This is a genomic window from Planktothricoides raciborskii GIHE-MW2 (assembly GCF_040564635.1).
Taxonomy (GTDB): domain Bacteria; phylum Cyanobacteriota; class Cyanobacteriia; order Cyanobacteriales; family Laspinemataceae; genus Planktothricoides; species Planktothricoides raciborskii.
Map to the genome: position 1 here is coordinate 2,828,892 of NZ_CP159837.1, position 57,671 is coordinate 2,886,562.

General features: G+C 43.2%; 51 protein-coding genes and 2 pseudogenes (2 of these 53 cut by a window edge). 26 read left to right on the plus strand and 27 right to left on the minus strand.

Going from position 1 to position 57,671, the window contains the following annotated elements; all coding sequences use genetic code 11:
* Positions 1-176 carry the start of an NB-ARC domain-containing protein gene (locus ABWT76_RS12055; protein WP_072160928.1) on the minus strand. It extends 1,429 nt beyond the left edge of the window, so only the first 176 of its 1,605 coding nucleotides appear in the window; it begins with the start codon at positions 174-176; the stop codon falls past the left edge of the window.
* A 373-nt stretch (positions 177-549) separates the two neighbouring features.
* The gene (locus ABWT76_RS12060) at positions 550-1,074 is read right to left on the minus strand and encodes a GNAT family N-acetyltransferase (RefSeq protein WP_054469784.1); all 525 of its coding nucleotides are present in this window, start codon (positions 1,072-1,074) and stop codon (positions 550-552) included.
* Positions 1,075-1,315: 241 nt separating this feature from the next.
* On the opposite strand from ABWT76_RS12060, the gene psbA reads away from it, so the two are divergent.
* A complete protein-coding gene (gene psbA, locus ABWT76_RS12065; RefSeq protein WP_054469783.1) occupies positions 1,316-2,398 on the plus strand; it encodes a photosystem II q(b) protein in 1,083 nt (360 codons plus the stop codon).
* Positions 2,399-2,521: 123 nt separating this feature from the next.
* Here the strand turns inward: psbA and ABWT76_RS12070 are convergent, their stop codons facing one another.
* Positions 2,522-3,952 carry an ATP-binding protein gene (locus ABWT76_RS12070; protein ID WP_354636176.1) on the minus strand — a complete coding sequence of 477 codons (1,431 nt, stop codon included), beginning with the start codon at positions 3,950-3,952 and terminating at the stop codon, positions 2,522-2,524.
* 58 nt (positions 3,953-4,010) lie between these two features.
* On the opposite strand from ABWT76_RS12070, the gene ABWT76_RS12075 reads away from it, so the two are divergent.
* From ABWT76_RS12075 to ABWT76_RS12085, 3 genes are all read left to right on the plus strand, one after another.
* Positions 4,011-4,556, plus strand: coding sequence for a hypothetical protein (locus ABWT76_RS12075; RefSeq protein WP_354636177.1), 546 nt, complete (start codon positions 4,011-4,013; stop codon positions 4,554-4,556).
* Between the two features lie 652 nt (positions 4,557-5,208).
* Entirely contained in the window at positions 5,209-6,561 is a 1,353-nt protein-coding gene (locus tag ABWT76_RS12080) for a serine/threonine-protein kinase (RefSeq protein WP_354636178.1), read from the plus strand.
* 114 nt (positions 6,562-6,675) lie between these two features.
* The gene (locus ABWT76_RS12085; RefSeq protein WP_231636937.1) at positions 6,676-8,076 is read left to right on the plus strand and encodes a pentapeptide repeat-containing protein; all 1,401 of its coding nucleotides are present in this window, start codon (positions 6,676-6,678) and stop codon (positions 8,074-8,076) included.
* Positions 8,077-8,235: 159 nt separating this feature from the next.
* On the opposite strand, the gene ABWT76_RS12090 is transcribed toward ABWT76_RS12085, so the two are convergent.
* Positions 8,236-8,805 carry a hypothetical protein gene (locus tag ABWT76_RS12090; protein WP_054469622.1) on the minus strand — a complete coding sequence of 190 codons (570 nt, stop codon included), beginning with the start codon at positions 8,803-8,805 and terminating at the stop codon, positions 8,236-8,238.
* 311 nt (positions 8,806-9,116) lie between these two features.
* Positions 9,117-10,103 (minus strand): Gfo/Idh/MocA family protein, encoded by a 987-nt coding sequence (locus ABWT76_RS12095; protein ID WP_054469638.1) that lies wholly within the window; start codon positions 10,101-10,103, stop codon positions 9,117-9,119.
* A gap of 353 nt (positions 10,104-10,456) precedes the next feature.
* Here ABWT76_RS12095 and ABWT76_RS12100 point away from each other — a divergent pair, with 353 nt between their 5' ends.
* Positions 10,457-10,756 (plus strand): ferredoxin, encoded by a 300-nt coding sequence (locus ABWT76_RS12100; RefSeq protein ID WP_054469624.1) that lies wholly within the window; start codon positions 10,457-10,459, stop codon positions 10,754-10,756.
* A 158-nt stretch (positions 10,757-10,914) separates the two neighbouring features.
* On the opposite strand, the gene ABWT76_RS12105 is transcribed toward ABWT76_RS12100, so the two are convergent.
* The 5 genes from ABWT76_RS12105 to ABWT76_RS12125 form a co-directional block, all read right to left on the minus strand.
* The gene (locus ABWT76_RS12105; protein WP_354636179.1) at positions 10,915-12,684 is read right to left on the minus strand and encodes a SpoIID/LytB domain-containing protein; all 1,770 of its coding nucleotides are present in this window, start codon (positions 12,682-12,684) and stop codon (positions 10,915-10,917) included.
* Positions 12,685-13,308: 624 nt separating this feature from the next.
* Positions 13,309-13,542: a PIN domain-containing protein gene (locus tag ABWT76_RS12110; protein WP_197285405.1), complete on the minus strand. Its 234-nt coding sequence runs from the start codon at positions 13,540-13,542 to the stop codon at positions 13,309-13,311.
* Positions 13,529-13,783 (minus strand): antitoxin family protein, encoded by a 255-nt coding sequence (locus ABWT76_RS12115; RefSeq protein WP_197285406.1) that lies wholly within the window; start codon positions 13,781-13,783, stop codon positions 13,529-13,531. The genes ABWT76_RS12110 and ABWT76_RS12115 overlap by 14 nt, the downstream gene beginning before the upstream one ends.
* A 252-nt stretch (positions 13,784-14,035) precedes the next feature.
* Positions 14,036-14,887: an Rpn family recombination-promoting nuclease/putative transposase gene (locus tag ABWT76_RS12120; protein WP_354636180.1), complete on the minus strand. Its 852-nt coding sequence runs from the start codon at positions 14,885-14,887 to the stop codon at positions 14,036-14,038.
* Positions 14,888-15,158: 271 nt separating this feature from the next.
* Positions 15,159-15,965: a hypothetical protein gene (locus tag ABWT76_RS12125; protein WP_354636181.1), complete on the minus strand. Its 807-nt coding sequence runs from the start codon at positions 15,963-15,965 to the stop codon at positions 15,159-15,161.
* A gap of 294 nt (positions 15,966-16,259) precedes the next feature.
* Here ABWT76_RS12125 and ABWT76_RS12130 point away from each other — a divergent pair, with 294 nt between their 5' ends.
* Entirely contained in the window at positions 16,260-16,520 is a 261-nt protein-coding gene (locus ABWT76_RS12130) for a hypothetical protein (RefSeq protein WP_354636182.1), read from the plus strand.
* Here the strand turns inward: ABWT76_RS12130 and ABWT76_RS12135 are convergent.
* The 3 genes from ABWT76_RS12135 to ABWT76_RS12145 form a co-directional block, all read right to left on the minus strand.
* Positions 16,502-16,852, minus strand: coding sequence for a DUF86 domain-containing protein (locus ABWT76_RS12135; protein WP_054469627.1), 351 nt, complete (start codon positions 16,850-16,852; stop codon positions 16,502-16,504). The two genes, ABWT76_RS12130 and ABWT76_RS12135, sit on opposite strands and share 19 nt — an antisense overlap.
* Positions 16,824-17,195: a nucleotidyltransferase family protein gene (locus tag ABWT76_RS12140; protein WP_231636938.1), complete on the minus strand. Its 372-nt coding sequence runs from the start codon at positions 17,193-17,195 to the stop codon at positions 16,824-16,826. The genes ABWT76_RS12135 and ABWT76_RS12140 overlap by 29 nt, the downstream gene beginning before the upstream one ends.
* 167 nt (positions 17,196-17,362) lie before the next feature.
* Positions 17,363-17,605, minus strand: coding sequence for a type II toxin-antitoxin system Phd/YefM family antitoxin (locus ABWT76_RS12145; protein WP_054469628.1), 243 nt, complete (start codon positions 17,603-17,605; stop codon positions 17,363-17,365).
* 637 nt (positions 17,606-18,242) lie between these two features.
* On the opposite strand from ABWT76_RS12145, the gene ABWT76_RS12150 reads away from it, so the two are divergent.
* Together ABWT76_RS12150 and ABWT76_RS12155 are read left to right on the plus strand one after the other, a co-directional pair.
* Positions 18,243-18,680, plus strand: coding sequence for a secondary thiamine-phosphate synthase enzyme YjbQ (locus ABWT76_RS12150; RefSeq protein ID WP_054469629.1), 438 nt, complete (start codon positions 18,243-18,245; stop codon positions 18,678-18,680).
* 349 nt (positions 18,681-19,029) lie between these two features.
* Complete coding sequence (locus tag ABWT76_RS12155; protein WP_054469630.1) at positions 19,030-19,368, plus strand: antibiotic biosynthesis monooxygenase; 339 nt, start codon at positions 19,030-19,032, stop codon at positions 19,366-19,368.
* A gap of 262 nt (positions 19,369-19,630) precedes the next feature.
* On the opposite strand, the gene ABWT76_RS12160 is transcribed toward ABWT76_RS12155, so the two are convergent.
* The 4 genes from ABWT76_RS12160 to ABWT76_RS12175 all read right to left on the minus strand — a co-directional run bounded on the left by ABWT76_RS12160 (position 19,631) and on the right by ABWT76_RS12175 (position 23,586).
* On the minus strand, positions 19,631-20,467 hold the full coding sequence (locus tag ABWT76_RS12160; RefSeq protein ID WP_054469641.1) for a metal ABC transporter permease: 837 nt from the start codon (positions 20,465-20,467) through the stop codon (positions 19,631-19,633).
* Between the two features lie 216 nt (positions 20,468-20,683).
* Positions 20,684-21,484 (minus strand): metal ABC transporter ATP-binding protein, encoded by an 801-nt coding sequence (locus ABWT76_RS12165; RefSeq protein ID WP_231636939.1) that lies wholly within the window; start codon positions 21,482-21,484, stop codon positions 20,684-20,686.
* A gap of 54 nt (positions 21,485-21,538) precedes the next feature.
* On the minus strand, positions 21,539-22,636 hold the full coding sequence (locus ABWT76_RS12170) for a metal ABC transporter solute-binding protein, Zn/Mn family (RefSeq protein WP_199318039.1): 1,098 nt from the start codon (positions 22,634-22,636) through the stop codon (positions 21,539-21,541).
* Positions 22,637-22,788: 152 nt separating this feature from the next.
* Positions 22,789-23,586 carry a peroxiredoxin-like family protein gene (locus ABWT76_RS12175; RefSeq protein ID WP_054469632.1) on the minus strand — a complete coding sequence of 266 codons (798 nt, stop codon included), beginning with the start codon at positions 23,584-23,586 and terminating at the stop codon, positions 22,789-22,791.
* 574 nt (positions 23,587-24,160) lie between these two features.
* Here ABWT76_RS12175 and ABWT76_RS12180 point away from each other — a divergent pair.
* Positions 24,161-24,967, plus strand: a complete 807-nt coding sequence (locus ABWT76_RS12180) for an AAA family ATPase (RefSeq protein WP_354636183.1) — start codon at positions 24,161-24,163, stop codon at positions 24,965-24,967.
* 103 nt (positions 24,968-25,070) lie between these two features.
* Entirely contained in the window at positions 25,071-25,688 is a 618-nt protein-coding gene (locus ABWT76_RS12185) for a Uma2 family endonuclease (RefSeq protein WP_354636184.1), read from the plus strand.
* A gap of 127 nt (positions 25,689-25,815) precedes the next feature.
* On the opposite strand, the gene psb34 is transcribed toward ABWT76_RS12185, so the two are convergent.
* From psb34 to ABWT76_RS12205, 4 genes and pseudogenes are all read right to left on the minus strand, one after another.
* The gene (gene psb34 / locus ABWT76_RS12190; protein WP_054469633.1) at positions 25,816-25,995 is read right to left on the minus strand and encodes a photosystem II assembly protein Psb34; all 180 of its coding nucleotides are present in this window, start codon (positions 25,993-25,995) and stop codon (positions 25,816-25,818) included.
* Positions 25,996-26,236: 241 nt separating this feature from the next.
* Positions 26,237-27,043 carry a thiazole synthase gene (locus ABWT76_RS12195; RefSeq protein ID WP_369817803.1) on the minus strand — a complete coding sequence of 269 codons (807 nt, stop codon included), beginning with the start codon at positions 27,041-27,043 and terminating at the stop codon, positions 26,237-26,239.
* A gap of 246 nt (positions 27,044-27,289) precedes the next feature.
* Positions 27,290-28,405: pseudogene (thiO, locus tag ABWT76_RS12200) on the minus strand (glycine oxidase ThiO); the annotation flags it as partial.
* 689 nt (positions 28,406-29,094) lie between these two features.
* Complete coding sequence (locus ABWT76_RS12205; protein ID WP_354636185.1) at positions 29,095-29,433, minus strand: 2Fe-2S iron-sulfur cluster-binding protein; 339 nt, start codon at positions 29,431-29,433, stop codon at positions 29,095-29,097.
* 245 nt (positions 29,434-29,678) lie between these two features.
* On the opposite strand from ABWT76_RS12205, the gene cimA reads away from it, so the two are divergent.
* From cimA to ABWT76_RS12260, 11 genes and pseudogenes are all read left to right on the plus strand, one after another.
* Positions 29,679-31,304, plus strand: a complete 1,626-nt coding sequence (gene cimA / locus ABWT76_RS12210) for a citramalate synthase (RefSeq protein WP_354636186.1) — start codon at positions 29,679-29,681, stop codon at positions 31,302-31,304.
* A 274-nt stretch (positions 31,305-31,578) separates the two neighbouring features.
* Positions 31,579-32,457, plus strand: coding sequence for a hypothetical protein (locus ABWT76_RS12215; protein WP_082349071.1), 879 nt, complete (start codon positions 31,579-31,581; stop codon positions 32,455-32,457).
* 391 nt (positions 32,458-32,848) lie between these two features.
* A pseudogene (locus ABWT76_RS12220) lies at positions 32,849-33,608 on the plus strand (IS5 family transposase).
* Between the two features lie 145 nt (positions 33,609-33,753).
* Positions 33,754-34,632: a hypothetical protein gene (locus ABWT76_RS12225; protein WP_054466954.1), complete on the plus strand. Its 879-nt coding sequence runs from the start codon at positions 33,754-33,756 to the stop codon at positions 34,630-34,632.
* 139 nt (positions 34,633-34,771) lie between these two features.
* A complete protein-coding gene (locus ABWT76_RS12230) occupies positions 34,772-35,290 on the plus strand; it encodes a hypothetical protein (RefSeq protein WP_054466955.1) in 519 nt (172 codons plus the stop codon).
* 402 nt (positions 35,291-35,692) lie between these two features.
* Positions 35,693-41,053, plus strand: a complete 5,361-nt coding sequence (locus tag ABWT76_RS12235) for a RecQ family ATP-dependent DNA helicase (protein ID WP_054466957.1) — start codon at positions 35,693-35,695, stop codon at positions 41,051-41,053.
* Between the two features lie 173 nt (positions 41,054-41,226).
* Positions 41,227-41,757, plus strand: coding sequence for a hypothetical protein (locus tag ABWT76_RS12240; RefSeq protein WP_354636187.1), 531 nt, complete (start codon positions 41,227-41,229; stop codon positions 41,755-41,757).
* 4 nt (positions 41,758-41,761) lie between these two features.
* Entirely contained in the window at positions 41,762-42,880 is a 1,119-nt protein-coding gene (locus tag ABWT76_RS12245; RefSeq protein WP_354636188.1) for an OmpA family protein, read from the plus strand.
* A gap of 917 nt (positions 42,881-43,797) precedes the next feature.
* On the plus strand, positions 43,798-45,840 hold the full coding sequence (locus tag ABWT76_RS12250; RefSeq protein WP_354636189.1) for a GAF domain-containing protein: 2,043 nt from the start codon (positions 43,798-43,800) through the stop codon (positions 45,838-45,840).
* A gap of 463 nt (positions 45,841-46,303) precedes the next feature.
* The gene (locus tag ABWT76_RS12255; RefSeq protein WP_054466960.1) at positions 46,304-48,226 is read left to right on the plus strand and encodes an adenylate/guanylate cyclase domain-containing protein; all 1,923 of its coding nucleotides are present in this window, start codon (positions 46,304-46,306) and stop codon (positions 48,224-48,226) included.
* A 95-nt stretch (positions 48,227-48,321) separates the two neighbouring features.
* Positions 48,322-49,017 (plus strand): uracil-DNA glycosylase family protein, encoded by a 696-nt coding sequence (locus ABWT76_RS12260; protein WP_231636810.1) that lies wholly within the window; start codon positions 48,322-48,324, stop codon positions 49,015-49,017.
* A gap of 154 nt (positions 49,018-49,171) precedes the next feature.
* Here the strand turns inward: ABWT76_RS12260 and aat are convergent, their stop codons facing one another.
* Complete coding sequence (gene aat, locus ABWT76_RS12265) at positions 49,172-49,771, minus strand: leucyl/phenylalanyl-tRNA--protein transferase (RefSeq protein ID WP_054466961.1); 600 nt, start codon at positions 49,769-49,771, stop codon at positions 49,172-49,174.
* A gap of 159 nt (positions 49,772-49,930) precedes the next feature.
* Here aat and ABWT76_RS12270 point away from each other — a divergent pair, with 159 nt between their 5' ends.
* The gene (locus ABWT76_RS12270) at positions 49,931-50,260 is read left to right on the plus strand and encodes a hypothetical protein (RefSeq protein ID WP_054466962.1); all 330 of its coding nucleotides are present in this window, start codon (positions 49,931-49,933) and stop codon (positions 50,258-50,260) included.
* A gap of 184 nt (positions 50,261-50,444) precedes the next feature.
* Here ABWT76_RS12270 and rpsN read toward each other — a convergent pair whose 3' ends face one another.
* The 4 genes from rpsN to ABWT76_RS12290 all read right to left on the minus strand — a co-directional run bounded on the left by rpsN (position 50,445) and on the right by ABWT76_RS12290 (position 52,171).
* Positions 50,445-50,747, minus strand: coding sequence for a 30S ribosomal protein S14 (gene rpsN, locus ABWT76_RS12275; RefSeq protein ID WP_054466963.1), 303 nt, complete (start codon positions 50,745-50,747; stop codon positions 50,445-50,447).
* A complete protein-coding gene (locus tag ABWT76_RS12280) occupies positions 50,716-51,033 on the minus strand; it encodes a hypothetical protein (RefSeq protein WP_354636190.1) in 318 nt (105 codons plus the stop codon). Before ABWT76_RS12280 ends, rpsN begins: the two co-directional genes overlap by 32 nt.
* A 182-nt stretch (positions 51,034-51,215) precedes the next feature.
* Complete coding sequence (locus ABWT76_RS12285) at positions 51,216-51,581, minus strand: response regulator transcription factor (protein WP_054466965.1); 366 nt, start codon at positions 51,579-51,581, stop codon at positions 51,216-51,218.
* Positions 51,582-51,787: 206 nt separating this feature from the next.
* A complete protein-coding gene (locus ABWT76_RS12290; RefSeq protein WP_054466966.1) occupies positions 51,788-52,171 on the minus strand; it encodes a translation initiation factor in 384 nt (127 codons plus the stop codon).
* A gap of 216 nt (positions 52,172-52,387) precedes the next feature.
* Here ABWT76_RS12290 and trpB point away from each other — a divergent pair, with 216 nt between their 5' ends.
* The 4 genes from trpB (at position 52,388) to ABWT76_RS12310 (ending at position 56,881) form a co-directional block, all read left to right on the plus strand.
* Positions 52,388-53,641, plus strand: coding sequence for a tryptophan synthase subunit beta (gene trpB, locus ABWT76_RS12295; RefSeq protein WP_054466967.1), 1,254 nt, complete (start codon positions 52,388-52,390; stop codon positions 53,639-53,641).
* Between the two features lie 110 nt (positions 53,642-53,751).
* A complete protein-coding gene (locus ABWT76_RS12300) occupies positions 53,752-54,381 on the plus strand; it encodes a ribonuclease H-like domain-containing protein (RefSeq protein WP_354636191.1) in 630 nt (209 codons plus the stop codon).
* 172 nt (positions 54,382-54,553) lie between these two features.
* Complete coding sequence (locus tag ABWT76_RS12305) at positions 54,554-56,152, plus strand: glycoside hydrolase family 3 N-terminal domain-containing protein (protein WP_054466969.1); 1,599 nt, start codon at positions 54,554-54,556, stop codon at positions 56,150-56,152.
* A 504-nt stretch (positions 56,153-56,656) separates the two neighbouring features.
* A complete protein-coding gene (locus ABWT76_RS12310; RefSeq protein WP_054466970.1) occupies positions 56,657-56,881 on the plus strand; it encodes a DUF4327 family protein in 225 nt (74 codons plus the stop codon).
* Positions 56,882-57,345: 464 nt separating this feature from the next.
* On the opposite strand, the gene ABWT76_RS12315 is transcribed toward ABWT76_RS12310, so the two are convergent.
* Positions 57,346-57,671 carry the 3' portion of a hypothetical protein gene (locus ABWT76_RS12315; RefSeq protein ID WP_072160788.1) on the minus strand. The gene runs 97 nt beyond the window's last position, so the window shows 326 of its 423 coding nt (coding positions 98-423); its start codon lies beyond the right edge, outside the window — the gene reads right to left on this strand; it ends in the stop codon at positions 57,346-57,348.

A 57,671-nucleotide genomic window follows, 5' to 3' on the forward strand; every position in this document is an offset into this window, starting at 1 on the left:
TGAAATTTCTTATATACCTCGCCCAAGCGTTTGCGTACTGCTTCGGCGCGGATCTCTAAGTTAGTGGCGATCGCCGTAATCGTTTCACCAGCCAAAGCATGAGACAGCACCTCTAACTCTGACTCCGACACACTGTGTTCAGCCGCCACAGCTTTGAGAAAATCTTGAGGAATCACAGCAGTTCTCTACTTACTTAATGTATTTGGTACGAATAATGTTTCGGCAGGGATAGGCAGACCGCCAATATATCACCTGTACCGAGAATATGTGAGTTCTAATTTCTCTCCCATTACATTACCTCACTTTTGTCATCGCCGCTAATTTTCTAAACTACGGACTGCTTAATCTCACATTTCCCAGTGAGATCAAGTCTCAGGCAAATTTTCCAGAAACCCACCACACCGGCTAATTAGTGCATTCCTGCCTCAACAAGTCTTCAACGCGATCGCAGACAGATTAACCGCCCAAACTCACATCAGCATCCAGCATATATGATCCCAATTCCGCCCCGAATCGCGCTCAATTTCCCCGCCATTTTCTCACTTATCCTTATCTTCTATGCGCTGCCCATCTTCTATCCGCTGCCTCTAAACGCTTTCCCAGAATTACTACATCTCTTTCCACCCCATCCAACTCTGCCACCTGGGGTAAATGACCCCAACGTTCAAAGCCGAATTTCTCAAACAACCTCAAAGAAGCTTGATTATGACCAAAAATAAACCCTAATAAAGTTTTCAACCCCAGTTGAGGAGATTGGCTAATCCCATAAGCGAGTAATTCCTGACCAATGCCTTGATGTTGCGCTTCAGCAACCACATAAATACTGACTTCTGCGGTTGGGTGAAAAGCCGGTCTACCATAAAATGCTTGAAAACTCAGCCAACCAATGACTAGATCGTGCTTCACTTTTACGAAAATCGGATATTTCTGAGGATTATGCGCCAAAAACCAATCTCGACGGGATGCAACGGATACGGGAGTGAGATCCGCTGTGGCCATTCTTTCGGGAATACTGGCATTATAAATGTTCACAATTGTGGGTAAATCGGATTCTGTTGCTAATCTGATGGTCATAAACTGCCGTCCGGGTTTAAGTCGGTGATTACCATATCAGAAGTGAGGGCTATTTCAAATCCAGACCAACAGGAAATCAATTGCCTCCCTAATTGCCTCTTGCCGCCCTTAACACTGATAATCCACGCTTATGACACTGATTAAAATAAATATTTGTTAAACCCCTTTACAAAGCTTAACAATCCGGTTAATCTATAAACATCATCCGAACATTGAAAACTACATAGCACTCATAAAGCAAATGACTACTACTCTCCAACAACGCGAAAGCGCTTCTCTGTGGCAGCGCTTCTGCTCCTGGGTCACAAGCACCGACAACCGCCTGTATGTAGGCTGGTTCGGCGTCCTGATGATCCCCACCCTTTTGACCGCAACCATCTGCTACATCATTGCTTTCGTCGCTGCTCCTCCAGTGGACATTGACGGGATCCGCGAACCCGTGGCTGGTTCCTTACTGTTAGGCAACAACATCATCTCTGGTGCCGTTGTTCCTTCCAGCAATGCGATCGGTCTGCACTTCTACCCCATTTGGGAAGCTGCTTCTCTCGATGAGTGGCTGTACAATGGTGGCCCATACCAGTTAGTGATTTTCCACTTCCTGATCGGCATCTTCTGCTACATGGGTCGTGAGTGGGAATTATCCTACCGCTTGGGTATGCGTCCTTGGATCTGCGTCGCTTACAGCGCTCCTGTGGCTGCTGCCAGCGCCGTGTTCCTGATCTACCCCATCGGTCAAGGTTCTTTCTCCGATGGTATGCCTCTGGGTATCTCTGGAACCTTCAACTTTATGTTGGTATTCCAAGCTGAACACAACATCCTGATGCACCCCTTCCATATGTTAGGTGTGGCCGGTGTGTTCGGTGGCGCTCTGTTCTCCGCTATGCACGGTTCTTTGGTGACTTCTTCCTTGGTTCGTGAAACCACCGAAGTTGAATCTCAAAACTATGGTTACAAGTTCGGTCAAGAAGAAGAAACCTACAACATCGTTGCCGCTCACGGTTACTTTGGTCGTTTGATCTTCCAATACGCTTCCTTCAACAACAGCCGCTCTCTGCACTTCTTCTTGGGTGCATGGCCTGTTATCGGTATCTGGTTCACCGCTCTGGGTGTGTCCACGATGGCCTTCAACCTGAACGGTTTCAACTTCAACCAATCCATTGTTGATTCTCAAGGTCGCGTCATCAATACCTGGGCTGATGTGATCAACCGCGCTAACTTGGGTATGGAAGTGATGCACGAGCGCAACGCTCACAACTTCCCCTTAGATTTGGCTGCTGGTGAAGCTGCTCCTGTGGCTTTGAGTGCTCCTCAAATCAATGGCTAATTCTTAGCTAACTAAATAAATAAAAAACGCTCTCCTGAAAAGGGGGGCGTTTTTTGTTGTTTAAATATTGTGAAGGGCTATTTTTACCACTTTCGACACGAAGAACACAAAGGAAATCAAGAATCATCTTTGTGTTCTTTGTGTCTTGGTGGTTATTAAAATTTCATAATGATTTGAGGATGTATTAAATACAGGATTTAGCAGAAAGCGCGATCGCCCTCCTGTGGTCACTTTTTCGACTAAGCCCCGTCTGCCTAAAGATTGCATGGCTTCGGTTAATTCTGATTTGGCAAATTCCCGTAATCCAGATGCTTGAGAAATATCTACCGATTCATATTCTGAAAACGTGGATATGACTTTTTTTTCTAACTCCGATAAACGGTCTAAGTGAGATTCGAGAATGGGGGATAAGTCGCCGATAAATATCTCCTCTTGGTCGGCTAAAAATAAGGAAACGCTACCATCAAATAGTTCTAATATCGTTGAGGCGATGATATTTAACCAGGTGGGATGACCTTGGTATAGGTTGATTAATTCTGGCCATTTTTCTGAGTCGGTTAATCCGTGTTCTTTCAAAATTTCCTCAGCATCCGCTGATAATCCTTTGAGGTTTAAAGTGCGGGTGGATTGTTTTTCGCCTTGTAAAGTGGCGATTTCTCTGGGTTTTTCCCAACTCAGGAGAATCACGGAACTTTGATGATGGTTTTTGGCGATTTGTTGCCAAAATTGGCCATAGTCTTTATGTTCGGTTAAGTATTGACCGGCAAGGAACCCGCTTTGAAAAAGATTTTGCAGGTCATCCAGTATGACTAAACAGCGCGAGTTACGAAAGTAATCAATTATTGTGGGTAATGGGGGATTTTGTGACTGGGCAAAAAATTGTTGTAGTTGGTTTTTTAGGCAGGAAAGGGTGGGAGTTTCTGTGAGACTTTTCCAAATAATATAGTCAAATTCAGGCTTGATTTGTTCGATGAGTTGCCTGGTTAGTAAGCTTTTGCCAATGCCACTTAATCCATAGATGGTGATTAAGCGGATCTGGTCTTTTAAGATCCACTGTTTGAGGGTATTTATTTCGGTGGTGCGGTTGTAAAATTCGCTGAGGTCTGGAGCGTCGGTTAAGTCAATAATGGGTGAGGAATTTTGGGTGGGGGAAGAGTTAGGAGAAGAGTCGGGGGAAGATTCAGGAGAAGAGGGCGATCGATCATCTTTTATCGTTTGTATGAATTCACCTCCAATATTCACATTATCAACTTGTACTAAACAGTGACCTGATTGAGAACATGGAGAAACCCTATTTCTTTTCTCTACCTTGGAACGAAAATTATATTTCTTCAGGTCTTCTCCTAACTCATCCCGCAGCTTATCCCATAACTTAGCGGCTTCTTTCTTAACGTGAGATACACGACAATTATTATATTCTTTAGCAATTTGAGCATATTTTTTTCCTGACCACACACCCTTGAGTATGGCTTCCTCTATCGGCTTGAGAGGTTCGCCTGTTTTCTCAAGGATCAGCTTTTCAGCCCACTCTAACACTTCTTCAATATTTTTCATCAGTAAAAATACAGAGACTTAATCTTAAATAAATAACTATATCCTACCAAATCCTACTTTGTCAATCATTGGAAACCAAATCCTACTAAATCTTACTAATTTTTTTCAGGTTACTTGGAAAATTTGGGTACTAAATTTAGTGTATTATATTTGTAAATTATACATATTACAAAAAAAAATTGGGGAAACGATCAAAAGCAGATTCAAGGAGCATAATTTTATGATTTTGATGATCATTAATCATCTGAAACATTTTATGCCTAGTCGCAGAGCACGTTTACATACTATTATTCATGTAGCAGCGACAGAAGCTACAGCCGTTGGGTTTGCCACTGCCCAAATTCCGGGAGACCGCTGGGTGATTGGTGCTGTTCAACTCAATATGAAAATTGAATTGGCGGCTGAGTTCGGAGAAAGTATCGATAAAGCTGCCGCTATGTCTCTAATAACTACAAATGTATCCGCTTTTATAGGAGTTGAGACATGTAATGCTATCATCAAATATGCTCCTGGAATAGGAAATGCAGCTAATATGGTTACTGCTGCTTCTGTGACTGAAACTCTTGGTTGGGCTGTTGTTGAATATTACGAAAAAAAAAAATAATGGCATTGCATTATTTTGAATTTCCCAGGCAAGAAGAAACCGGGTTTTTTTGAAAAAACCCGGTTTCTGTGTTTTTGGGGGCGCGATCGCGTCACTCCTACCCAGTAGCAGAATAATCCTGGAAAAAATCAGAGAATATTGATTGACAATTCCATTTGTGCAAAAGTCACAAAAAGAATTGGCATGAGATAGAGCCATCCTTGATTTCCAAAAACCCAAAGAAAACCATTGCGTGGCCATTGAGATTATGATCTATAAAATTAAGCTGTGGCAAATTCTCTCAAAGGTCGTTTACTGGGATGATGGAAACCTAAAACAATATCATACCATTTACAAAAATTAATCCAACAGCCCCTAACATTCTTAGGGTGGGCAAAAACTTTTACCCACCCTAACAAATATGATGGTGGATTTTTGCCCACCCTACAATATAAATACTTATTGTTGCATAAATTTTGGTAAACAATATCACTTTGAGGAATTCCCGCAAACAGTAAATCATCCACTATACAGAAATTGGTTAAATCTTGTTCCACCCACAGCTATCTTTAATTTTCAGATATTTGACTAAGCACGGCGATCGCGCTACGTATATGAAACCAGCGAATTATAATTGAAGGTGATGTGAATATAACGAATCGAGCCGAAAATTATGCAATGGAAGCCTGGGGACAGACTACAAAACTATATTATTGAAGAAATCCTCGGAGAAGGGGGGTTTGGGGTGACGTATCGCGCTAGGGATCCTAGGGGCGATCGCGTAGCGATTAAAGTGTTGAACCTGAAAGGATTGGTAGCCGCAAAAGCAGCCAAGTATCGGGAACTTTTAATCAAAGAGGCGGAATTTTTATCTCAGTGTCATCATCCGAGTATTGTTCAGGTGAAGGAGTTGATCCAGCAAGACCCGAACTGGTGTATGGTGATGGAATATGTGGAGGGCATGGACTTGGCTACGATGGTTGAAGACCAAGGGCCATTGGCAGAATCCCAAGCACTCTTCTATATTTATCAAATCGGTGAAGCATTGCATCAGATTCACCAGCAAGGATTTTTACATCGAGATATCAAACCTCTGAATATTTTAATTCGCCAAGAAAGGTCTGATGCGGTACTAATTGATTTTGGCTTTGTTCAAGAATTTCAGGAACAGCAAATAGACATTCATCCTGAGTATGGTTCCAGAGGATTTGCACCGATTGAGCAGTATGATTGGCGATCGCTCAGAGGGGCTTATACCGATGTCTATGGATTAGCTGCCACCTTATATACGCTATTAACCGCAAAAATTCCCGCCTCTGCCACCTCAAGAGATCGGGAGATATTCAAGCATCAAACCGATCCTTTAGTTCCCCCAAAAAAATATAATCCGCAAATTAGCGATACAGTCAATGAGGCAATTCTCAAAGGTTTAGAATTCCAGCCAGAAAATCGTCCCCAGTCCGTCGCTGAATGGTTAAAACTTTTGGGCTATGATCTGCCAACTGAAGTGATCGCGATCGCGTTGCGGAGCAATATCGCCACTGCCACCGAGGAAAACGAAACTACCGAGAAACCAACAGCCCAGCAGACAAATCCCTGGGGATCCGCTGTGGGCATGGACTATGGCAAACTGCAAGCATTACTCGCTGCCGGTCAGTGGCAAGAAGCCGATCGCGAAACCGAAGCGATCATGCTGGCGATATCCGGGCAAGAAGAACAGGGGAAATTGAATGCCCACCACCTGAAAAACTTCCCCTGTCGGGATTTACGCATTCTGAACCAACTATGGCTAGAATCAAGCAATGGTCGTTTTGGCTTTAGCGTGCAAAATCAGATTTGGGCTGAGGTGAAACAAAATTACCAAACCTTCAGTGATCGCGTCGGATGGCGTGTTGGCAAATCCTGGTTGCCCTATTCCGAGTTAAAGTTTAACCATGAAGCCCCGACGGGACATTTACCCAGTTGGGGGCGACGGGGACGTTTTTGGCCATTTTTGGCGGCGAGAGTTGAGGAGTGCATCCTTTAAAAGGTAACGTTATTTAATTGTTGCCAGACAAATGAAGTCAGTCTTATCTGCGAACAGCATTCCCAATCCATAAAACAACATTTGTCCAGCAGACCTATTAAGATCAATTATTTTATGAGCAGCGATCCAAATTCCACTCAGTCTAGGTTGAACTCTTCTGGGATGCCGGAAAACCAAAACCAGTATGTGAGTCAATCAACGGGTGGTGTCACCAACTCAAATAACTCCCACAGTTCCGACATTTCTGAGAGTAATGGGTCTGAACCTGGGGAAAATTTTTCCAGTTTCAGTGGCGAAACTATGATGGAAGAAAAAGTAGCCTCTTTGCCAGTCAACGTTTCATTAGAAAACGACTATACTTTAACCCAGACGAATCCCTCAAACCTTGAAATTAACATCAAAAATGTAGCGCTACTTAACCTCAATCCAGGGGTGGTGATCCTGGGGTCAATTACTTTAATGGTTTTGGGGTTAGCCATTGATAATGCCTGGATCGGGTTTATGGGTGCCCTGGTCACATTGGCGGTTTCCTTGCGGATTATTTTGCCCAATTGGGGCAAAATCTGGGTGCAGTTGGTGCCAGAGAGTTGGCGAGCTATTGTGGTGTCTTGCTTGGGCTTAATTGCCGGGATTGTTGGTTTATTAATGCTCAGTGGGGCGAATCAAGTACCGGATTCTCGCAATATCCACATTAATTGGGAGGCGATTGGCGCCGTCGGGGAAGTGGTGGGTGCCTTGGGGCAAATTTTAATTGCCATCATTGCGGTTTATGTGGCTTGGCGTCAATATGTGATTTCCAAGGAGTTGACGATTCAGCAAAACCGGATAACGCAACAGCAAACCATTGATGCCTATTTTCAAGGGGTGTCTGATTTGGCGTTGAGTGATGAGGGGTTGCTAGAAGATTGGCCACAAGAACGGGCGATCGCTGAGGGCAGAACGGCGGCAATTCTCGGCAGCGTTGACTCGGAAGGCAAAGCCAAAATTATCCGGTTTTTATCCCAGTCTAAATTACTCACTCCCCTACAACGCGATCGCCATCTCGGTCGTCCGATCCTCGATGGGGATGGGGGCTATGCGGAAGATCGGGCTTATGGCGTCCGTGTCATCTACTTAGGGGTGATGTTAGCGGGGGCTGACCTAGCGGGGACAGATTTGCGCTGGACTGAGTTAAGCGAAGCCAATCTCGTCCGGGCGAATCTGAAAAACTGCGATCTGGTAAAAGCCAATCTTTCTCGCACAATTTTGTATGAAGCCAACCTTGCTGGTGCGGATTTAATGGGGACTCGCTTATTTTACGGCAAAGCGGAAACCGCATCCCCGCGCAATCGCACCGACCCGCCCAACTATAAAACCGGAGAATTTACTGGCGCGGTGATCGAAAATGCAGACATGACTAATGTTCAGCGACTATCCGATGCTCAACGATATTATTGTTGTGCGTGGGGCGGGTCGAAAACTCGTTCGACTATCCCTGGCGGCTGTGAGGGAATTCCTAACAAATTAGGCCGATAAACTAGCCGATAAACTAAACGGGCGGAGTTTTTCCTCCGCCCCGGATATTGCTTGAATGCAATATTGTGGTCAGATAGAAAAATTTGCCTTTGTTTTCCAGCTTCCATTGGGGGGGTTCTGCCCCGCATATTTGCCCCGCATATTTGCCCGCATATTTATTTAAAACGTTGAGTGATCCGACGGAAAAATTCCCCTTTTTTTGCGGGCTTCCATCGCTTTTTCTAATAAGTTTAAAAGTCCCGGTGCTTCTTCTTGTAGGGTTAACAATAGCCGCTCACCAATATCTTCATTGCCCGGATCGTGACCAGTGTTCATTACGGCAGTGAGTCGGGGCATGGCAATATCATCTACAATCTGAATTAGTCCACTTAAGCACCGATTAAATTGTCTTTCTGTTAATGGGGCATCTTCCAAAGGAAACTCGACGATCGCCCGAATTTCGCCATCAGAGGGATCGTATTCCCACTGAAGCATCTTGGTTTCCCAAGAAATACAAAGCATGGTTTGTAAAATCGCTTCTTTATAAGGATGATCGCTAATTCCTGATAAAACTTGGGGAGCAAATAGTTTAAAAAATTCTCCCTCTTCATCCAATTGAATCACTAACAGAAAACTGTCTAAATTTTCGGCTTGGACTCCGGTGATAATCCGATTGTTTTCTTCATCTTCTTCATAATTCCAACCTCGATTATCAAGATATTTAGCGATCTGTTCTAAGGTTGCGGCCATATATTAGATGTCCTTCTCTTAAATCAAAACATAAATTTTAACTCAAATCCGCTGGAGTATTTTCATCAAAAATCAGTCCAGACCAATTTTGATGAGGTGACTCCTTGACTCTGTGATTTTCCTAGGGAGTCAAACGCAGGTGAGTGCTGCCACGTCTAAGAATTTTTCTGGGTCAAGGTTTTCCGCATATGTGCGCTTTCCATTCGATCATAACAAGTGAGTGATGGTGAATCTACTTCTATGCTTAAATATAGACAAAATCAACAAAAATTAGCGCTGTTGCCGGGAGTGGTGAGGGCATTTAGTCCCACTTACTCAGGAGCGGAAATCGAGACGACTTGCCCGGTTTCGCCCGCTACTCGGATGGCGTCGGCAATTTTTAAGGTATATACACTATCGATCGCGTTTATATATAAAGGTGTGCCATCGATCAGGTGGTCTAAGACCATTGTGGTATCTTGGGCAAATAAGCCCCGTCGAGAACCCACGGGGATCTCGGTGATGTCAGCGTCACGGAATAATTGACCCTGGTCTCCGTCAAATACCAAGGTGCCGCGATCGCCATACACTTCCAGCTTGCGCTCATCTTTCCAAAATCTTTCCCCTTTGCCATAAATCAATTCGGCGATCGCCCCACAGGTAAACCGCAACTGCGCCGTACATAAACAAGCGGTAAAATACTCCGGCTGTGGCGACGGCCAAAACTGACTCTGGGCGCTGACTGTGGCAACGGTGCCCCATATATCCGTCAACCGATGTAAGCGAGAAAGGGCGCCGGTAAAGGGAAAGCCAAACAAGTCTGGGTGATAAGTCCAACTTCGAGGGGCGGGTCTTTTGCTGCTAATGGTGGCGTAACGGGCATAAAATACTTCACCGGCTTCCGCTAAGGATGCTTTCAGGGCATTGTGTACTCCGCCCAACAGTTCAATATGTTCTATATGTAGGAGGCGCCTTTGGCGATCGGCCAATGCCAGCAATGTTTCCGCTTCCAGGGGATCCAAAGATAGCGGATATTCCACGACGACGTGCTTGCCTGCTTCCAGGGCTGCCCGCGCTACAGGCCCATGATCCCGATTAATGGTGCAAATCATAATCAGGTCAACGTCATCGCGATCGACCAATTCTTGCCAAGAGTTGACCGCCGTTGCTTGATAAATCTGGCTAAACTCCTGGGTTTTTTCCGGGGTATGACCCGTCACCGCAACTAACTGGCTCCGAGGATCCTCTTGCAGGGTCGGAGCTCTCAGTTTGGCCGTAAAACCCGTTCCGACCATTCCGACTCGGATCGGTAATGTCATCGCATCTAAAAATAAGGGTGTTTGATTGTTGTTGGCAGGATAAATCTGACTCACCGGCAGGAAAGGAAAAATTTTGACAATGTTGATCCTACCTTAATTTGCGGGTCTGATGATGCGGTGATGGCGCCCTAGTGGTCTCTCCCATATATAAGTAATCAGGATGAAATTAGAAATTTTTATAATAAATTTTATGACATTCATTAAGAAAAAAACGATCCAATCGGGAATTTTTCCCTTAATATCAGAGACAAGCACAACCTTTGGGCAAATAATAAGGCTAGATAATCCCCAATGTTTCCCATTAGGTAAACTTATTATAGAACTCGTCGATTACTTGAGAGGAAGAAAAACCGATGGCAACTTATAAAGTAACTTTGATCAACGAAGCAGAAGGGACCAACACAACCATTGAAGTACCCGATGACGACTACATCTTGGATGTGGCAGAAGAACAAGGTTTGGATCTGCCCTATTCCTGCCGTGCTGGTGCTTGCTCCACTTGTGCTGGTAAGCTGGTATCTGGCACCGTTGATCAATCCGATCAGTCTTTCTTAGATGACGATCAAATTGAGGCTGGGTATGTTTTAACCTGCGTTGCCTACCCCAAATCTGATTGCGTCATCAAAACCCATGTAGAAGAAGAGCTTTACTAAGTTGCTCCTCTGAGCTTGAGATAAACAGGGCAATTAGCTGGATCCGTTAGAGAGATCGTGGCTAATTGCCCTGTTTTATTGGTTAGTCCATGAACCTTGAAGCCGATCGCTTTCTCAATCCAGATCAAGCAGGCAATGGGTTTGATTATTTTTGATGCTTATGGGTTGGATGATTGCGGATCCGGATCCTGCCAGAAGACGATTCCATCATTAATCGGTTGCAGTTCGCTACCGGGATAATAGAATTTGAGGATGCGATCGCTACTCCATCCCAGGTCGGCCAAGCGGTGAGAGCCGGTTTGACTCAGACCCACCCCATGTCCGAAGCCACCGCCGACAAAGACATAACCTTTTAAAGTTTTATCGGCTCCATAAATAGGCTCTAGATAAAATAAGGTACTCAGAGGGGCATAAAAAGCTTGTAAGATTTCATCTTTTCGCAACAGCAGGTGGCCCATGTCAGTGGTGACTTTGAGCGCGATCGCCCGACCCGCAGGACTGCGTTCGACCACTTCGAGAAGCTGAATAGTTTTGAAATTGACGAAAGGATGTTTCTGCCGCTCTAGATATTTCCGCAAGTCTTGGTTTAGTTTGGCCATGAGACTGGTTTCCCGCCACCGAAACAAGCCATCCCAGTCTTCTTCGTTAAATCCTTTTTGCAAACTAATAAATTTGCGGAAGTTTTCCTCCGAGGATAAATTCATCTTAGATAAGTCCCAGATATTGCTCACGGAGTCTATCACCGCTTGCAAGTAGGGGCGATCGGATCCATCCCACATATCACTAAAGGGTGCAGTGATGCCCCCAGTGGTGGAAGAGTAGAGGGCATCGACTAATTCGTTGTTGTAGGTGAGGACTTTGCCTGCGGTGGCAGCGATCGCCTGATCTGCGGGTTCCCAGCTTTCCCCAATGCCTTTGTAAACTTGGCATTGAGTATCGGCACAAATTTGATAATCATCCACGGCAAATCGCCGTAAGTTTCGCAATACATAAGTCCGGGCAATGATCGCTTGGGCTTCCAAGGCCGCATTAGGGGCATCAGCCCCGACTTCATGGGGGACGACTCCCCGTAAGTAAGTTTCCAAGGCCACCTGGTTGACTAAGGTAAAGTTGCCGTGGGCATTGGGCTGGATGCGAAGTTTTCCGGGATAAAGTCGTCGATCTCGGTCGTTTTTACTTCGAGAAACTTGGATTAATCCTTTCCCAGCGGTAATTTCCAGTTCCCGTCGATGATAGCTATAGCCATTTAGCTGCCAAGTGACGGTGAGTTGTTGATTTTGGAGTCCCGTGTCTAGAAATGCGGTTTTGGCGATTTCTGCGGGTAAACTGACCAAGAGGAGGCGCCGCAGTAGGGGGGTTTGGTAAACCTCTCGTTTCGCCCAGACTTGCCAGGAACCCGGTTGGGCGATTTCTACTTGCAGTCCTTTTTGGCGTAACTTGTTGGCTTTGGCTTCCGCGTTTTCAAAGCTGCGGTGATTACTTAAAACTAGCCGTTCTTCTAAAATGGATTCGGTCAGGGGTTGTTGAGAGATTTTTAAGGTGACTTCGGGGGTTTGTACGGTTTGTGGGGTGCGATCGCCCGCGAGAAAGGTTAAGGTGAGGCGATCGCCTTCGGTGGCTTTGAGAATGATCTGATCGGTCGGTTGGCGACCAAACCGTTGCACTACTCCGACTTCTAGTTCGATATCCTGACTGGTTTGAGTCCATCCGAATTCCCCGGTAAAGCCCAGTAGACAAAATACGGCGATCGCGGAAGTCCCAAAACCCGTCAACCATTTGTTTAACCTGCGGTTTCTTTGTCTGGGCAGGGTCAAAAAGTGCTGCGAACCTCTAGGTTTTGATAATCGTACTCTGACAAACAGAAAAAGAAAAGACTGATTTTGATACCGATCTTGATATGGATCTTGATGATGACTGGATTTCTGCATAAATGATTTTACCGACTCGCTATTAATGCTTATTCTGCGATACTTGGGATAAATTTATCAACTATTCATTTTGCCCCTGCAATTATAGCCAATAATCCCCAGGCGGAATTTCTCGGTTAAATGAGGCAGATTGTCCGGCAATTTTTAATTTAATTAGTAATTTTTGATAATTTTAGTTAGATTATTTTGATTTTTTTTCACTTTAAAGCAGCCAATTGCCTCATTTTTCATGGTAATGGTATAGAAACGATGACTAAACTGCCCGATGAATGAGTGGCGATCGCTATTTTACGGTTGAATGCGATCGGGGTTATGGTTTTTCTGACTGATGAGGATTATTGGGCTAGATTTGGGCTATATATTGTAGGGGTCAATGGCCATTGACCCCTACAGATTTTTGAGCGCTTTCTATCGCCACTATTGCCCCAATATTAGGGGCAGGTCGGTGGGCGATCGGTGGTTATTTTCTTTACCATTGTTCTATAGATAAACCATCTATATAAGTAAAATCACTGTCACAAGTTGCTAACGTCCAGTTATTTTCAATAGAGCGGCAATCCAAATATCATTTTCAGGGATAGGTTTTCCTTTTTGCTTCAATTTTAAGCGATTTTTAGCAGAAATTTATGCGGTTTTTCTTCCCATTGGTAAAACTTCACAAGCATCGATAAATTGAAAATAATTTGTTAAGTTTTGCAATTTTTTTCCTGAGTTTTCCGCCCCAAATATCAACTCGCCAACCACAGTGACGGGTAAAATAACACTGGAGAACTGTAAAACCTGATTTACAATTTCTGGATTGCCGTTTAAATAGCGAATCACCACAGATGTATCTAATGCGATTTTACCATTCATCATTATTAACCGTTCTCAATTCTTGATTAATAATATTTTCTATATCTTCAGCTTCTCCATCGCTGAGAATGCCAGCAAATTGCAATAATGGATGTTCTGAACCGATCGCCCCCCTTTTTGAAGGGGGGGTTAGGGGGGGATTGCTTTCGATTACAAGATTGACTTCGCTTTTTTCTGGTAAATTCAGATTGTGCAAAGGACGCAATAACCCATTTTCATAAATTGCTGATAATTTCTGAATCATAATCAGGGTAGGGATTGGATAAAATTGATTAATTATATTATAGTACACAATTTCTGTTTTGTAGGGGCGCCCGTGGTTAGTCTGACTGATTAAGATTTTTCGGCACATTATATATTATAGGGGTCAATGGCCATTGACCCCTACAGATTTTTGAGCGCTTTCTATCGCCACTATTGCCCCAATATTAGGGGTAAATTTATGCGCGATCGCTACAAGATATGGCGCAAAAAAAGGCCGGAAATTTTCCCCTGTCTAATGGGCTTCTAACCAGGCTAGTAAATCATCCAGACTACTAAAATCTAGTAGCGCCTCACTTAAATCTTCCAACACCGATAGCGGTAGGTTGCTTAGGCGCTGTGTTAGTTCGTCGGATAAATTACCGCAGCGACGGGATAATTGACGCAGAAGCAAATTCACTGCTTCCTGTTGCCGTCCTTCTTCGCGTCCTTCTTCTTTGGCTTCCCGATAAACTCGGGTTTCTTGTAATTGCATTCCCAGCATGGCTTCGACCTCCCGCCGAGTCAAATTAGTAAATTTGTACAATAAGATAGTCGCGATAGTATCTATTATGGCGCGACTTGTTTTTTGTTCGGGGACTTCACGTTGTACGCGATCGAGTAAATACCGGGCTTCTTCGGGTGTTTGTTTTTCTTTTAAAATGGTCAACACCATTAAGGCGATGCCGATTGGTAATTGTCGAATTTCCCCCAATTCGTTCAGATAAACCCGATGTACTTGATCGGAGTTTAGCAGTGCCCGGTAGGGATGAGTATCACTCTGTTCAATACTGCGTGATGGATAAATGATCACTGCTTGCCAGTCCGAATAGCGCTCTCTCTGGCGGTAAAAATAGAGAAACGCTTCACCGAATAGACGTTCGTATAGGCGATCGTCTTTCTGAAATTGTACCTCGCAAAAATAGATGATGCCCGGGGCTTCACTATCGGGAGGCAGAAATACCCCATCAATTTCAAATTTTGGTTCTTTGACCGCTACGGAGTCAAAGCGGTATGCACTGGCATTGCCTGGGGGATTTGCCAGTAAGTCGAATAACAGGGTCGGGGACTGTTGGAAAATTTTGTAAAAGATTGAGTCTCGCCGCATGGAGTATTTTTCGCGGATGTATCGAGAATTATTCTACTGTTTAATGCGATCGGGGTTATTGTTTTTCTGACTGATGAGGATTATTGGGCTAGATTTGGGCTATATATTGTAGGGGTCAATGGCCATTGACCCCTACAGATTTTTGAGCGCTTTCTATCGCCACTATTGCCCCAATATTAGGGGCGGTTGGGCGATCTGATGAATAGGAATGAAAGGGCGATTGCTCATCTCCATCCACGAGTAGCCAATTAAAAAATTTATAGTTAATAATTTATGTAGTTTTTTGTTTTGTGTAAATTATAATTCCTTGACCTGGAAGAAGGGCTGCTTGAATTTTCCAAACTTTTGTATTTCTATCATTGATCATGTTTTGAAATTTTTCTATATCTGGATGAATTGCAAATGCCTCAATAATTAAATCTTCTGGATGATGAGTAATGTGCACCTCTAAATTTTTTGTGTTTTGAAGACAAATAATCGGAAAACTATCTTTGCTATGTGCAGTTGTTTCTGTTGCAAAATAACAATATAACTTACCTTTATCTGGAATTTCAATAGTTTTATTAAAGATAATCATATCTGGGCTATTATTGTCTATAATAATTTCATTTTTTAAGTCCTCAAATTTTTCATGTTTTTCTACTTTGCCCGTGTTATTTATCACTTTATAACCTATATCTTTTATTTCTGCTGTTTCTAATTCTTTCTCTAAAAAAAATCTAAATTCATATTTTGTAGTCTTATCTTTTAAATTACAAACATTATAGCTAAATTTTGTCTCTACAACAAGAAAATTTTTATCTTGTCCAAACCACTCAAATCTTTGGAAAACTTGATAATCTGTTCTCAGATAATCTTGGTTAATAATATATTTCTTTACCTGTTCAAAAATATCAGCATCTCTAATATCATTGAATAATGAATCATCAGACATTCTCTTTGTTATATCTGTGAAATTTTCTTGATTTTTTGTCTCAAGTTTTTCCAGCGCACTAAGCAAATCTTCTCTTTTCTGTGATTGGGTAAAAACTTCTAATGTTAATGTTAAAATGCCCGCACTAAAAAAACTAGATGCCAAATTAATAATAACCGAACTTTTAACACTTTCTTTTGGAAAATATTTAGAAAACCACGCCGGTGTAGAACTACAAATAAATCCTAGTAAAAAGAAGACTCCAGAAGCAATTAATACTCCTTTACCTAATCATCCTAAAGTACCAAGGTATGACTCTGAGTCGTTTTTTCTAATGTTAGCCATTTTATTAATCTATTTTTTTATTTCCCAATATTCTAACACTCATTAGACACCCAAACATAGCCATTTAATCTTAAATAATGATTAAGAAAATTCTCTGGTGGGGCGCCACTAACCTTGAGCCGGATTCCCCGTTCGATCGCCATGTTGACCGATCGCCGATCATCAGTCATCAGAAGCGATCGGGGGCGATCGCCCTGTTGCGGATATGTGGCGCCTAGAGTGGGCGACAAGAAACCCCGGGTTTCTATAACAATTTTTGCCACAAAAGCGAAGACTCTGCCCAGAAACCCGGTTTCTCAACAACGGCGATCGCCTATCATAGACCATCATAAGTCGTCAGAAGCGATCGGGGGCGATCAAAGGTCATCCGTATAGTCAGTAGGAAGCAGAGGGGTAATATAGTCCAAGACTTCGGGAATATTGGTCTGGATAACTGCCCAAACGAGGTCAATGCTGACTTCATCATAATCATGGACAAGGCGATCGCGCATTCCCGCTATTTTTCGCCATTGGATTTGTGGGTGGTCGTTGCGAAATTCTGGGGAAAGTCTTTTAACCACTTCTCCAATAATGGTGATTTCGTAGAGTACCGCGAGTTGGGTGCGTTCGTCAGCATAAAATTCTGCTTCGGTCATAGTTTGAGTTAACCGAATAATCGTTTGGCAGAATTTAGCGATATCAAGCAGATAGGATTGGTCTTGATTCATAAATAATCTGGGCTGTGCTGAAAATATTTTGACGACGAATCCAATTATGGCTATTCAGAATCGATCGCTTTTCAATCAAATCTACGTTGCGTCCGGTGAGGTCTTCCAGTTGGTATTGAATCCCCACTAAATCCATCAGGCTGAGTTTTCTCTTCGGGTCAAAAACTACTAGAAAATCCAGATCGCTGTCTGGGTTAAAGTCGTCCCGCAATACCGATCCAAAAATGGCGAGTTCTTGGATTTGGTTTTCTCGACAAAATTGATTAATTTGTTCTAAGGAAAGGTTGAGGCGTTGCTGAATCATCGATGATTCTATCTGGGGTGGCTGTGGTTTTAAAGTCATACACTCAATGCTGGGTGGCAAAATTGCGCGGCGATCGCCTATCATAGATCATCATAAGTCATCAGAGGAAATGAGCGGCGATCTCATCATTAACTGTCTAGCTGTGGTACTGAGTTTGGGATCGCCTCGAAAAAACCAAATAAAGGTATGCGTATCCACGATTAGTTTCATTCCATGTATTCCTTAAATTCTTCTGTTAACGGTGCATCAAAGTCATCCGCTACCCAAATAACATCTTTCATACTGCCAAATTGTCGGCGGGGTTTTTCTGGTAGCGATGTGTCTCGGACTGCCACCAATTTAGCAATTGCCTGATCGCCTTGGGTAATGATTACTTCTTCACCTTTCATGGCAATTGCAAGTAACTGTTGTAGCTGAGTATTCGCTTCAGTAATATCTACTTGTGACATAACTTTTCCTCGAATTTTTCTAAAATAACGATCGCCCCTGTTGTTTGTCTAACTGATGATCATTCTTTGTTTTACTATATATTATAGGGGTCAATACCGTCAATAAACCGGGTTTCTATAACAACTTTTGTCACAAAAGCGAAGATTATACTAAGAAACCCGGTTTCTGAACAGGCGATCGCCTTAATTTAAAGATTTGGGCAAAATATTTTAATCAAGGGATTGGTCATAGTCTAGATTTACACTGGACTCGCGATCCGTTCGATACTCTAATTGTTGCCCATAGTAAATAACAATATTCTGCTCACAAAATATCAAACAATTTTGGCGAATTATGCTGACGGGCAATGGGAATGAATAATGAATAATTTGGGGGCGGATAGTTTTTCGCTGCCGAATAAATACCGGCGATCGCCGCCCAATCTGTCCCCAATGCTTAGAAGTCACCCATAATGGGATATGATTAAATAGCAGTAGTCAAAAAAATCGCTCGATCCGGTATTTTCTATAATACTATGGTAACATAGAATTCCTAGCGGCATTTTATTGGCTTTGAGATTAGAAAAGATTACTGCAAAATCGCTGCCAATAAAATTGATAGTTTTCTGACTAAACACGAACTAATAGAGGTAAACAAATGAAATTTTTTACTAAGATCATCGAAATTGAAACCGATGCCGACATTAGCATTTATAATCTCACCCCACAAGTTCAAGCATATCTCACAGCAACGGGGGTTAAAAATGGTCAAGCTTTAGTCTTTTCCCGACATACCACCACCGCTTTAGCTATTAATGAGGATGAGGTGCGATTATTAGAAGATATTAAAGTGCATCTGGAAAAACTTGCCCCCAAAAATGCCAAATATCTCCATAACGATTTGCATTTGCGGGATGTGCCCCCCGATGAACCGATTAATGCTCATTCTCATTTAATGGCTATGATGCTGAGTACCAGTGAGGTAATTCCTGTTGTTGAGGGAAAACTCGCACTGGGTACTTGGCAGTCGGTGTTATTTTTGGATTTAGATGGGCCGAGAAAACGGACGGTTTTGCTGCAAATTTGCGGCGAGTAATTATGAAGTTTTGTTAAGAAGTATTGATGATTCTTGATTATTGCTAATTTGTGTAAACCATCAAACACCAAAATTTGAGTTTTAGAACGGTTTTTTTTGAATGCCGGTGAGGATTTCAGGATTTTTGTCTGACTGTAAAGTTTCTTAAGATTTTGTTTACAAATTGGCAAATTTGCCAACCGTAGGGTAGTCTATTTTTTACTGATAATTCGGTTAAATGGTATAATTACTCACCATGTCAGAGTCAGGACTGTGCTAGGTCGCCTTATCGGATCGAGATTGTCCCCAGTAAAGGGAATGACCGCTGCCCGGATCTGAACTACCCAGGATAAAATACGGAGAAAAAATTATGTCAGATTTTCACGATTTTCTGAAACGTCAATATGCTTATGTCGCGATCGGAGAATTCAAACCGGGTAAGTTTGAAGAAGCCAAAAATTTGTATGAGCAGGCTGTGGCCACCTATACTAAAGAAGGTTTTGATGGGGCTTATTTGTTACAAGAACCCGGAACCGATAAAGGAATTGCAATTATTTTCTGGGAAAGCGCGGCAGATATGGAAGCAAATAAAAGCGACGCTCATCAGGCACTTTTAGAAAAGATGGGTCATTTGTTTGTCAAGCCACCAATTACCAATTTTAATGAGGTGGTGAGTGAAATTGAGCCAAAAGCATTGTCAATGGTTTAGGCGGGTTGATTTTGATTTCGTGAGTTGGGATGTCGAATTCTTCCTAATATTAATAGTGTCGGCTTAACTCAACGTAAGAACGAGGAGAAAATTGTTTTCTGCCTCGTTCTATTTTTTGTCCCGGATAGGAATTAAGGCTGAATTACAGAGGCGCGATCGCTGTTCCCTTTCTCTCTGGAAAAAATCTATGATGATGTCATACCGGCGAATATCAGCTAAGAAAACAAGATTATATGTAATAGACGCCTGCTGATTTCCCTAATTAAAGGCTAACATCCGCCGATTTTGATTTTTGGTTTTTCCATAGCCATTTGCTAGTTAAACTTAAGAGATATACCACCCCAGCTACTAAAATAATGGTAGCGCCAGAAGTGAGGTTTAAAAAGTAGGATAACCAGAGTCCAGTGGTGGTAAATACTATCCCTAAAAAACTGGCCATTGCCATCATTTTTTTCAGGTCTTTGACGAATTCTCCACTGATAGCCGCAGGCATGGTTAATAAGGCAATCACCATGATTAATCCCACCACTCGCATCATCATTACTACGGTGAGCGCGATCGCACACATTAACAGCAGATAAATCGCATCTACGGGCACATTCCGCACCGTGGCAAAGGTTTCATCAAAAGAAATGGCCAGTAATTCTTTATAAAATAAAAATACCAGCAAACCAATGATTAAGTCAATGGCCAACATAATGATTAAATCACTGGTTGGAACCGTGAGAATACTGCCGAATAAGTAACTCATTAAATCCGCTTTATAGCCTTCAGTGATATCGACTAAAATGATCCCTAAAGCCATGCCTAATGACCACATCACCCCGATAATTGTATCGGCTCTTTGGGTGGTTTTTCTCTGCACCGTGCCCATACCCAAAGCAGCAATTAGACTAAAAGCGATCGCCCCTATAACTGGACTAAATTTAAAAAAATAACCTAAGCCAATTCCTCCATAGGCAGCATGGGCAATTCCTCCACTAATAAATACAATGCGATTTACTACTACAAAAGTGCCAATAATCCCACAGGCAATACTAACTAAAATACCCGCAGCGATCGCATTTCGCATAAACTCAAACTGTAAGGCTGAAATCATTGTTGTTGGTTGTTGGTTGTTGGTTGTTGGTTGGTTGTTGGTTGGGGTCTGGGGTGTGGGGGGAAGAGAGAAAAGAGAATAGAGAAAAGAGAATAGAGAATTTTCCTATGCATCCTATGCATCCTATGCATCCTATGCATCCTATGCATCCTCTTCCCCTACACCCTACACCCTACACCCTACACCCTCTCAAACCCCGCTCCGAAAGCCCCTCTCTTAAATATGCTCGTGGGGCGGAAAAACCCGATGGGGAACTCCGTGGGCAATTAAATCAATGGGACATTGATACGCAGCTTGGAGCATTTCCGGTTTAATTTCTCTATCATTGTGATAGAATAAGCGCCGATTTAGACAGCCCACAGTTTTCACATAAGAAGAAATGACGCCCATATCATGGGAAATCATTAAAATCGTGATGGATTGATTTAATTTTTGTAGTAATTCATAAATATTAGAGCGGACTTGGGGATCTACACTGGCGGTGGGTTCATCTAATAGTAATATTTGCGGTTCTGTGGCTAAGGCACGGGCAATATAAACCCGTTGTCTTTGGCCTCCAGATAAGTCCCCAATGGTGCGATCGCGCAAATGGAGCATATCCACATTTCTTAAAGCATTGGCGACAATTTCATTATCTTTAGCATTATAAGTTTGAAAGATGCCGCGTTTGCCTAATCGCCCCATTTTTACCACATCCCAGACGCTAATAGGAAAGCTGCGATCGCATTCTACTGCCTGGGGGACATAGCCAATATATCGCCGTCCTTGTTTAATCGATCGCCCCAAAATTTTCACCTCACCTTTAGTAATTGGCAGCAGTCCCAGCAACACTTTTAATAATGTGCTTTTGCCGCCACCGTTGGGGCCAATCAGTCCAATAAAATCCAGTTCTTTTACCGATAAATTGATATCTTCCAGGACAGAATCTCCGTTATAACCCGCCCAAAGATTTTGGATGGCGATCGCTTCTAGGGCAACATTGGGTTTTTCTACGGATTCGATGGTTGTAGTCATCATAAGTTTAAGTATTGTTAGGATTGTTAGGGTTGATTTGGCAACGATGCGCGAGGATTATCTCAAGACCAACTCATCAGAGGCAAGCAATCTTGAGTTAGCCATGATTAAGGGAATATCCAACGCACTATTTTCCCGTAGTACCTGAGCAAAATTTTGAGTTATCCGCTCCATTTCTTCTAGCCAATTCGACATTAAAGTATTAATCATAATCACCTCACCATTAATTTCCTGGGCAATAGTTTCGGCACTTTTAGTGCTAAATTCTGGCTGGACAAAAATCACTCTAATATTTTCTTCTTTAGCCTGACTAATTAATTGGGAAAGTTCCGCTGCACTGGGTTCTTGTCCACCCACTTCAATGGAAATCATTTCTAATCCATAGTCATCGGCAAAATAACCCAATGATGGATGAAACACCATAAACTTCCGTTGCTGAATTCCGGCCAAACTTTGCCTAATTTCGGCATCAAGTTGCTCGATATCTGCTAAAAACTGGTCTAAAGCAGCCTGATATTGAGCCTGATTTTCTGGATCGAGTTCTACCAAGGTTTGATAAATTGTCTGTGCCTGAATTTTTACCCGTTGAGGAGACAGCCAAACATGAGGATCGAAATTTTCATTTAGTTTTTCTCCCGCTTTCTCTTCACCTTTATTTCCGTTTTCATCGTGTTCGTCTTCGTGTTCGTGTCCTCCTTCCCCGTGATGATGATGGGCAACCATTGGCAATAATTTCATTCCCTGGGTCGTATCAATAATTGGCATTTTCGGGTTAGCGGCTTTGATCCGATCCATCCAGGCTTTTTCAAAAGAAACACCAATACTTAGATATGCTTCCGCTTCCGCAAGCGATCGCAACTGTTGCGGTTTCGGTTCATAAGTATGTGGACTATCTCCCGGTTGCACCATGACATTGACATTAACATTTTCGCCCCCAATACGTTCTACAAAATATTTCTGGGGCAAAATACTCACGGTAATATCCAATTTTTCCTGGGTTTTTGGGGCTGGTGGCTGACTGCAACCTTGAAATACTGCCCCCAAACACAGGGCGATCGCCACCACAGACCAGCGATATGACTTTTTCACTTGATTGTCCATTGAGAATATGTCGATTTTTTGGGAATGATTATCATTTTTTTCATTATAAGGCATAAGAACCCCGCCGATGCCTATCCGCAGATTTTTTGCCATCGGCTTTTTTAGGGTTATTCTTTGTTGATTATTAGTTATTAGTTATTAGTTGTTAGTTGGTGGTTGCCAGAGATGCCCTATTGCTTGCCGTTCTGTTGATTCAAAACGTTGACTCAAAACATAGATAAAAATGCCAGAGGACGACTCATATTTTCGGCAAAACCGAGAATGCCGCGATCGCGATGTTCATAGAGTAAATTTCCTTGATTATCAAATAAGAAAGTGCCGCCCCTTTGGGTCATATAAGCGGCATTGGGGACATAAGTTTTCCAATTACTTAGCACTTCCGTCATGTTTCTCAGTCGCAGGGTAGCTAATTCAAAAGGACGCTGAAAACCCGTCCCTCCTGCCATGTTAAAAAACGCACCTTTCAACGGTGGTAATGGTGCCGCTTTAACTACTTCTTCATCACCGATTAATTGGGGGGCTTGGCGATCGCCCCGATAGCCGCGAAATACTTCCCCTAAAGTTCCCGGGCTGCCAATTCCCGCACACATTAGCATTAAATTAATCCAGGCATTTTGCCCTGGGGAAAGACCGGGTAATTTTAAGGATAATCCCGGATAAAGTTCTAATTGTTGATGCAGTTCCGCATGAGGATCGACAAATAGCCACTCTGGGGGAAATCCCGTATATTCACAAAATTTTAACCCGGAATTGCGATCGCCAATTCCCACTGCCCGAATCGCAATTCCTTGGGATTTTAATTGTGCCGCTTCTCGCTGCAACCACCAAGCATATTCGAGACTATCAAAATCCCCTAATTGTGACCAAATTAGTATTAAGAGACGATGAGCAGACTCACAATCACTGAGAATGGGGACAAAGGCGCGGTTCCGCGCAGCGGATCCCTTAAGGGAATCGCTGACTCTTTCTCGTTGGGTTTGCTGCAAAATAGCGTAAGGATTCATGGCAATATGGGCATAAAAATTGATCGTAATTATTTTACTACATTTGGAGACAAAAGTAATCACCACAGAGACACAGAGGACACGAAGAGATATCCCCTTTGTGTCCTCTGTGTCTCTGTGGTAAAAAATTAATCATATTTTATTTCTAAAGTATGATTGTTAAATTCATTTACTTTGTGATAAAATTACAATATAATATTTATGTTTGATTAAAAATAAAATATTGAATTACTCAAATACCATGAATCAACCATAACGACTGAAGATCAGCAGGATTAAGCTTAATGGTTTTAAATCAATCCATCCAGAAGGAGAAATTATTCCCCTGAAAGATATTACTATTTTACTGGGAGCTAATGGCTCTGGCAAAAGTAACTTAGTCTCATTTTTTAATCTACTCAATTCGATGATGAATGAGTCACTTCAAATATATATTGGAGAGAATGGGGGAGCCGAAACCCTGTTGTATTATGGTCTGAAAAACACTAATTGTCTGAGTGCATAAATAGAGTTTACCAGTGATGCAAACCACCCGATTTACAAATTTTATTTGTCTCATGCTGCCGGGGATACAATGATATTTACTCAAGAGACAATTTGTAACCGGGCAGAAGCAGGAAAAATTCCATATACATTAACATTCGATCCCGGTTTGAAAGAGTCGGGATTGCCACAGCGTTGTCAATCTCCTAACCAATCTATAGAACGGACTGTATTTGAGCTTTTACATCGCTGCCCGGTGTTTCAATTTCACGATACATCCAAACAAGCAAAAATCAGAAATAAGGGATATATTGATGATAATATATTTCTGAGAAGTGATGGCGGTAATTTAGCCGCATTTCTCTATGGGATGCGAAACAATCATCAAAACCATAAGTATTATCAAAAAATTGTGAGATATATTCAAAAGATTATGCCTCAATTTGGGTATTTTCAGTTAAAACCTTCTCGGCTGAACGAAAACTACATTATGCTTAATTGGCAAGAGAAAGGCTCTGATTACCTATTTGGTCTGCATCAGATTTCTCATGGAGTTTTGCGCTTTATGGCAATTGCGACTTTACTGCTGCAACCCCCAGAAATATTACCGGGTTTAATTATTCTTGATGAGCCAGAGTTAGGATTACATCCTTCGGCAATTTCTGTCCTGGCTGGAATGGCAAAAATTGCCAGTATTAATTGTCAAATTATTATGGCCACTCAGTCTCCTCGATTAGTGGATGAGTTTGCTCCAGAAAATATCCTGATTGTGGAAAGAAATAGTCAGAAGGGTTGCAGTGAATTTAAAACTTTAGATCGGGAAAATTTAACTGAGTGGCTGGAAAGATACAGTATGAGCGAACTATGGGAGAAAAACGTTCTCGGAGGGCAACCGTGAAAAGGTTGATTAGATTACATATTACTGGGGAAAGTTTTTTCCAGTTGCATAAACCCGGTTTCTTGAGCTAAAATAGTCAGAAAAGTTCGCAGGACTAACAGCCATGACGAATACATTGATTAAACCGGAAGCGGTGACATCGGAAATCATGTCCTTAGAGGACTTTCTCAACTATGATGATGGAACCGATGCGTGGTATGAACTAGAGGATGGGAGATTACTATTTATGCCTAGTGAGAGCGACATAAATCAACGGATTGCCATGTTTTTGTTAGCCCACTGTCTTCAACGGGGTATTCCATTTTATCGGTTCAGAATGAAGATAGAAGTGGTAGTGATGGGGGGACGGGCAACGGTGCGGGTGCCAGATTTACTGGTACTTACTGAAGAATTGGCGCAAGTTATGACCGGGGCAACTCGTTCGATTGTTATGCTAGATATGCCGCCGCCGGAATTAGTTGTAGAAGTAGTTAGCCCCGGAAATGAGAATAAAAATCGCGATTATCGCTACAAGAAATCGCAATATCAAGCCAGAGGAATTGGGGAATATTGGATTGTCGATCCGATCCAAGAAAAGATTACGGTGTTAACTCTTGTAGAAGGTCTTTATGAGGAGGCAGAATTTACGGGAGATGCGATAATTGCTTCGCCTTTTTTGTCCGCATTGAACGAAGAGTCACCTTTGACTGTGGCGCAAGTTTTGCAGGCAGGAAAAAGTTGAAAGTTTTGTTACTTTATTACCACAAAGACACAAAGGACACGAAGAGATATCCTATTTGATATCCCCTTTGTGTCCTTTGTGTCTTTGTGGTAAAAAGAAAATTCTTAAATTACCAAATTAACCTAGATTAACCCAGATTAGATGCGACTACGGTCAAGGCTAACAATCCGCCAACCAATAGCAGGGCTAAAACTGCTTGAATGGCATAGTTGCGCTTTTGCGTGGCATTGGGTGGTTTGGCTTGGTAAACTTTGGGTTCGATCGCAAAATTATTGAGAATTCCGCCTTCTTCTTCTGTATATGGCATTGGTTTAAAGTATCTCCGTTTTTGATGACTTTTGTTTTTGTGTGGTAATAATCATTGCTGACGATTTAAGGAAAATCTATGAAAAAGCCGCTAAAATTCATTCTTAATAGAAATCATTCATACCTGTTTTGAGTATGTGCGACTAGCGATCGCCAGAGATTATACTTATGGTTATGCTTATTGTACCAAAAATTAGCCCCTGGGGATCGCTAATTTATCAACTTATGGGCAAACGGGCAAATTAACTGGTAATCGTCCCAGTTAAGGGAGAACTGGCACTGGCGATCGCTTGCACGGGAATCCGACCAGCGCAATAGGCTAACCGTCCCGCTTCCACCGCTAAGGCCATTGCCCGACCCATTGCTGCCGGGTTTCGGGCCATAGCGATCGCGCTATTAATCAACACCGCATCAGCGCCCATTTCCATAGCCATTGCTGCTTCCGAAGGCACCCCAATCCCGGCATCAACCACCACCGGCACTTTCACCGTATCAATAATAATCTCAATATTCGCGGCGGTCTTAATCCCCTGACCGGAACCAATAGGGGAACCCAAGGGCATCACCGTAGCACAGCCCACCTCTTCTAACCGTTTCGCCAAAAGCGGATCGGCATTAATATAAGGCAACACCGCAAAACCTTCTTTTACCAATTGTTCTGCCGCTTGCAAAGTGCCAATCGGGTCAGGCAGCAAATACTTAGAATCAGGAATCACCTCTAACTTGATAAAGTTATTATCTTCTTGGCCTAAAAGTTTAGCCATTTCCCGACCCAACCGGGCGACCCGAATCGCTTCATCAGCGGTTTGACAGCCTGCGGTATTGGGCAGCATCCAAATTTGGTTCCAGTCGATCGCCTCTGCTAACCCTTCATGTCCAGCAGCATTAGTTTGCACTCGTCGCACTGCCACGGTGACAATTTGACATTGACTTGCGGCAATACTATCTTGCATCTCTTTAATATTGCGATATTTGCCCGTCCCGGTAAACAAGCGGGAGCGAAATTTTCGTCCGGCAATCACCAAAGGTTCTGGGTCTAAAGCCTCCAATAACTTAGAATTAGCGGGTTTTGCAGAAACAGCAGTCGCGGGTAAATTAATCATGGAATTCACATCAGAAGAATTAGAGACTTCAGCAGGGGAATTATGGTTAAAGGAATCAGCAGATTGATCTGAAACCGTCGGATAAATTTTGGTCACGGGGATGGGATTTGGACTAACTGGTTGTGCCGCCGTAACAAACCGCTGCCAATGGAAATGCGCCAACAAAGGATCGGCTTTTTGGTTGATCACCCAATCCCCAATTAACGCCGCTGTAACCGGGGCTAACAAAATCCCATTGCGATAATGACCCGTCGCTAGGGTGAGATTTTCACAGTGGGACGGCCCCAAAATGGGCAATTCATCAGGGGTTCCCGGTCGGAAACCCCACCAAAATTCTTGAATGGGATAGTCTCCCAGGGGCGGATACAAACGAGTGGCGCGAGCGAGTAATTGCTGCATCTCGTTGGCGGTGTTCCCGGCAGTAAATCCCACATTCTCACTGGTTGCCCCAATAATAATCCGGCCATCCCGTCGCGGCACAATATAAGTACCCGGCCCATAAAGTACCCGTTGCAAAGGTAATTCATTCAGGGGCAATAAGGGTAATCGATGCCCATAATTGGCTTGATTGGTTTCATCCTCAAAAGGTGATTGGGGGACGGGGACTCTCACCGAAAACATTTGTCCTTTTTTGGGATAAACCGGGATGGGCAATAATTGGTTAGACCAGGCTCCCGTTGCCAAAATATAATGGGCTGCGCTTAAGTCTCCCGCATTCGTTCGCAGGGAAACCACCCGCCCTTGCCGTTGTTGAAAGGCTTCTACGACGATGCCATCGCGCAATTCTACCCCTAATTCTTGGGCGGCGATCCGTAAGGTGCGACTTAATGCCCGGTTATCCACTTGACCATCTTCGGGATACCAGTACCCACCGACGATATCATCGCCAAGTCCTTGCTGATATTGATGGATAGTTGCCCGATCTAGCCAATACGCGGGGGTGTCAGGGGCGGCTGAATTGGCTGAATTAGCTGAATTGGCCTGATTTTGGGTCGTTTCCAGGGTTTCTGGGTAAACGGGGGCGAGAATGCCACAAGGCCAATAGCCGGTTTGACTGCCGGTGAGGTCTTCGAGTTTGTCGATCCAGTCGGGATATAGCGATCGCGATTTCAGGCATAAGTCCAACATTGCCCCAGGAGCGATCGCCTCTGCTTGAGGGGCCAACATTCCCGCAGCGGCATTTCCCGCACTAGCCCCAAAATCGCGACTAAGTACCGTCACATTGGCTCCCCTTAACTTCAAATCGATGGCAATACTTAAACCGATCGCGCCACCGCCTACAATCAAAATGTCATTTTTTTCGTTCATATCTCTATCTTATGGATGAGTAATTAGATACTTTGGAGATTTTATGAGAAATTCGCTCAAATTTTCCCTAACTTCTTCTTAAATTTTACCGAAATTTTATCCTAAATTGTGCCTAAGTTAATTTATTGGCTATTTCTTGGTTATTTTTTGGCTAATTTTTGCTAGATCATAGACAAAGCATCGATTAACATTTTTAATCAAAAAAATATCACAATTACCAAAATTTATGCTATAATTATGATGTGAATTTGAGGGTTTACTTTACAGAGGTTTCTAGATTAATAAACCACAGCCTGCGGGGATTAAAATCTCCGACTGTAGGGGTCAACGGCCGTTGACCCCTACAGTCGGTTAAAACCGACTTTCGCTAAAAGCGGCGGGAATTCATTCCCGGTCGGTTAATGTGTTTTCCTCAGTAGGAAACCGCTGTAAATCACCCTTAATGGCATTGGGGTCAGTTGATATTTTCGATCCTAAAGATTTGCTAAATAATTCCATCTTCTTCTAGGTCAGCTAGTAGAATTAATCTATCATCTAAATGTCATCTAAATGTCAAAATTGAGCCGCTATTGAGCCGCTATTGAGCCGCCAATAGTCAGCGATCGGCCTAGGGCATCAATCCCAGGCGATCGCGATCGGCTGACCCGAAAATGTTTACGCGGGGTTTACGCGGGTTTGACGCGGGAAATTTAGCCTTCTGGCTTCCAAACAGCCGTATCTCCTTGTCCCCAAAACCCATCAAATTTAGTCACTTGGACATCCCCAAGCACTTTTGTTTGACAGGATAAGCGCAGATTTTTGGTGGCAGAATGAGGAGGGAGCGATCGCCGAGTGCGATCGCGCCAATTAGGTTCAGACACTTCCCCTGTCACCATCACAGCGCAAGTGCCACAACTGCCAATTCCTCGACAATTAATCAAATTAGCTTGATCATTATAGAGGTCAATGCCATTACGGAGTAAAACTTGGCGCAGATTAGCCCCGGATTCACAATCGAATGTTTTCCCTTGAGCAGTTACTTTTGGCATAATCTTAGATTGCAATTATCTGGCGTAAATTATCTAGCGTAAATATTCTGATTAAGTAGGTGGGCAGAAATAAATGCACTACAGACCAGATCGGGAGAAAAACTGTCATTCCCGCTTCGGGCGGGAATCCAAAGCCTATCGGCGGAGAACGAAAAGTGCAATTAATTATGTTCACCTACTTATTTTAAGCTTATTTTAAGCGGAAACCTGTCTAAAATCATGGCAAATCACCGGAAAAACTCATAATGACAACCAATCAAAAAAAACACATCGTAGTTTACGACACCACCCTCCGAGATGGAGCCCAGAGCGAAGGCTTATCTTTATCCATTGAAGACAAATTAAGAATTGCTCATCGTCTAGATGAAATGGGCATTCCTTTTATTGAAGGGGGATGGCCCGGAGCGAACCCCAAGGACCGGCAATTTTTCTGGCGGTTAAAAGAAGAACCCCTCACCCATGCGGAAGTAGTCGCCTTTTGTTCCACCCGCAGACCGGGAAAATTAGCTGCTGAAGACCCAATGCTTCAAGGGATTTTATCCGCAGAAACTCACTGGGTGACAATTTTTGGCAAGTCCTGGGATCTCCATGTCACCGAAGGACTGCACACCACCCTAGAGGAAAACCTGGCGATGATCTGCGACACCATAGAATACCTTCGCAGTCAAGGGAGACGGGTGATTTATGATGCGGAACATTGGTTTGATGGCTATAAACAAAATCGAAAATATGCCTTAAAAACCCTAGAAACCGCCCTGAATGCCGGGGCAGAATGGCTGGTTTTCTGCGATACCAATGGCGGCACCCTGCCCCACGAAATTACGCAAATTGTCCGAGAAGTCTTTCAGGCTTTGCCCCAAATTCAGGCAACCGGGGTGCAGTTGGGTATCCACACCCACAATGACTCGGAAACTGCCGTAGCAAATGCGATCGCAGCCGTCCTGGAAGGGGCGACAATGGTACAAGGCACCATCAATGGTTATGGGGAACGTTGCGGCAACGCCAACCTTTGCTCATTAATCCCCAACTTGCAACTCAAATTAGGCTTTCATTGCATTCCCCAAGCCGAACTAGAACAACTAACAGAAACCAGCCGACTGATCAGCGAAGTAGCCAACCTAGCCCCCGACGAACACGCCCCATTTGTAGGCTTATCTGCCTTTGCCCACAAAGGCGGCATTCATGTATCGGCGGTGCAGCGAAACCCCCTCACCTACGAACATATTCAACCGGAAAAAATTGGCAACCGACGGCGCATTGTCATTTCCGATCAAGCGGGACTCAGCAATGTCTTAGAAAAAGCCCGCAGCTTTGGCATAGACTTAAATAAAGAAGACGAAACTTGCCGAAAAATCTTGCAAAAACTCAAAGACTTAGAACATCAAGGCTATCAATTTGAAGCGGCAGAAGCATCCTTTGAACTGCTCATGCGCGAAGCCCTGGGAGAAAGAGAGCACTTTTTTGAAATGCGCGGATTTCAAGTGCATTGTGACAAAGGGGCTGGGGACATAAATTCTCTGGCAACGGTAAAAGTTACCATCAATGGCAAAGATATTTTAGAAGCCGCCGAAGGGAATGGCCCCGTATCTGCCCTTGATGCGGCATTACGCAAAGCCTTAATGAATTTTTATCCCGAAATCTCTCAATTTCACCTCGCCGACTACAAAGTCAGAATTCTCGATGGTGGGTCTGGAACTTCCGCCAAAACTCGCGTTTTAATCGAATCCCGAAATTGTCATAAACGCTGGTCAACGGTGGGAGTTTCCACGAATATCATCGAAGCTTCTTATCAAGCGGTAGTGGAAGGCTTAGAATATGGTTTAATCCTGCACAAACAAGCCAAACTTGCGGTGACAAACGCATATTCTTAGTCGGGATAATCTGTCATTCCCGCGAATGCGGGAATCCATCATTGTCGGGAGAATCTGTCATTCCCGCGAATGCGGGAATCCATCATTGTCGGGAGAATCTGTCATTCCCGCGAATGCGGGAATCCATCATTGTTTTCAGGATTATAGTAGGGGCGATTCGCGAATCGCCCCTAATTGATTAGCGGATTTAGTATGAATCCGACAAAGAAACCCGGTTTCTGTCCTGCCCATAGCTGGTAATTCAGAAAATAAAAATCAGGAGCAATAATGTCAGATGCCATTGATGCCGATCGCGAAAGTTCTCCCAGGTTACAAACCCCAAGCAGAAGACACCAGCATTGATGCTGATGTCCTCATGTTTCAACTGTTGCGCCAGTTTTCTTCTACACAAAAAACTCAACGATTTCAGAGTTTTAATCAATCAGTTAGACGGATGGCTCTGCTGAGGATAAAAAAACAGTTTCCCAACGCTTCTACCGCCGAACATATCCAGGAATATGTGAAACAAAAGCTGCTCAGTTTAACCGGCGCGATCGCTGTAGATAAATTACCTAAATTACCAGAAAAATTAATAATTTTAGACCCTATTTCATTAGCGGAAAAAATATCTAAAATATTGCTCATATTGGATATTCATTATATGGTTGATGGCTCGGTTGCCAGTTCTTTATTGGGAGAAGAAAGGTCTACTCAAGACTTAGACCTGGTGATTGATATTCAACCGTTTAACCTATCGCCTTTTGTAGCGGCTATGTCTGAAGAGTTCTACATTGATGCTGGTGCGGTGAGTGAGGCAATTGACCGCAAGTCATCTTTTAATGCCATTCATCTATTATCACTGGAAAAAGTTGACTTTTTCGTCCTACCTTATGATGATTTTTCTCTTTCTAAATTTAGCCGCCGTCAGCTTTACACGATTGCCGATGAACCAAAAAATGAAATTTACATCTACTCCCCTGAAGACATTGTTTTGCAAAAATTGTCTTGGTATAAAATGGGGAGGATGCAGTCACAAAAGCAATGGAGAGATGTGCTGGGAGTTTTAAAATTACAAGGCTCACAGCTTGACTTTGCTTATCTGAAACAGTGGGCTGAATTCCTCAAGCTTACATCCCTATTAACTCAGGCTTTGCGAGAATCTGGTTTGGAGTAATATTCTGGAGTAATATTCCGGAGTAACTGACCGGAATGCACCAGTTGCAATAACCGGCGGGGATTTTAATCCCCGCCTCATAGCTAAAGTCCGATGAATCGGACTGAAATCAAATCAGGTAATAGTAGAGAGTCGGTTTTAACCGACTTGCGCTATGAGACGGGGAATTCATTCCCCGGCGGTTTTTGGGCGGATCTAGAATGGTGCAAGATGTCTGGAATAATAGATTTCTTGCAAAATAACGGATCGATCCCCCCAACCCCCCTTTTTAAGGGGGGCTTTTGAGAATTTTGCAACAAGTCTAGGGCGTGTCATCAATTGGAAGACTTGACAAAAAGCAGGAGAAATGCAGAGGTAGAAGCAGAAAACTTTTTAGATCATCAGGTGAATTATGCGCCGTTACGCTCTCAGAGACGACCAATGGGAAAAAATTGAGCCTCTGCTTCCGGGCAGAAAAGGACATGTCGGAGTTACGGCCAAAGATAATCGTCTCTTTGTTGAAGCAGTTCTCTATCGCTATCGTGCCGGTATTCCTTGGCGTGATTTACCCGACAGATTTGGTGATTTTAGGGTGATTCACACTCGATTTAGTCGTTGGTGTCGTTCTGGGGTGTGGGAGAATATCTTCCAGTTACTGGCAGAAGATGCGGATGATGAATATGCCATGATTGATAGTACGATTGTGCGAGCCCATCAACACAGTGCCGGGGCGGAAAAAAAGGGGGAGAAGACCAAGCCATTGGACGTAGCAAAGGGGGGTTGAGCACTAAGATTCATGCCACTTGTGATGCACTGGGGAATCCGACCGGATTTCATTTAACTGCGGGGCAAGCCCATGACTTAGAGGGAGCGGATGTCTTGTTACCAGAGATAGAAGCGGAGGCAGTTTTAGCAGACAAAGCATATGATGCAGATGAGCGAGTTCGAAAGCGATATCTTCCGCCAAAAAATGTGAGGCGGTGATTCCCTCAAAAGGGAATCGCACAGTCTCTTACCCATATGACAAAGAGCTTTATAAAGCCCGTCATTTAATTGAGAACTTTTTTGCCCGTCTGAAGCAATATAGAGCGATTGCAACTCGTTATGATAAGACTGCTCGTAATTTTTTAGGAGCAATTTATCTCATCGCTTCTGTCATTTGGCTTAATTGATGACACGCCCTAATAGTCTGGAATAATTATTACCATATATTGCCACAAAAATGTCGATTTTATTATATAATCAACCCTATTATCCCTAAAAAAACGGTTTCTGCCTTGTATCATGTTTCTCTTATTTCCATTAAAAAGGTAAAAAATGAGTGAAATAAACCAAACAAATAAATTAGAAAATATTGCCGAAATTATTGCCAGTTTACCCCGCCAAGAATTACTTGAGCGTTGCCAGACTGAAGCACAAAAGAATGAATGGCATAATTACAAAAAAAATCAGCTTTTACTGGCGAAAGCTTGGGAAGCTCAATTTATCATCGATCAGGGCGATCCGATTAATGATGCTTTGGAAAATCAAGAGATTTCTAAGCATCGACACGATATGCTTCAGGAGAAAGTTACTCTTTATAAATGCCAATGGGAACTGATTAAAGCCGCTAATCAATATGTGGAAAAGTGGTATAATAGGATTTACGAATTTCTCAGCAAAGTAGAGAAAAAATTTTTGCCTCCTAAACGGAATCATTCCGGTGACGACGGAGTGGGAAAATACCCGTTTGACTCGGCGTTTGACTTATTTGCAGAAATTCTTCGGGAAGAAGTAGAGGGGAGTTTTTCCTGGTGTTTAGAACCTTATTATGAAGTGCCGGTAAAGAAGTGGAGAGAAGCCAGCAAGCTGTTAATAAACAATCTGGAAGCAGCAGATAATAATGGAGTTTCTCCAAAACTTAAACCGACGGAAATAGAAAACTTTAAAAATAAGCTAGTTTGGGGTAAATTAGGTTTTTCCTGGTTGGGATTTACCCTGCTGGTTTGTCAATTTGTCGCTATGCGCGATTCCGCGAAGCGGATCCCTTACGGGAATCGCGTCTTAGCAGAGAAATTGGTTGCTTATAATCGGCAATTAGTAGAATACACAAAAGTTGGGGTGCGTGCGAGTCGCAAGGTTGGTGGTTTTGCTTGGAACAAAGGCGAAATTATGTCCACTTCCAAGACTGGTGGAACATACCATAAAAGTGAATAAAAAGCAAGTTTTTTTAACAAAAATTCAAATCAGGTCAAAAAAATTTTCGCCTCAGCCAACGTCCTATATCTTGGCAAAGAAAGGTAGGAATCCATCATAATGTTGCCTACCATCAACCAAGCAATCAGGAAGTTTGTTTATGAAATTTAACCCACGAAAAACCCTGTTTTTCCCTTCTATTTTAGGGGCAATATTATTAAGCGGACTTGCCTCTACAGGGGGAGAAAATGCAGTGCAGGCAATACCTCTGGCAGAGAACCCAGCGGTAATTAGCCAAGTAAACGAGCCGCCACTCCAGGGATATTGGCAACTGGATATCAATGTAACTGCTCAAACTAACAATTACTCTTTGTCTAAATATGAAATTATAGCATATTTTGAGCAAACTGGTTCTGAGTTTTCCGGGAAATTTTTTAGAACTAATAATAACGCCTGCCGAGAAACAGAAATATCTGGAACTATTGAAGGCGATAAAGTTGAATGGACGGTTTTTTACACGGGTTCTTGTTGTGGCGGGGCAAGCATGAAATTCGAGGGGGTTATGGTTTCTCCCGATCGCATTGAGGGAAAATTATCACCTGTGGGCAATACTCCGCCTAACTGTAGCCTTTGGTGGGCAGATGTAGTGATAACTAGAGCCAATTATTATTGGCGGTAGCAGTTATAAACCGGGTTTATTGTAGGAATAACAAATTATCTTTGCATTATCAACAAAAACCCGGTTTTTGGCCGATCCAGAGAGAGCATCTATCAACCCGGTTTTTTCCCAGATCAACAATTTATAGCACCACCCTTGACGAATTTTTGGGTAACAAGTATGATATATGTTGAAAAAAAAATCAACATTGGGATTTACCTGCGTATTTTCCCGTAATACCCAGTTTTCGACCAACAAATACCAGAGCAAACTTATGAGTTGCAAGTAAACCAGGATCAAGTGTGGGAAATGTTAAGAAAAGTTGCCTTTAAGGAAATATCGTCGTGAAAAAACTAGCTGATGATAATGTAATATAAATACACGCTAAAAAAATATGCTAAAAAATCATGGTGTTGTTGACTTATGAATCAATGTAATCTTCAAGAAGCAGCCCAACAAGGGGATGTGAATGCGATCGCTACCCTGACGAACCTCCAGTTAGAACCCAAAGCCATTACCGCTAAGATTATCCTCAAAGAGGGTTGCTTACAGGTAATGCTGGAATCACCGGCAGTCCCAGATCGAGAAGGGCTGCTGGATTTCCTCTTAACATATTTGATGGAATTAGAAATCAAAAATATTACCAAATTCAAGTTTTACGGCAAACAAACCGATACTTTTGATTTCGCTTGGCAACAGGAAGTCGATCTAGAGGCACCGTTAGACCAATCCCAGACAATTGTCGAGCGGGAAAAACTGCTTGATTCAGCGTATTTATATGTAGATTTAGAAGTCAACTCTCAGGGTAATATATATAGTATCGGCTGGCATAATAGCCAAGCCGAAAATCTGGCTACAGAAGATTTAGAACCTGCTTATAAAAGTTTAATTGAATTCAAAGAAAGTGGTTGCTCAATTTGCGGTCACAACTTTCGGCGGTTTGACTATTCCTATTTAATCAAGGAACAACCGGATTTAGCTTCATGGCTGGTTATCGATACTCTGGAATTGTCAATTTTAGCTTTTCCACTGGCGCGATCGCACAAACTGGAAAAAGATTACAAGCAGAGTGAATTTGCGGTTAATAATCCCCTAGAAGATGCTCGCGCTACCAAGGAATTATTAGACCGAATTATTGAAGCATTGCTGGAGAAACCCCTCGCACTTCAGCAGGCATATAGCTGGTTACTCACTTGTGGCACAGAAGAAAGCGATCGGGCATATCAGCAATTTTTTCATATTTTAGGTTTAGAAGTTAAAGAATCTCCCAAATTGGCAGATATCCCAAAAGAAGCGATCGCGAATTTAGACCCGGATTATCTACAACAATTCTGGTCAGAATCCGCCACCAAAGACTTCGATCGCCGTTTATGTATGGCCGCTTTAATTGCGGGCAATTATGAGAGCAATACCACGGAATCAGAAAGAGTTTTTTCCGGTTGGCTGACTCATTTGCCCGGATTTCAAGAAACCTGGGAAGGGGCAAAACTACTGCCTGATTACCAGAGTTGCTTAACTCGCTTTGGCATCGAAAACTTTCGGGGCAAACAAGAGGAAGCAGTCAAAGATATTTTACGGGGTAAGCGCCCTTTGGTGATTATGCCCACGGGGAGTGGGAAATCCGTATGTTATCAAATTCCAGCCTTGATGTTGTTTGAAAGACAACAAGCTTTAACCGTGGTAATTTCTCCCCTACAAGCACTCATGGCAGACCAGGTTAAAGACTTAGAAAACCAAGGTCTTAATTTCTGCACTTTTATCAATGGTAATCTTTCGGTTAAGGAGCGTTCCCAGCGGTTAAAGCAATTAAGGTCTTCTGATACTTATGGCTTGCTTTATATTAGTCCAGAGCAACTGCGATCGCCCAGTATTCGACTCTTATTACAAGAACGTTTACCCTCCCTGTGGGTAATTGATGAAGCCCATTGCATGAGTCAGTGGGGACATGATTTTCGGCCTGATTATCGCTATATTCCCAAGTTTATTCAGGAACTATATCAAAAACAGCCACTCCCGCTAATAGCGTTAATGACAGCCACGGCAAGGACTACGGTGCAAGAAGATATTAGCCAATTGTTTGCGGAATACAATCTAGCACTGGGTAGCCTGATTTCTGAATCTAAAACTAGAGAAAATCTCGACTACCGAGTGATTCCTGTAACTGGAAACAAAGATCGGCTTTTAATTCAGGAAGTGCAAAACTTTCTCCGTCAGGGGGGATGCGTTTTAGTCTATACCACAACTCGCAATAAGGCTGAAAACTTAGCCAAATTATTGAACGATCAAAATATCGACGCGAGATATTACCACGGTCAGCTAGGCAAAACTGAAAAAGAAGAAGTATTGCAGGCATTCAAAACAGGTGAGTTAAACATAGTAGTTGCTACCTGTGCTTTTGGGATGGGCATTAACCGCCCGGATGTCAGGGCAGTGATTCACCATACTATTAGCGCTAACTTGGAGGGTTATATTCAGGAGACAGGACGGGCTGGTCGTGATGGGAAACCAGCAAGCTGTACTCTTTTATTTGATGAAAATGATGCGGAAATCATATTTTCCATGCAAAGTCAGAATCAACTGAATGAGACAGACCTGAAAAATATTTTTATTTCCCTGAGAAACATTCGCGATCGCATCTACGGCAACCCATCAGATGACTGGTTTTTGGTGACAGTTAATGAAATTGTCCAGACTAGCGATTTGGATGAAAAATTTGCGAACAACGATCAATATCGGGAGATTAAGATTAAGGTAGCTCTCCAATATTTAGAAAAGTTTGGCTTAGTGGAGCGATCGGAAAATCTATCGGCTTACGTTCAGTTTGAATTGGTTGAAAAAACTGAAGAAGCGTCTCACCGCAAGTTTGAAGAGTACAGTCAGGGGAAAAATCTGCCGAAACCTCAGATTAAACTCTTCAAAAATCTGATTTCGGCAATGCACTTAGCGAAAGATTATTGCTATCAACAGGATCAACCAGTCTTGTTTGAGCGCTTGAGTGATGACTCTGGGATCGATCCCCAAGAGTTGCCCCGAAGAATCAGAGAGCTAAAAAAAGCCGAGGTTTGTTCAGCCAAAATCCCCCTCAGTTTTTTGCTGACCAAAGAAGTGAAAGGGGATGCGCTGATCAATTACAATCGCCTTTGCCAGCAAGAAGATCAACTCTTGGATGCACTGTTGGAAATTCAAGGAGAACGAGAAAGTATTCAAGTGAATTTGCGAAGTTTGGCTTCTCGCATAGATCCCGATCGCAGTAAAAAAATTCGGGCGACTAACTTAAGGGATATTTTAGAAGGTTGGCATACGCAGAAATGGGTTAGTTTGACCAAACTAAATCGCGACTTATTGTATTTAAATAAAATCGATGTAGTTGTAGATCGATTAGACGACCACAGAACTTTAGCCAGTACAGTCATAGAGGTTCTATACCAGAAATTATTCGGGAAGAAAGGCGCCCGTCTGCGGGTGGAATATGAACTAGAAGAACTGCTCAATGATGTCAATCAGCAAACATTTCTCCGCCGTACCGATGAAGCTGAATTATCCGCAGTATTGCGTTGGCTGCATCAGCGAAAAATTATCAGAATGGCTGATGGCGCGAATCTGTTTCATCAAGCCCTAAAAATCCGAATGATTAAAGGGGGAAAAGAAACCAGCATTAGTAGTGGATATCGCCAAATTAAAGCTTATTACGATCAGCAGAATCGCCGGACTCAGATTATGCTGAAATACGGGCAGACTCAAACACCAACGGCTCGCCAGAAATTAGTTGATGATTATTTTTGTCTATCGGAGAAAAAATTTAATCAAACCTACCCCGATCTTTCTGGGGAAGTTGCCAAACTTCCAGTAACGGAGGGTGACTATAACCGGATCATGGGAGATTTGAATTCGTCTCAAAAAGAAATTGTCTTAGCAGAAGACCCTGCTATCTTAGTCATCGCTGGGCCTGGTTCTGGTAAAACTTGGACAATTGTGCGGCGCATTGCTTATTTAGTTAAGGTGAAACGAGTCGATCCTGACCGGATTTTGGTCTTGGCATATAACCGCAATGCCGTGAGAGAATTGCGATCGCGATTGCAGGATATTGTCGGGGCGATCGCCACCCGATTACGGGTCTATACTTTTCACGGATTAGCCTTAGCGCTTTTAGGTTACACTTTAGGTGAAAATCAGGGTCAGAAAAGACTTACCCGTGATGAAGATTTTCAACAGCTAATCAAGGAAGCGTGCGATCTAATGGAGTTCGGAGACGAATCAGAGGAGTCTGATTTGGCGGATATCAAAGCGCGACGGATTCAGCTATTAGGTAATGTCGAATACATTTTTGTTGATGAATACCAAGATGTCGCCGAAGAAGAGTACCGTCTAATTCAACTAATTGCCGGACTGGGGGATTCTGAAGATGAATCGCGGTCAGTTCAAATCAATCTTTGTGTCATTGGTGATGATGACCAGAATTTGTATGAGTTCAGAAATACTAGCGTTAAATACATCCAACAGTTTGCCGATGAGTATCAGGCTAAACGCTTTCTCTTAACAGAAAATTATCGCTCTACCGAACCGATTATCGCAGCGGCTAATCATTTGATTAGTTATAACTCTAACCGTTGTAAGCAGAATCCTGAAGAACAAGTGCGGATTAACTCCCAACGGCAAGGTCAGGGGGGATTGCCTGTTTCTAACTTTATTTTCCAGGATTCCTTATCCCAAGCAGTCTGGGTGACAGAGCAAATTTTCTCTTGGATTCAAGAGGGAATTCCGGCAAATGATATCGCTGTTTTAGCTCGTGAGTGGGACAGTTTAGATCCCATGCGTCTGCTGTTAGAAAGAAAAGGCATTGCGACTTATGCCCTGAAAGGAGGAGGGGAAATCAAGCTAGTTAGAAATCGAGTGACTTGTCAGCTTATTGAGGAATTAAACAAAAACGAGAGAACTCCCATTTTATCGCCCCAGGAATCGGTACAAGATTGGTTTAAAGCTTGTTTTACCGATTGGAATCGTAGCTTAGAAGAACCTACTGTTAAAACCTTGTTAAAAATTGCCAGTGACTTGGACTTGGAACGAGGTTATAGTTCGGAAAACGAAGCGTCAAATGAGGCATTGCCGATTTCTTTTGGGGAAATTGTCATGGCTTTACTTGAGTTCAATAAGAGCGACGTATTCTTGGACGAAAATGCTGTCCTATTTACCACTTGTCATGGAGCAAAGGGACTACAATTTCGCAAGGTGATCTTACTGTGCGATCGCTTTAAGACATTCGCCAAAGAGATTTATTCCGAGCGCCGGGTTTTTTATGTTGCCATGACCAGAGCGAAGGAACAACTAATATTATGCTCCACTAATTCCAACCAATTTATCCAGGAAACAGATGTCAGTAGCCAAACTATAAATCTCGAACTCGAAAATTTGCCAACTGCTAATTTACCCCAACAGATCATCTATATAGATATGACTCCCAGAGATGTGAATTTAAGTTATGGGGTTAATCCTAAGCAACAGGAAATTGTCAAAAATCTGCGGGAAGGAGATCGACTTCAGATGCAAGTTAACAGGTATGGGAATAGTTGGGCAATTTTTACACAGCACGGCGAGGAAATAGGCAACTTATCAAGGGGGGCAACTGAGACATTAAAGAAACAAGAAATTCAACCTAATCAATTTGAATTTCAGCCCGGTGATGTGACAGTTAAAAGCATTTACCGACATTTCAAAATAGATGATATAACAGGAGAGATTCAGGAGGATTGGTTTGTGGTAATTCCTAAAATTCGCATCTGTAGATGAGGTTTTTTTACAACTTTTTTATGATTCCGACTTGAGCGGCTGTAGCGCCATGAAAAAACAGGGCTGACGATCTTATCAACAAAAACCCGGTTTCTGGCATCCCCAGAGTAATTGACCAATTTCTTGCCAACCAGTATCATGTTTGTTAAAATGTTGGAAAAAAAATCAACACTATGAATCATCTGCGTATTTTCACCGTAATTGCCTTGCTTTCTCTGGGGTCTACTGGCTGTCAATTTCTGCCCAACAGTCAAACCCCAGAAGCACCGCCAACGGAGTCAAATTCCTCTACCTCTACCACACCGCCTTCGGCCAACAAACTGCCACCAGAGCAAACTTATGAGTTGCAAGTCAACCGGGATCAAGTGTGGGGAATGTTAAGAAAAGTTGCCTTTACGGAAAACAGTATCGTCGTCTCATTGGAGGTGACTAATGGCAGCAGACAGGCGATCGAGCTAAGTGCCAAAGATGATATGTATCTTCAAGACAATGTTTATGAGAAGAACCGATATAATTTATCGCCGCCACCGAATAACCCCACGCTCGTCATTCAACCGGGGACAACGCTCAGAGGACAGTTTGTTTTTATTGGTAGGTTAGCGCCGAAAGCGACTGAACTGACCTTATACACAAATGCCAGCGGTTCTGATTACGAACCTCAACGTCCTAAGATGCGTTTTGAAGGTATCTTTATTCGACGGTAACAAGATGAAAAAACTAATCTTATGGCGCAATTTAATTGTGGCCTTATTTTTGCTGTTATCTGCCTCAGCTTGTCAGGGTTTTGGCAAAAGATATCCTAAAGTCACCACGGTCGAATCAGAACCGGTGCCCGTGACCACGCTCATTGAGGTTGAACCCGTGGCGACTACGACTTTCGAGGTGGTTGGGGGAGATACCACCACCACTCTGGAGACTAGCGTTCAAACCGTTTCGACCACTGAGTTGAACTCAGAAGCGCAACCGACTACTCAAACCGAGGTAGAGACTCAACCCATTCCTACCACGGCGGTCGAAAGTGACCCTCCCCCGACTACGACCACTACCACCCCTCCTCCTGTACCGGAAAAGCCAGAGCCGGAACCGCCCACGCCTCCTCCTGCTCCTCCTGTACCCGTAGAGCCGTCTCAAGTAGAAACTGAGCCGGTGCCCGTGACCACGACAGAAGTTGAGGAGACTCTGACGGAATTAAACGCGGAAAGAACTATCGAAGGGATTAAAATTAATCTACAAGATAATATTTTATTTGAGTTTGATAAATACGCAGTTCGCTCGGTGGCTAAACCAACTTTGGCGAAAATTAATCAACTGCTGAAGCATTATAAAGACGCGCAGGTTTTCATTTACGGCCATACGGATAGTAAGGGCGATGACGCTTATAATCTCGACCTTTCTAATAAGCGAGCCGCCGCAGTGAAATACTATTTTGTAAATGTTTTCAATGAGGAGGCAACGCGCCTACAAACTAAGGGTTTCGGGGAAAGTCAGCCGATCGCGCCTAATAATAATCCCAACGGTTCTGATAATCCTGCCGGTCGAGAAAAAAATCGCCGAGTTGAGTTTATTATTAAAACCCAAACTCGGACCGTAGTGCGATCGCCTGGAGAAGATCCTTTTAGAGATGCGGTAAACTCCGCGCAAAATGCAGCGGTGTTAGTTCAAAATGCGAAAACGGCGGCAGATTGGAACAAAGCAGCGAACAAATGGCTAGAGGCGATCGAGCTAATGAAAGAAGTGCCGAAATCGAGTGCTAACTATCAGATTGCCCAGCAAAGAATCGGGCAATATCATAAAAATTTGGACTACGCCGAAAAAAAGGCTCGTTAGTAAATAATTTTTTATAAAAAACGCAGTTTTTTTCAATACAAATAACCAAATTTTTCGGTAATTATTTAGATATTTTTTCTCAACTATTTCGGTGATTACTCTTATAAACAATCATGTTTTATTACAATACACCTCTGGCAAACCCCCCTCGATCCCCCCAACCGTTCGCGTAGCACGTTGCGGATATATGAGGATCCACCGCCATCGGATGAGCGGTAATTTTGCCAGAATTGTCTACTATTTATGGTGTGGGGCTATGGTTTGCCGTCCCCCGCAGCGGCCTGGTTCCGTTAAAAACATTCAAACCCTGGCAAAATTATCCGATTTAAGGGGAGTTTGGTTGTCTGGGAGGTTCTGGGGTCGATAGGGATTTTACTTTTGTGAAAAATTAAATGTGCGATTTAAATGGGCGATATTTTGGCAGTTGATGTTGCACAAATTGTTTTTAACAACAGTATAATTTAATACAGATATTCAAAGAATTGCTATGTTTTAATAATAATCCTGTTAAAAACTCATAATAAATCTCAAAAAATATTCACAAATCAGGAGAGTGACTGACATATTATACTGAAGTCTAAAGGGGAAAATCTTTGGGGAATTTTAGGGTAGATAAGTCTTTTCAATTTTGTGGTTATAATATAAGATGGAAAAATTCCCATCTTATTAGATATTAGATGCCGGAACCGCTTTCAGGGTGTTTCCGGTCAAACAGCATAATTGATATAAATTTCTATTATTCATTTATTTTCACAAATACTGACTTTACTCACTGAATTAAATCAAATCTGGGATTCAGCAATCCGGCTATACAGGACTTGTGTACATATTTTTACGGAAACCCCCCAGGCAAAATAGACCTGATAAGATGATTGACTTCAATATTTCTATGGAAATGTATTATGGGGGTAAAGTCAATGATCCAAACTTACGAAAGTCGTCAGATGTGGCACAGCATTATTGGGAAAATTTGGCAATCAATGGATCTGAATCAGATTATTGCCACGGCAGTCGATGAACTGCTGATTTCGTTGCAAATAGAACGGTGTAGTTTTTTTTGGTATTCTCCCGAAACAAATCAAGTTCAAGTGGTTTGCGATCGCCTTCGGGACAAGGTGGACGCCGCGCCGCGATCGCATTATAACGGCGATGATTTGCTGGAAAACTTGGAAGCGTTTACCCTGGCGATCGCCTCTGGACAATGGGTGGTTAACCATGAAACCACATCGGCGATCGCTTCGAGGGACTCAGACTCAGTGGTCAAACCAGAGGTCAAACTAGAAAATCCCCATAGCATCCCCAAATCTAACCCGTCCTGTTTGTTCTTTCCCGTCAAAAGTCAGACCAATTTGTTTGGCTATATTGGCTGTTTCGATCGCCTCAACCGTGCTTGGTCAAAGGCAGATATAGAATTAGTCCAATTAATTGCTCAACAACTAGAAATTGCGGTTCGGCAAGCGCATCTGTATCAACAAATTGAAAAACAAGCCCAACGAGAAAAACTGGTGAATCAAATCACGAGTCAAACTCGGCAAAGCTTTGATTTAACCGTAATTTTAAAGGAGGCGATCGCTCAATTATTAGCCGCCTTAGAGGTTGATCGTTGTATCGTTCATTTGGTAGAAGAGTATCAAAACAACCACGAATTATCCTGGGATAAAGAACAGCAAATCGCCTTTCGCCGACAGCATTTGTTTGAAGTTTGCCGAGAGCCATACCCTTCAACCATTGAAGACTTTGATACCCACGGGCCTTTGACCGAATGGGTCATTTTAAATCGCCAAGCTGCCAGCATTGCTGATATTACCAAAGATCCACGGATTGGGGCGGATAATCCTGAATATGCCGCCGCACAGATTAAATCATCTTTAGTCGTTCCGGTACAAGCTCATGGCAAACTTCATGCTATTTTGTATCTCAATCAATGCAATAAATTACGGAGTTGGTCTCCCCAGGATCAAGAATTAACTCAAGCCGTGGCAGATCAATTGGCCATCTCGATTCAACAAGCGGAACTTTACAAAAAAGTTCACACGGCCATGACGGTTCAGCAAAAAAAAGCCCAAGAATTAAAAGCCGCTTTAGAACAACTCAAACAGATTCAAAGTCAACTGATTCAGAGCGAAAAAATGTCTTCCCTGGGTCAGATGGTGGCGGGGATTGCCCATGAAATTAATAATCCAGTGAATTTTATTTATGGCAATCTTTCTCACCTAGATTGCTATAGTCACGATTTAATGAATTTAGTGAAACTATATCAAAAACGATATCCCGACCCAGGCGTAGAGATTTCTCAGTATATGGAAAATATTGACCTAGAGTTTTTGCAAGAAGATTTATCAAAAATTCTAGGGTCGATGAGAATTGGCGCCGATCGCATTCGGGAAATCGTGCTGTCATTGCGAAATTTTTCTCGCTTAGATGAATCGGATATTAAACAGGTGGATATTCACGAAGGAATTGATAGCACTTTGTTGATTTTGAAAAATCGCCTCAAAGGAAAACCAGGTTATCTGCCCATTGAAGTAGTGAAAAAATATAGTAAACTCCCCAAAGTAGAATGTTATGTTGGGCAATTGAATCAGGTGTTTATGAATCTGATTGCTAATGCGATCGATTCTCTAGAAGAGTATAATCAACATCGCGATCGCGAAGAAATTCGTCATAACCCGAATAAAATTATCATTGAAACTGAACTCCATTCTCAATTAGTGGTGATTAAAATTAAAGATAATGGGTTAGGAATTAAGCCAGAGATTAAGTCCAAACTATTCGATCCATTTTTTACCACCAAACCTGTGGGGAAAGGCACGGGCATGGGACTTTCCATTAGCTATCAGATTGTGGTGCAAAAACACGGCGGTTCTCTGAAGTGTATTTCTCATCCCGGACAAGGTGCAGAATTCATCATTAAAATTCCCTTAACTCAGCGTTCCTTATCCATTGCCTTAGTAAATTAATCTCCTAATCTCCACATTCACGGGTATGGCCCCTACCCCTGAATGGAGATAGAATTTCCCCTAGGATTCGATGACAGGATGCCTAACATTGTGCTGCTCGTCTTGAACCGTCTTTTCCGGCGATCGCTCAGTTATCGCTCAGTTCTAGGGATAAACCGATCCCTGACCCCGCACCGGAAGAAAAGCGATCGGGCAATTCTAGATCGTGTGTTGCTAGGTCTAGATCCTGGGGGATTTATTGAAACTCAAAAGTTGAGACCAAGCAATGGCCGATCTGCAATTAGGTCAGTCCATCAGCAGCAAAAAAGCTTAATTCTTGGTTTAGTCTAGACGCGGGTGCAAAGATTGTGTGAATTTTTCTCAATTCAGTAGAGATCGACCCCTCTATCCGAGGTTGAATGGGATCAAATCAGTCATTATAGAGAGGTGCGTTACGAAGAGTGGCTATTTTTAAGAAGCAAGTATGCCAAATCGCAGCAAATTTCACTGGTATCGCTATTTACCCGTCTGGATCATCTTGTGCTTCGGAGTCACCATGTCTGCGATCGCCTTCATATTGGTCTGGAATTGGGAAAACAGGCGCCGGGATTATGAATTAAGTCGCCGAACCGAGGCGATCGCCAGTACCTTGCAGCAAGACCTAGACTCTGATTTAGAAGCGATCCGCACCATTGGCGATTTTTTTAGCGCATCGAGCAATATTGATGCATCTTTTTTTCAACGCTTAGTACAGCGACCTTTGTCTCAGCACATTAGTATTGAAACCTTTATGTGGGTGCCTCGCGTCACAGATCGGCAACGATATGATTATGAGGCGAATTTTCAGGAACAAGGAAACCCGGACTTTGCGATCCAAGAAAAAAATGATCGGGGTGAACTGGTTTATTCTTCTGAGCAATTAGAATATTTTCCCATTTCACATATTCAACCAATTCACGGAAATCCCAATATCTTAGGATTCAATTTGGCGTCAAAGGAAGTTTATCGCCAAGGCTTAGAAACCGCTAGGAAAAAAAAGCAATTAATCATCACTGAATTAGTTCCCTGGGAGGCAAACCTAACCACAAAATTGTCCCCAGGGTCAGGGCGATCGGCTGCCGAATCCCCCAACTTAAAAGCCTTAGCCATTCAGCCTATTTATCAATCAGACCCGGACAATTTCAGTGATCCATCGGACGATGAGTTACAGGGTTATATTGTCGCCGTCTTGCGAATTCAGAATTTATTTGATGATAAATTTAGAGGGTCTATGGTGCAAAATCTCAATGTGTATTTGTGCGATTCATCCCCCAATAGTGCTAGAAATATTCGCGCAAATTTTACCAGTGTATTATTATCATTTTATGAATTCAACTATTCCAGTATTGGTCGGTTATTGGCGGGAAATAAATGCCCTTTTTTGGAAAACGATCATCGCCGATATGAGTGGCTGGAAGAGGAGGGTAAAGAAGGAGTTAGGCATCAAATTAAAATTGCCGATAAATCCTGGAATTTGTATTTAATTTTAACCGAAGAATATCGACAAATTGAAACGAAACATTGGCGGTCTTCGGCTACTTTGATGATTGGTTTATTATGGACTTTAATCCCCGTGACTTATATGGTGACTTCCATGAGTCGGACGGCTCAAATTGAAAAGCTGGCTCAAGAACGTGCGCGACAAGCGGAACAGTTGCAGCAAGCATTTCAACAATTAGAGATTGAACAAAAAAAGTCCGAACGTTTGCTGCTGAATGTCCTCCCGGAACCGATCGCTCAACGGTTGAAACAGAAGCCGGAAATTATTGCCGATAGTTTTGCTTCGGTGACGATTTTATTTGCCGATATTGTCGGGTTTACTAAAATGTCAACCAGAATTTCTGCCCCTAAATTAGTGGAGTTACTTAATGAGATATTTTCCGCTTTTGATGAGTTGGCGATTCGTCATGGTTTAGAAAAAATTAAAACTATTGGGGATGCTTATATGGTGGTGGGAGGCTTGCCGGTTGAACGACCGGATCATGCGGAGGCGATCGCGGAAATGGCCTTAGATATGCAAGAGGCGATCGCCCGCATTGATATTAAACATCGAGAGGCGTTTTGTATGCGAATTGGCATTCATTCCGGCCCTGTGGTAGCGGGGGTGATTGGTACTCATAAATTTATTTATGATTTATGGGGAGACTCGGTGAATTTAGCCTCTCGCATGGAGTCTCATGGAATTCCCGGTTGCATTCAAGTGTCTGAAGCCACCTATAAACTTTTGCAGGATAAATATATTTTTGAAAAACGAGGTTCTATCCCGTTAAAAGGTCGCGGAGATATGACCACCTATTTGTTATTAACCAATAAAAAACAAATCGGTTCATCTAAGTCAAAGCACCGTATTTCATCAGAATTTAGTTAAATAATTATTATTTAATCAGGGAATAACAATGATTAATTAAATCTAGCGATTTAATAAAAAAATATCCTGTTAAAATAATCAAAATCATCAATTTTATGGCTAATATTATGGCAGCTATTCAAGATTTAATTGCCCAAATTCACGCCGAAGCCCAAAGAGAAGAATTTCCGCTCGATCGCCCGGTTTATGAATCTGCCGGTTTAGATCCCACTGCCCCGATTCTTTATGCGGGCAATTTGGCCAGTCAACTTTGCATTTTTGCCCGTGATTTAGGCAAGGATGAAGTGTCTGCCCAACAACCTCTATATGGGGCAGCCGGTCGCTTAGTCCGTCAGGGTTTATATCGGGCAATGTTTCACCAAGAACCCACCAGTCCCACGGATTTACAAAAGGTGTGCGATCGCGTTTTATTGACGAATACCGTTCCCTATAAACCCCCCGGAAATAAGGCTTATTCCACCGCAGTAAAAAAGCGATTTCGGCCTTTTTTAGAGCAATTATTGGTGGAACATTGGCAGGGCGATCGCATCATTACCCTGGGAAATGAAGCCTTTGAATGGTTTACTCCTTATGGCAAAAAAGGGGAATTAAGCGAATTTTTCTGCATTGGCGATCGCTACACCGCCAGCATAGAAGTCACCTTACCAGCCACAAATCACGCCAGCATCACGAGGCCAAAAATTGTCACCTTAATGCCCCTACCCCACCCTTCCCCACTCAATCAAAAATATTATGCTCAATTTCCGCAACTGCTGGCCGAACGGCTCAAAAATCTTCGGTTTGATGGTTGATGGTTAATGGTTGATGGTTAATGGTTGATCGTTGATGGTTAATGGGTAGGGATTCTATGGTTGATGGTAGGGGCGCTTCGGAAAAGCGCCCCTACAGACTGTTCAGTGTTGACCGTTGACGGTGATTCGTGATGCGTGATTCGTGATTAAGCTTCTAAGAATCAGGAATAATTGGTTTATGCAGAGAACATCGGCGGTATAGAGCTTTTTGCAGTAATTCTTTATACTCGCTATTGCTAACGATATAGGCACCAAACCGCTCTAGATGTGGGTTATTCATTTGGGCATCAAACAGGACAAATTGGCATTGACGCAATCGCTCAACTAACTTCACCATTGCCACCTTGGAGCCGTCGGGAATCTGATAAAACATCGATTCGCCAATAAATGCGCCGCCGATGACAATTCCCAGAATGCCCCCCGCGAGTTCATTTCCTTGCCAGGTTTCAAAGCTATAAGCCCAACCTGTGAGATACAGTTCCCAGTAAATGTCTTTGAGTTCGCGGGTGATCCAGGTAGTTTTCCGGTCAGCACAGCCCTCGACAACGGCGGCAAAATCTCGGTTAATCGCAACGGTAAAACGGTCTTGATTTAAAACTCGCTGTAAGGATTTAGGATAGCGAAACCGAGCATCCAAAGGAATTAAGGCTCGCTCACGGCTGGTGTACCATCCCAGACGATTGTCTGGACTATTGGCCATTAAGAAATATCCTTGTGCATATCCCTTAATGATCTCGGGAATATCAAATTGCATCGAAATAAACAGATCCTAGCTGCTACGAGGTTTGGCGATCGCTGTATTGCTGTATTTTAGTTTAACGGTCAATTCAAGATTCTGCCACGGGGCGATCGCTGCCTGAATGCCGACTCTTATGATAGATAAATGTAAAGATTGTTGCAGTTAGGTAGGGCAATGGCTGATCCAATTCCACCAATTACGTTACCTCCTGTGGAAAATCCCCAACAGGAAGGAGAATGGCTGAAAGATACATTACATCGTTGGCTAGATCAAGAATATCTACCAGAACCGGCAAATAAAGAAATTGCCCAACGTGCAGCCCAAATTTTTGTGCGGCATCGCATGGAGGGAGAAAATGATTTGGGTGAACTGGTGATCGCGATCGTCACCGAGATGGCGTCGTTTGATTTTTCTCAAAGTTTTTATGGCGAGTTTGCGATCGCCAACGCAGTCAGTGATTTACTCCTGCAAAGCTTAGGTATCAATACTTGCTGCGGGCTATAGTATTTGATTGACTAAATTCTTAGAAGTCAAAGCTGGTGGTAAAAGCCGGAAGCATGAAGACTGAAGCAAGATCAGGAGTTACACGCGATCGCCACGGATAGATCGTCCGTACCGATGGGTGATGGTTCGTGATTTGTGGAGATTCCTCGGTCTTCAGGCTTCAGACTTCACCAATCGGCAAAATTTACCAGCTTGACTTAACCACCCCAGGGAGAAGCCCTTGGTGCGCCATATTACGGATCGCATTGCGACATAGACCGAAATCACGATAGTAGCCTCTGGGACGCCCGGTTAACCAGCAACGATTCCGTACCCGAGACGGGGCACTGTTCCGGGGTAGGCGTTGAATTTGCCGGTGTATTTCCATCTTTTCTAGGGGGTCAGCCGCTTTAGCAAACTGTTCTTTCAGTTCTTGGCGCTTTTCCGCATATTTCTCAACGATCTCTTTGCGCTTCTTATCCCGGTTGATCATGCTCTTTTTGGCCATAAATCCTTGTCATCCAAAAAACACAGCATCTTCCATTATAGCGTATTTTTTTCGGTTTCGGCGCAGGGTGGATATTTTTTTTAGTCAGCCCATGCCGGCTTCTCGCGATCGCCCTTGCCGCTGCGGTGGCGTCATTCACCTTGCAGTTTACCTTGCATTCATTACGGCGGCAAAACCATAATTTTTTGACATCATTGCCGTCATTGCCGTCATTGCCGTCATTGCCGTCATTGCCGTCATTGCCGTCATTGCCGTCATTGCCGTCATTATCATCGGGCTTAGTCATCGGGCTTAGTCATCGGGCTTAGTCATCGGGCTTAGTCATCGGGCTTAGTCATCGGGCTTAGGCATCGGGCTTAGGCATCGGGCTTAGTCATCGGGCTTGCCACTGTTCCAGAATACGCCGAGATACTTTCCGGGGGGCGATCGCAGATTTTCCAGAGACTTTTTTTGAGTTGATCCGGTCAATTATTTGAGCAAAAATTGCTTAATAGTTCCTAACAGTTCTTTAGGGTGAAATGGCTTGCAAATATAAGCATCTGCCCCTTGTTTCATCCCCCAATATCGGTCGAATTCTTCTGACTTAGAAGAACACATAATCACCGGAATCTTCTGAGTCTTAGGATTAGACTTAATATGACGGCAGACTTCATAGCCGTTCATTTTAGGCATAATAATGTCTAAAACCACCAAATCTGGGGAACTGGCTTTAATTTTTTCTAGGGCTTCTACCCCATCATTGGCCAGGGAAACCTTTAATCCTCGACTTTGCAGGATTCCGGCAATCATTTCTTGTTGAGTGGGACTATCTTCAACCAGCAGGACTGTACTCATAGTTTTTTACAAAAATTGGAGAGTAATATTAAAGGGGTAAGGGATTATCACATTGGCTATTATCTATATATAGTTTACCCATTTTCTTTCCTTTCTGGCTCATCATCTGAAAAGCGCGTATTTGTTATTTGTTATTTGTTTAAGGTAGCCAAGCCTCAATAACAAATCATCAATAGCAAATCACCAATAACAAATCATTAAATAAATTAATTGCCCCCACTGATTTTGGCTTTATACCCTAGCTTAATCAGGTGTTCTAGGAGTTTCTGACGATGATCTCCTTGAATTTCAATGGTGTTTTCTTTGACCGTGCCCCCCGCGCCACAGAGGGCTTTTAGCTGTTTGACTAAGGTGGCTAAAGTTTCTGGTTTGGCTTGAAAACCCGTAATCACCGTGACCGTTTTACCTTTACGCTGCTTCCGAGAGGCTTCTACTCGCAGATTTTGCTGAGAAGGAGGCAACTCGGTGATGCCACGTTCCAAAGCGTCAGCCGAAGAAGCCCCAAGAAGCGTTTTGAACTGATCTGTGGGGGTGCCAAATTCTTGGTAAACAATGGGATTCTTTTTTGATTTGCCTTGAGAAGTTGCCATAAGATTTCACGAAGTTAATGCGGAAAGATTGTCAAAAATAATGCTGTCTTAGGGACGATCCCTAAATTTCGCTCTTGTCGGGAGAGTCTTGAGTCGCCGTTTTTAAGGTTTTGAATAAAAATGATCTGGCGGCGATCGCGCCCGTGGCTAATTACCGAATCCTGACTGTCTATAGCTTAGTATAATTAAGGTTGTTTTTTCAGATCCATCAAGCAAGTGACTACCACCCCTTTACCCAAACCTCCAGAAATATCCACCAACGCGATCCAAGTTCCTGATGCCCTGGGCAGATTTGGGCGATTTGGCGGCAAATATGTTCCCGAAACTTTAATGCCAGCTTTGACTGAGTTAGAAGCCGCTTATCAACAATATCGCCAAGACCCAGAGTTTCAAGCCGAGTTAAATCAATTATTGCAAGATTATTGCGGTCGCCCTAGTCCTTTATATTTTGCTGAACGCCTGACTCAATATTATGCCCGTCCTGATGGCACCGGGCCACAAATTTATTTGAAGCGGGAAGACCTGAATCATACCGGAGCCCATAAAATTAATAATGCGATCGCCCAGGCACTTTTGGCCAAACGCATGGGCAAACAGCGGATTATTGCGGAAACCGGCGCCGGTCAGCATGGGGTCGCCACTGCCACCGTTTGTGCGCGCTTTGGTCTAGACTGCGTGATTTATATGGGCGTTCAAGATATGGAACGCCAATCCCTAAACGTATTTAGAATGCGGTTAATGGGGGCAGAGGTGCGTCCCGTGGCTGCGGGCACTGGCACCCTGAAAGATGCCACCTCCGAAGCGATCCGCGATTGGGTGACTAATGTGGAAACCACCCATTATATTCTCGGTTCCGTGGCTGGGCCGCATCCTTATCCGATGATGGTGCGGGATTTTCATCATGTGATTGGTCAGGAAACCCGCAGCCAATGCCAAGCCAAATGGGGCGGTTTGCCGGATATTCTCATGGCTTGCGTAGGCGGTGGTTCCAATGCGATGGGACTATTTTATGAGTTTATTGGCGATCGCCAAGTGCGGATGATTGGTGTAGAAGCTGCCGGTGAGGGCGTTGACACCGATAAACACGCGGCCACTTTGACTCGCGGACAAGTGGGGGTGTTGCACGGGGCGATGAGTTATTTGTTACAAGATAATGATGGTCAAGTGATTGAAGCTCATTCTATTAGTGCTGGTTTGGATTATCCCGGTGTTGGCCCCGAACATAGCTATTTAAAAGATACTCAACGAGCGGAATATTATAGTGTGACGGACTCCGAAGCGGTGGCCGCATTTCAACGTTTATCCCAGTTAGAGGGGATTATTCCCGCTTTAGAAACTTCTCATGCGATCGCTTATTTGGAAACCCTTTGTCCCCAACTCACTGGCAGTCCCCGAATTGTGATTAACTGTTCTGGTCGCGGTGATAAAGATGTGCAAACCGTTGCCAAGTTTTTACACCTCGGTGCCTAAATCCCGCCGATAAAGAAACCCGGTTTCTTGAAGCAGCAGATAAAGAAACCCGGTTTCTTGAAGAAACCGGGTTTCTGCTGGTCGTAGCAAAAATTTGAGAGTGATTCACAATGAGTTTAAAAGAATTTCAAGTCTGTGATGGTGATTTATCGGCGGATCAATTAACCGAGTATTTAAAGGCAGAAGTGATCGCCGCAGATACGGAAACAATGGGGCTCTTGCCGTGGCGCGATCGCCTCTGTTTGGTTCAACTATGCGATGAAAAAAAGCGAGTCACCGTGGTTCGCATGGCCAAAGGACAGAAATCTGCCCCAAATTTAAAACAACTCTTGGAAGCGCCAAATATTGTTAAAGTTTTTCACTATGCCCGCTTTGACATGGCAATGTTAAGATCTCATTTAGATATCTATGTTCAGCCGGTATTTTGTTCTAAAATTGCCAGCAAACTAGCCCGAACTTATACCCCAAATCATGGCCTAAAATCCGTGGTCAAAGAACTGGAAAATATAGACTTAGATAAAACTTCCCAAAGCTCTGATTGGGGCAATGCCGCAAACCTCTCCGATGCTCAATTAAAATATGCGGCAAATGATGTGAAATATTTGTTGCCAGTGCAGCAGAAATTAACGGCGATATTGCAGAGAGAAGACCGTTGGAAATTAGCCCTGGATTGTTTTAACTGTTTGCCGGTGTTTGTATCTTTAGATTTACTGCAATATCAAGATATTTTTCAGCATTAATCAGGACTTACGCATCAACGCTATCGGTAGGGTGTGAAGCGCGAACCGTAACGCACCAATATCCTATATATAGATTCCTTGCGTAAGTCCTAATTAATTTTATTTTTGCTTGAGGTTTTACCGTCAACCGTCAACCGTCACCTTTATTTTCCCAGTAATTATTAACTTAAATATGTCACCAGATATCAATAATCTTTCCCTAGAAGAACAGGTCGCCCAGTTGTTCGTGGTTCGGGCATCGGGTCATTTATTTGACCATCAAATTGAATTTCCTGATTGGGAACCCCCCGCCGCGACTTTACAGCATTGGATTGCTGATTTAGGGGTTGGTGGGGTGATTTTTGTCGGCGGCAGTGCCGGGGATTTGATGTTGCGATCGCACATCCTGCAATCCCAAGCCAAATTTCCCCTACTGTTAGCCGCAGACGTGGAAGAAGGAGTGGGTCAGCGGTTTCCTGGGGCGACTTGGTTTGCACCGCCAATGGCTCTGAGTACCATTGCTCAGAAAGATTTAGCCAAAGCGAAAGAATTTGCTTACCTGATGGGGTCGGCGATCGCCCAAGAAAGTTTAGCGATCGGCTTAAATTGGGTACTGGCGCCCGTGGTGGACGTGAACAATAATCCCGATAATCCGGTGATTAACGTGCGTTCCTTTGGGGAAACCCCGCACCTGGTGGCAGAATTGACCAGCGCTTTTATTCAAGGGGCGAAACAATGGCCCGTGTTAACCTGTGCCAAACATTTTCCCGGACATGGGGACACCAGTGTAGATTCCCATTTGGAGTTGCCGGTGTTGCCCCATCCCGCCGAAAGATTAGCAGAAATTGAACTGCCACCATTTATTAGTGCGATCGCCTCTGGGGTGGACTCGGTGATGAGTGCCCACCTATTAATTCAATGTTGGGATGCAGAACGACCAGCCACCCTATCTCCCAAAATTCTGACAGGTCAACTCCGGCAAAACCTGGGATTTCCGGGGTTAATTGTCACCGATGCCCTGGTTATGGGCGCGATCGCCAAACGTTACGGCGCCACCGAAGCGCCAATTTTAGCCCTAGAAGCCGGTGCCGATATTTTACTCATGCCCGTAGATCCCGCCGCTGCCATTCAAGCAATTTGTGACGCGGTGAAAAGTGGGCGAATTTCCCGCGATCGCATTCGCACTTCCGTCGAACGCATTTGGCAAGTCAAGCAAAAAGTTGCCCCAAAAGTTGTCGGCGATCGCTGTTCCGTTCAGCCATTGGCTCAACTAGCCACCCCCGCCACTATGTCAGTAAATGATGACATTTTAGCCAGTTCCCAGCAAGTCGGCGGTTCGCTACCCTTGCGCCCAACCCCAAAAGAAACCGGGCAAAAATCACGCAATTTAATTGTTGTCGATGATATACTGCGAGCCAAATACTTAGGTCATCACGTCCCCGCCATTCAAATTCCCCAGCAATTAGGCTATGAAGTACAAGTAATCGATCAATACATTTCCTTTGCCGACTTAACCGCCGAAGACGAGCAAGAAATCCCGAAATTAGTGCAATTGTTTACTCGCGGCAACCCCTTTCGGGGTAGCGCCAACTTAACCGCAAAGATTGCCAATCAACTGCAAGAAATGTTACAACAGGGAAGAGTACAAGGGCTTGTTTGTTACGGTAGCCCATACATTATTGAGAGCTTGTTACCCAACCTGAAAGGACAGATACCTTATGTCTTTTCTTACGGACAAATGCCAGCAGCCCAGGAGATCGCCTTAAAGACCTTGTTTGGGCTGTCCCCCTAAAATCTGATAAAATCAGAGTAGGGTAACTGGTGAAAAGATCCACCATTAGGCATTTGTGACAATCATAAATCACTCAACTCGCTCCTTGAATCATTTCTCCTTGGCTCGATCTTTTGGGTAACGTATCTCCAGCGTTTCCCATTTTTTTTCCGAATCGTTATTGAATATTAGCAAATTAACTCAATAGACGCAGATTAATCATCCTTCGGCCTAATAAGTTAGCATATTCTCGAATCCTGTCGAACGACTTCGATGCTGATTCGTGCATAAGTATTTATGCGGATATAACATCAGGTAATCTAATGCTGGCAACAGCCCGGAATCAACACAAGCTAAAAACTCTAGACTTGCTCCTTGACATCGTGCTGTATATCTTGTAACAATTGATTTAATCTTTAATCTTGAAAGATTCTGGATATTCATCAACACCACTACTTGCTTTGAAACTCCGTTTGTTCACAACTTCTCCGTTTACTCACACTTAAATAAATACAAGGGGTCAATATGGCTACGTCTACTGTCCAATATTCAATCGACGTTATTCAGCAAGAGGCTCGTCAACTGGTTAATAAGGGACTGGTTAGCCGCCAACAACCAATCTACACGCTTTGTCAGTACATTCCCGCTCGTGAATGGGCTTGTGTCGAATGTGAACTAGAAAAATGTGACTTCTTACTCCGCGATCGCATTGGCGATCTGATGGGCAGCGAAGAATGGGATAACGACTAAATTTAACATAAAAAACCAGCAAATGTAACTGTTGTAAGGCGATCGCGCTTTCCAGAACTGTAGATATTATAAACAAAACATGGCGGCTATTCACAATTGGCTATCCTGACAAGGCAAAACCAGGATCGGAGCGATTAAACTCTCCCGCCTCTGACCTGTTTTAAATTAAGAAGATTTATCTACTTAATTTAAATTTGGGTCAGCGAACCTAATTTTCTTAGCCACAGAAAAATCAGCCAAAAATCAACCAAAAATCAACCAAAAATCAGCCAAAAATCAGCCAAAAATCAGCCAATTTTTTCCGGTCAAAATCTTTTGGTGTCAAACGCAAATTATCTGCAAATTATCTGATTGATGAGTAACTAGATCCTTTGGAATTAATCAGCTTAATGTAAGCCTCACCCCCTGGCTCAGTCTTTCTTGTCAGTGGTGAGGCTTACCTTTTATTTCTTATAATTCACTATTCAACCATCTCCTTTTTCTCGTTGCAGTTTTTCTAACTCAGCCCGGAGACTAGCGATTGTTTTCGTCAGTTCATGCAACTCTGACTGCATTTCTGGATCGTTCGGGGGCGTTGGATTCGATGCCGTGGATGCCGTGGATTCGGTTGATTCCGTCGCTTCCGGCGATCTGTCCGTCCCTTGAGTCTCAGGGCTAGAAGCCGTTTGCTGATTCCATAGATTCTCCACAAACTTCCGGGCTTCCTGTTCCGTTACTTCTCCTTTTTCTGCCCACTGTTTCGTCAAGTCGTTCCAATCGGCATTCCAGGGATTCGGGTTCTCTGACTGTT

Excerpts from the sequence above, each read along its gene's own strand:
- ABWT76_RS12135 (WP_054469627.1), bottom strand. The coding sequence starts at position 16,852 with ATGAATCAAGACCAATCCTATCTGCTTGATATCGCTAAATTCTGCCAA.
- ABWT76_RS12060 (WP_054469784.1), bottom strand. The coding sequence starts at position 1,074 with ATGACCATCAGATTAGCAACAGAATCCGATTTACCCACAATTGTGAAC.
- ABWT76_RS12080 (WP_354636178.1), top strand. The coding sequence starts at position 5,209 with ATGCAATGGAAGCCTGGGGACAGACTACAAAACTATATTATTGAAGAA.
- ABWT76_RS12310 (WP_054466970.1), top strand. The coding sequence starts at position 56,657 with ATGGCTACGTCTACTGTCCAATATTCAATCGACGTTATTCAGCAAGAG.
- ABWT76_RS12180 (WP_354636183.1), top strand. The coding sequence starts at position 24,161 with ATGATATTTACTCAAGAGACAATTTGTAACCGGGCAGAAGCAGGAAAA.
- ABWT76_RS12140 (WP_231636938.1), bottom strand. The coding sequence starts at position 17,195 with ATGACTTTAAAACCACAGCCACCCCAGATAGAATCATCGATGATTCAG.
- cimA (WP_354636186.1), top strand. The coding sequence starts at position 29,679 with ATGACAACCAATCAAAAAAAACACATCGTAGTTTACGACACCACCCTC.
- ABWT76_RS12145 (WP_054469628.1), bottom strand. The coding sequence starts at position 17,605 with ATGTCACAAGTAGATATTACTGAAGCGAATACTCAGCTACAACAGTTA.
- ABWT76_RS12150 (WP_054469629.1), top strand. The coding sequence starts at position 18,243 with ATGAAATTTTTTACTAAGATCATCGAAATTGAAACCGATGCCGACATT.
- ABWT76_RS12270 (WP_054466962.1), top strand. The coding sequence starts at position 49,931 with ATGGCTGATCCAATTCCACCAATTACGTTACCTCCTGTGGAAAATCCC.
- ABWT76_RS12280 (WP_354636190.1), bottom strand. The coding sequence starts at position 51,033 with ATGACTAAGCCCGATGATAATGACGGCAATGACGGCAATGACGGCAAT.
- ABWT76_RS12215 (WP_082349071.1), top strand. The coding sequence starts at position 31,579 with ATGCCATTGATGCCGATCGCGAAAGTTCTCCCAGGTTACAAACCCCAA.
- ABWT76_RS12290 (WP_054466966.1), bottom strand. The coding sequence starts at position 52,171 with ATGGCAACTTCTCAAGGCAAATCAAAAAAGAATCCCATTGTTTACCAA.
- aat (WP_054466961.1), bottom strand. The coding sequence starts at position 49,771 with ATGCAATTTGATATTCCCGAGATCATTAAGGGATATGCACAAGGATAT.
- rpsN (WP_054466963.1), bottom strand. The coding sequence starts at position 50,747 with ATGGCCAAAAAGAGCATGATCAACCGGGATAAGAAGCGCAAAGAGATC.
- ABWT76_RS12105 (WP_354636179.1), bottom strand. The coding sequence starts at position 12,684 with ATGCAGAAATCCAGTCATCATCAAGATCCATATCAAGATCGGTATCAA.
- ABWT76_RS12070 (WP_354636176.1), bottom strand. The coding sequence starts at position 3,952 with ATGAAAAATATTGAAGAAGTGTTAGAGTGGGCTGAAAAGCTGATCCTT.
- ABWT76_RS12245 (WP_354636188.1), top strand. The coding sequence starts at position 41,762 with ATGAAAAAACTAATCTTATGGCGCAATTTAATTGTGGCCTTATTTTTG.
- ABWT76_RS12235 (WP_054466957.1), top strand. The coding sequence starts at position 35,693 with ATGAATCAATGTAATCTTCAAGAAGCAGCCCAACAAGGGGATGTGAAT.
- ABWT76_RS12185 (WP_354636184.1), top strand. The coding sequence starts at position 25,071 with ATGACGAATACATTGATTAAACCGGAAGCGGTGACATCGGAAATCATG.
- psb34 (WP_054469633.1), bottom strand. The coding sequence starts at position 25,995 with ATGCCATATACAGAAGAAGAAGGCGGAATTCTCAATAATTTTGCGATC.
- ABWT76_RS12175 (WP_054469632.1), bottom strand. The coding sequence starts at position 23,586 with ATGAATCCTTACGCTATTTTGCAGCAAACCCAACGAGAAAGAGTCAGC.
- ABWT76_RS12260 (WP_231636810.1), top strand. The coding sequence starts at position 48,322 with ATGGCTAATATTATGGCAGCTATTCAAGATTTAATTGCCCAAATTCAC.
- psbA (WP_054469783.1), top strand. The coding sequence starts at position 1,316 with ATGACTACTACTCTCCAACAACGCGAAAGCGCTTCTCTGTGGCAGCGC.
- ABWT76_RS12285 (WP_054466965.1), bottom strand. The coding sequence starts at position 51,581 with ATGAGTACAGTCCTGCTGGTTGAAGATAGTCCCACTCAACAAGAAATG.
- ABWT76_RS12100 (WP_054469624.1), top strand. The coding sequence starts at position 10,457 with ATGGCAACTTATAAAGTAACTTTGATCAACGAAGCAGAAGGGACCAAC.
- ABWT76_RS12120 (WP_354636180.1), bottom strand. The coding sequence starts at position 14,887 with ATGCGGCGAGACTCAATCTTTTACAAAATTTTCCAACAGTCCCCGACC.
- ABWT76_RS12230 (WP_054466955.1), top strand. The coding sequence starts at position 34,772 with ATGAAATTTAACCCACGAAAAACCCTGTTTTTCCCTTCTATTTTAGGG.
- ABWT76_RS12305 (WP_054466969.1), top strand. The coding sequence starts at position 54,554 with ATGTCACCAGATATCAATAATCTTTCCCTAGAAGAACAGGTCGCCCAG.
- ABWT76_RS12095 (WP_054469638.1), bottom strand. The coding sequence starts at position 10,103 with ATGACATTACCGATCCGAGTCGGAATGGTCGGAACGGGTTTTACGGCC.
- ABWT76_RS12170 (WP_199318039.1), bottom strand. The coding sequence starts at position 22,636 with ATGCCTTATAATGAAAAAAATGATAATCATTCCCAAAAAATCGACATA.
- ABWT76_RS12250 (WP_354636189.1), top strand. The coding sequence starts at position 43,798 with ATGATCCAAACTTACGAAAGTCGTCAGATGTGGCACAGCATTATTGGG.
- ABWT76_RS12165 (WP_231636939.1), bottom strand. The coding sequence starts at position 21,484 with ATGATGACTACAACCATCGAATCCGTAGAAAAACCCAATGTTGCCCTA.
- ABWT76_RS12110 (WP_197285405.1), bottom strand. The coding sequence starts at position 13,542 with ATGATGAATGGTAAAATCGCATTAGATACATCTGTGGTGATTCGCTAT.
- ABWT76_RS12255 (WP_054466960.1), top strand. The coding sequence starts at position 46,304 with ATGCCAAATCGCAGCAAATTTCACTGGTATCGCTATTTACCCGTCTGG.
- ABWT76_RS12205 (WP_354636185.1), bottom strand. The coding sequence starts at position 29,433 with ATGCCAAAAGTAACTGCTCAAGGGAAAACATTCGATTGTGAATCCGGG.
- ABWT76_RS12155 (WP_054469630.1), top strand. The coding sequence starts at position 19,030 with ATGTCAGATTTTCACGATTTTCTGAAACGTCAATATGCTTATGTCGCG.
- ABWT76_RS12160 (WP_054469641.1), bottom strand. The coding sequence starts at position 20,467 with ATGATTTCAGCCTTACAGTTTGAGTTTATGCGAAATGCGATCGCTGCG.
- ABWT76_RS12085 (WP_231636937.1), top strand. The coding sequence starts at position 6,676 with ATGAGCAGCGATCCAAATTCCACTCAGTCTAGGTTGAACTCTTCTGGG.
- ABWT76_RS12240 (WP_354636187.1), top strand. The coding sequence starts at position 41,227 with ATGAATCATCTGCGTATTTTCACCGTAATTGCCTTGCTTTCTCTGGGG.
- ABWT76_RS12300 (WP_354636191.1), top strand. The coding sequence starts at position 53,752 with ATGAGTTTAAAAGAATTTCAAGTCTGTGATGGTGATTTATCGGCGGAT.
- ABWT76_RS12090 (WP_054469622.1), bottom strand. The coding sequence starts at position 8,805 with ATGGCCGCAACCTTAGAACAGATCGCTAAATATCTTGATAATCGAGGT.
- ABWT76_RS12225 (WP_054466954.1), top strand. The coding sequence starts at position 33,754 with ATGAGTGAAATAAACCAAACAAATAAATTAGAAAATATTGCCGAAATT.
- ABWT76_RS12115 (WP_197285406.1), bottom strand. The coding sequence starts at position 13,783 with ATGATTCAGAAATTATCAGCAATTTATGAAAATGGGTTATTGCGTCCT.